Here is a 57,318-nt window from a genome sequence, read left to right as displayed (position 1 = left end):
CATGATCGCCCAGCCATATCGCCTCTATATCGAACGCACGGACGCCGAGAACAACATGGCGCGCTTCTATGCCATGTCGATCGAACCGACCCTCTTCGGAGAGGCCTGTCTTATGCGGCGCTGGGGACGCATCGGAACCAGAGGCCAGCTAAAGGTTCATCACTTCGAGCAAGAGAAAGACGCGGTTGAATTGTTCCTCGATCTCGTCAGGCAAAAACGCCACCGGGGATACCGTACAATCAACTCGGCACAACATACGTACCGGGATAGCTTGCAGCGGCCTTAGCGCCAGCTTCACCGAAGAGCGATATGAAAACCATCTCTGACGGATCGAACTCAAATTGAGACCCATGGAATTGCAGAAGAATGACCATAGCCTTCGGCCAGAGTTCCGTTATCCCGTGAGAAAGATCATCGTCGCGATCGCAGTATCCGGCTGTGCGCTGGGCGCTCACATATTTGGGATCGTTCCAGTCGCCGAGGCTGCGAGCTTGGTCATCAGTCCGGAGACAACATACCGGAAATGTTTCGGTGGTGATCGCTTCGCCTGCGTCGTGGACGGAGATACTCTCTGGATTGAGGGCGCAAAAATCCGCATTGCCGATATCGACGCTCCCGAGATCAGCGAGCCGAAGTGCGCAACAGAGCTGGCGCTGGGAAATAGAGCGACCGATCGCCTGATCGAACTGGTCAATCAGGGTACCTTCGAGCTTCGCGCATGGCCCGGACGCGACGAAGACAGATATGGTCGCAAGCTCCGCGTCCTCATCCGTGACGGCAGGAGCCTCGGTGATATCCTCGTATCGGAAGGCCTGGCCAGAACCTGGACGGGCCGTAGACAGCCCTGGTGCTGAAACCGGCCCACGATTGCTGGCCGTTGCACAACGCCGTTATCGGCGCCTGCTCCAATCTGTTTCAAAGGAGATCTCGATCTCGACGAAGAATGGGATCTTGATCGCGAGCTTCAGGCCGAGTTTGCCCTTGCGGAAAAAGTGGCCGATCACCTTGCCAAGGGAAGAAAGCTTGCGGCCTGTGGCGGCCAGGAATTGCGCGAGGCGTTGCATGGTGGTTTCTCCTTGTCGATTGCGGACATCGCAGGGATCGGCCGCAGGCCGGGACAAGGAGGGTTGCATCGGTACGGCCGCAGCGAAGCGGAGGACTTATCGACACCTGAATTTTGGCGCGCAAGGAGACGCGAAGCGGCGGGGAAAATTCTGATGGCGATGAGTTGCTGCCCGACGACCGGACTGCAACATCCCTGATGTCGATGACCTCACTCGACAGGACACCGTGCAATGTCTCCACCTTTCGACATCTTACACAGAGACAACGCCTGGCTGTGTAGTCTACCGCCCTCAGAAGGGCGGCCCGGCATCGACGCTACCGTCCTGCTCTGCCGTGATGATTGCCAACTCCGCTTGAGCCAGGTCCAGCTCGGTCTGGATCTCGCGGCGCTCCGCAGCGTCGCAAGCGGTCTTCAGCTCAGCCCGCAGTTCTTCGATGTGCTGTTCGATCGTCATCGTCTCATCTCCTTGAGTTTGTGAAAGACGATTTCGCAGGGCGGGACGGGATGGCGGGGTCAGGGATCGCGGATGCGACCGCAAGCGGCGGCGAGTGGGGGAGCCGATTTCGTGTGACCGCTCTTCGAGCGTTCGCGCGAAATTGGGGGAACCGCTCGTCCTTGAGGCCGTCATTTCGGCCCGACATCCTCGACAGATCTGAGCAGCTATCCCCCGTTTCCGTATGCCACCAAAAAAGCAGGACCTGGCTCGATACCGGGTCCTGCTTTGACTTCTCGGCAGAGGAGAAGGCTCCGCCGGCGGCGGAGCCCCGTGATGTCAATCAGTCCCGGTTCGGGCGCGACCAGATGAGCTGGAGGCCATCCTCGCCTTCAACTTCGGCGAGCGTTGCGTAGATCGGAGCTGGGAAGCTCGGATCGTCGAGCTTGACTGAGAGATAGTCGCGGCCCTGTTCGGAGGTTTTCTGCCAGGCGGCACCCAGCTCGACGCTGCCGGCGTAGACGCGGAACTGCGGGCCCTTGTCGGAGGGGTTCTCGACCCGGGCGATGCGGGCCTTGACGTTGAGGGCGAGCGTGCGGATGGAGCCGGTGAAGCCGTTTTCGGTGGAGGTGAATGTGCCGATGGTTGCCATTGTCGTATTCCTTTTCTCGTGTTCGGGCCGCGCCCATCGCGACCTCGATAGCTGTCAAAAGACCGGTGACGATCGGACCGCACCCAATAGGGCCGGAATGAAATGGAGGGCGGCAAGTCGCAGATTTGTTAGTGGGCGAGGAGAAAGGCGCAGCCTTCCGGGGTAAGAAATCTGCGGCTAGCCGTTGCGGGAAAACGATCGAGGCGCAGCCGGTCTCCGGTCAGACATGCCTTATCGAGCCCGCAGATGGGTTGCCGGAAACTCTGACGTGAAGGGATATGGCAATGGTGTTCCGCCGCTCTCGCCCGGGCACGAATGGCATCTTGCGCCATCCCCCGCTTCGACCGTCGTTGCTTGTTTCAGTCGGGGACACGAGCACCTCACATAATAGGCCCGCTTGCCCCACTTACCCTGTGCGATATCGTTGCACTCGCGAATCGCAGCCCGGAGGATCAATGCGCCAGCAGACCAAGCCGTTCATCGTCGAACGTAGACCGACCCGCAAACCCAAACCCGACGCTCAAAAACCGTCAATCTGGGGAAGGCTGGATGCTGACATCTCCCAAGGTCTGAAGGACCATCGGGATGAGGATAACGCGGCCGCCACCGGTGGTGCCGACCGCGCCTGAACGTCAGGCCGCAGCCTTCAACTCCGCTTCCGGCTGCAAGGAATGCAGGAAGCTCACCGCGCGCTGCGCATGGGCCGCTGCCTGGAAGATCGCCCGCTTGTCGTTGGCCAGCACCGATAGCCACGACTGGAGATAGGACGCATGATCCGGCCGTGGCTCGAGCTCCGGGGCGATACCGAGATCAGCGCAGAGGAAGCAACTCCCGAGCTCGGCAATATATCCTGACAGTCAAGCAGCAAAGCCGCTGTCGACCCAAACCGGTCATCAGCTAGCGCTGTGCAGATGCCATGAACCCAGCGGCCAGCAGGATCATTCCGCCCGCCGTTCCGTCAATCAACCTGCGCTTCTTGTCATTGAGGTGGCCACCGCCGAGACGGGACAAGGTAAGGCTCAGGATCGAGTAAACGACCGCACACCAGAACATGAACGCGAGAGACAGGCTTATGGCTTGTAAGGTCACGTTGCCCGCCTGATGGTCCATGAACTGGGGGAGGATGGCGACGTAGATCATCATACCCTTTGGGTTCAGGAGCGCCGTCAGGAAGCCCTTGGAAAGCTGGTTCTCGACCTTCCGCCCGGATACGGCGATGTCCTGAGACTGCATGGCTGATCTGATGAGCTTGTAGGCGAGGAAGAGCAGATAGGCGATACCGATCCATCTGATCGCCTCGAACAGGACGGGAGAGGCCGCGACGACGGCGGCAAGTCCAAGGGCGACCAAAAGGGAATGAACGCCATAGCCCAGCACCACGCCGAGCGTTGAGCGAAGCCCTGCTCGCGATCCCCCGGACACAGCCTGGGACGCGATGAAGAGCATGTCGGGGCCAGGCGTGCAGATCAGTGGCAGAACCGTGGCGGAAAAGAGTAGGAGCAGATGTGCGTTCATATCGATGTTGTATCTGGATGCGAGCGCAATCGGGTTGCTAATGTTGCTTGCAGAGTGAATATATTGGCATTTGCTGCCAACGGAAGACAAATTTGTATGTTTCAAAAGCTCGATGAGATCGACAGGCGCATCCTGAAGGCTCTTCAACGTGACGGCAGGATGCAAAACATCGATCTGGCTAAGGAGGTCGGCTTGTCGCCTTCCCCTTGCCTTCGGCGGGTGAAGGTCTTGGAGGAGGCGGGGGTCATCAAGCGATACGTCGCGGTTGTCGACCAGGCAAAGGTCGGCCTTCCCCTGTCGATGTTCTCGCGGGTCTGGCTGACGGCGCAGGATGCCGAGACGATTGACCTCTTCATCGCTGCGATGCGACGCCTACCGGAGGTGGTTGAATGCTACATCATGCTGGGGGAGAGTGACGCGCTGCTGCGCGTTGTCGTCGCCGATCTCGATGACTACCGGCGCTTTCAGTCCACGCACCTGACGCGCAAGAACGGTATTCAGTCGGTGAAGACAGACGTGCCGAGCGAGGTCATCAAGCAGACTTTTGCACTTCCGGTTTGAACGCGGAGCAAGCCCATGTCCGGTGTTGGCGCACTCCTGCCAAAACCGTGCTCGCACGAACGGGCCGAAGTGAGGTCACCTCGGCCCTATCAAGGTCAAACCCGACGAGGCGAAGCGATGTTGATCACGCCGCCATTGTCTCTACTTGGGGCTGCTGAGCGTGCATCCAATCGGCAGCCTGCTGCGCCTTGCTCGCAGCGGTGAAGATGGCCTTGGGATCGTCCTTCAGGACCTTGAGCCATGTGGCAACATAGGCGGCGTGGTCGGGGCGCGGATGATGGGCGATCCCCAAGTCAGCCAGGACAAGCCCGCTGAGAATTTCCACGCAGCATTCTTCGGCGGCGTAGGCGGCCGAACCGAAGCGCCCGGAAAGATCACGGTCGAGTCTGTGTTTTGCACCACTGGCATGGCCGGTCTCATGCAGCCAGACGCCGTAGAATGACGCGGCATCGCGAAACGAGGTGAAGGGCGGCATGAACACCGTGTCGGCCGAGGGCCGGTAATAGGCTTCCGACCCGCCGAATTCGGTCTCAACGCCCAAGTTTGCGATGAATGCTTCAGCGTGGGCGAGGCGTTCGGCCTCGGGCAGTACAGGAGTCGCTGGGCGCTCGTAGCCGTCGACCTGAGCGACGTTGAAGACGGAGAACGCACGGGCGAACATCCTCCGATGCCCGTCATCATCGTCTTGGTTCTCGGCCTGCCTGGAAGACCGGATCTCGCTCCACAGGACGACCGTGGTGGAGCGTTCGCCTTCACGCACCTGCGCGCTAGCATCCTGCCATTGCTTGTAGGTGCCCCAGAGACCATCGCCATATCCGGCGGCGAAACCTGCGGCCCAGAGCGCCAGCGTGTTTATGCCGCGATAGCGCTTGCCGGATGAGATGTTGGTCGGACGCGCGATGCTGGTGCCGTTGTGGAACCAGGGCGCACGCCATTCGCCGGCACCTTGCTCGATCGCGGCGATGATCTCGGCCGTGACGCGAGAATAGACGTCAGCGCGCTGGACGGATGCTGATGTGCTGGGCATTGGGGAATCTCCGCGGCCGGCGGCGCGAGCCTCTCTCGCCCCCTCAACCGACCGCCCGACTCCGGCCTTCCTCTTCCTCTCCTGCCGCCCGTTCGGGCGGCTGTTCTTCATGTTTTGTCTTGTCATGATTGTTGCTCCTTCTCCGCCCGGGGCCTGTCCCGGCGTCGGAGCAGCGGATTGCGATGTCTCAGGCGCGGCCGTGCACTCGCAGAGCCGAAGCGCAAGCGGAGGACGGCGTCAGCCGTTGCGCGGATGCGTCGGGCATCGCGCGCTCCGAGCTCGCCGGGCGGGCCCCCGGCGCAGGAGCCCACCCGGCTCCGTTCAGGAGCCAGGTGCGGATCGGGCTTCGTCTATGCCGGCCAGGACCGCGTTCGCCCGCTCAAGATCCTGCTGAAGGATGCTTCGCTGAAGCGTGGACAGCCGCTTCTCCTTCAGCAGGTCTGCGGCTTCCTGTGCGGACCGGACCCATGCTGGCCGGTGCCTTGAGGTAATACAGGCATTTGGACAGTGGGTTGGCTGGCAGAGTGCGGTCAGCGGCCCTTTGAAACCGGTGGCCTGCTTCAGACAGACGGCCGTGCCGGGATCGAAGAAGCAATCCGCCAGCACGCCGACATGAAGGGTCCGCGCGAGGCTCGCGAACATGGTGCGCAGTCGGGCGCGATCAGCGATCATGGCCGGAAGCGGCCCGAGATCATCCGAAACGCTGTCGAGCGTCTTTGCGATCCGTGCCGCCGCAGGCCCCGACAGCCTTGCTCCGGCCTGCCGCTCGTCGAAATAGATCAACAGGTCATCGAGCTGGCCAAGGCTACGCTGGTTCTCGACTTCGGCCCGAAAGCCGGATCGGCTCGAGCCGGCATAACCTTCGAACGCCGCGACGGAAGCATGCTTGTACTGGATCATACCGGCAATGGTGCCGAAAGGACGATTGGCGATGTGCCATGCGATCGTGCGCCTAAACTGGCGCGTCGTGATCCGCCAAGGCTGATCACCAGGCCCATTCGGGACCGCCGGCGTGTCCGGGGTGGCGAAAAGATCGTTGAGGTGGTCGCGGAAGCGGTTGAGTTGGCGGACGATCTCGGCGGACAGGTGGTCCTTGCAAACAGGCCTTGCGATCAGAACGGGCCAGAGCGTCGTGAGGCCGCGGGCGGAGGCGGCCGGAAAAGACAGGCGTTCAAGAACCTCGACAGCTCTGGCGACAGGTTCGATGGTAACCCACTCGGCAGGCTCGCCCCGGGCAGACTTGCCCTTATAGGCGACGGATCGAACGCAGTGGCGCATGATCATGCCATCTTTGCTTCGCGCCACGGAAAGACAGCCGCGCCGCATCGCCTGGACTTCGCAATCTCGCATGCCGGTCAGATAGGCACAAAGGATATACGCTGCTGATTGCAGCATGCGCTCTTCCGTCGCCAAGGTCCTGGCGTCGAAACGAGACCGCCAGGGCTTGCCGGTCTCTGGAAGAATGGAGACGGGCGTATTCATGCCGCCAGTCTCGACACCGAGCTCGAGCACCGCAGCTCTGATCTGGCGTGGAGCGCCGTTCGTGAGTTGAATGTGCATCTTCGGCTCGGCCAGCGTGTCGATACCGATGTGCAGGTGAAGCAGGTGGGCGTTGACGGGTGGCGACAGCTCTCCTGTCTCGGGATGCCGGAGAAATATACCGTTATGGGCAGTGCCCCAGACCGGCACTCCGCGACCTTCACTGCGCAACCGACCGAAGTAGTCCTCAAGCCGCTTACGCTGCTGGCGCCGCCGGTCTTTACGTTCGAGAACGCTGTCCTGCTCGATGAGTGAGGCGCAGTGGGCTTCGAGGTTGTCCAACTCCTCGCGGGCTGCGAAGATATCGGCGGCGAACTTGGTGACATACCGGATCGACCAGGCGAGCAACGGTGAGATGATTGTCTCGGGAATGCGCGGCGTCCGGTTCTCCCGGACTTGACGATAGCCCGCGACACGCGCTGGTGATCTTCCGGTCCAAGGTTGAAACCTCAGTCCTCCGGAGGGCAGATGGTCGCGATAGAAGAAGAGATCGGCAGGTACTTCCAATAATTGCGCGACAATGACGGGCCGGCGGGCACGATCGGCACTGAGATGGCGGGCATAGCGGTCCAGAAGTGGCTGATCGACCCGGTGAAGATCGACAACACCGAGTTCATCACGCACGAAATCGAAGAAGCGCCGCGCTCGGTTGAACGCCTGCCGGACACTGCCGGGAGGAAGGATCCTGCGATGGCCAGGCAGATCGACGTTCAGCCGGGCATAGAGGAGTTCGCGCAACGCCTCGCGGACGCCCGTATCCTCAACCGAACCGAAATGCACGGTGACGTGACAGCGACGGGCGCTCTCGCGAAACACGGCCGGGCCGAGATCCCAGCTCGGATCACAGTAGCGCGACAGAGCGTCTCGATCAAAACCAGGCTTCAGCGGAGCGGTCGCGAGAACCGGGCGCTCGTAATGCCGGGAGGAAGCGGCTGGCGATAGTCCCGTCATTGGCGGGCCTCTGGCGGGAGATAGAGGGGATACACTTCCGCCTCGCGACGGGCTGCGGCAACCACACTATCAGGGAATCCTGGCAGAACCTGCCCGGCAATGCGAGCATGGGCACGTCCAAACTTCATGGCCCAGTCCGCCGCGGAGAGACCCGCCCGCTGCTCCTCGATAAACCGTAGGAACGCAATGATCGCCGGCAGCTTGCGCGCGGTGATGACAGCGTTACGGCATTCGAGACAGCCCCAGAACGGTTGTGGGCAAGGCTCGCCTGGGGTTCCGAACGGGCTGCGGTCAAACCTGGAGCATGCCGCCAGCCAAACGTCCTGCTCGCCACTGAGGATGCCGTCTATGTTCTCGCTCGCTTCGGGCCTCGCATCGGATTGCCGCCAGGAAGCTTCCTCCGTAGGCGCCAGAACGACCGGACCTGAAGCGGCCGCGACCTCTGAGAATGCCTCGGTAATGGTGGCTTCGTGTAGCTGTCGCAGCGAGGGGATATCCGCGTAGTGGCGAGCGGCGATCTCCGGCGTGTGGCCGATGGCGAAGCGGGTCATATGACCCTCAGTCTTCAGATACCAGAGCGCCTTGTGGGTCTTGCGCAACCTGGAAAGAAGGAGACGAAGAGGTTCACCTTTGTCATCGACGATCCCATGGCCTGCGGACCATCGGTCGACGAGCTCCTGTGGATGCTCGATACCCGCCCGGAGCTGCGTTGGCCCGGTATAGTAGTAAAGCCAAAGGCAATTGCTCGGGACAAACTGCCTGGTGAAGGCCGTGGCCTCGATCAACTTGCGGATCAAACCGCCCGGTGTTCCAGCCCCTCCATCGCGGACGCGAATGTGTTTGTGCTCGGCGCCGCGGGCCCGGCGCTTGACATAGGCAATCTCGACGGTGCCAGGTCCAGGGTTCTGGAGGCAATCGACCGTCAATGCCTTGCAGCACTCGATCTCGAGGCCAGTCTCCAATGACAGGAAGGTCAGTAGAGGCGGAATATCCATTGCGCGCAGATGGAAACGGGCGTGCAGATCCTCGGAAAGTGCCGATACCGGAAGACTACGACGCAGCCTCATGAAATAGAGCTTTTTGAAGGAGGGGTCTGCGCTGCTGAGCCTGCCGGACGCGACGATCCGGGCATTGGCCTCGTCGGTCAGTCTGCGAAGCTTGGGATAGTTGTCGTCTTCATCAAGCAGGTTGCCGATCCGCCGGAATATCTTGGCGATGTCGCCACGGGCAGCATCGCGAAGCTGCCGTGCAACGAGTGGGCTATAGGCATCACGTGGTCTGGATCGTCCGGCCGAGTGTGCGCTGGTGTAGCTCAGCCGACGACGAACACCTTCATCCAGAAGACCTGGCTGGTCGGCGTCGATCGAGCGCAAGGCAAGTATAGCTTTGGCAAGAACAACATGTCGGTGGATCGGAGACATCCCGCCAGCCTCGAGGAAATCTTCATACCCATTAATATCATGAATACGCAGACCGGCTGGCGTGGTTGCCGTGGAGTGCTCGCGCAGGTATTCGAAAAACCGAAGGTACGCCGAGAGATGCTGCTTAATCGTGCTGCGCGCGCCGAGCGGACCGCCGAGCTCGGACTGCCGGCGTAGAGCTCCTGCAAACGCGAGGGCGATGGGTCTCGGATGCTCGCCGACAAGATCAACTTCGACGGTCCCGCCATAGCGCGCCTCGATGTTGAAGCGCAGACCCAGCACCGGATTGCTGGCGTGTGGAGGAACAACGCCATCGGCTGGCTCAAAGCGAACCGCAGTTCCCTTGCGTGGGCGCCCCCTCATAGCATGGCCTCCGAGGGGAGCAGTCCCAGGAGTTCTTCAACAGCCGCATCGACGGTATCGGCGCGCGTCGCGATGTGGTCCAAGTAAATATATGTTGTCGTCAGGCTGGCATGGCCCAGAAGCCGTTGCACCTGCTGGAGAGGATCGCCAAGAACTTGCCGATATCCCTCCATCGCCCCGGCAGGCAAGGCAGCATCGCGGAGGCGGTGCTGAATGAGCATCGCCAGCATGTGAACGGCGAAGGTGTGACGGAGCTGGTGCGGGCTGATGCTGATATCGAAACCGAAGGATCTGCACCGGCTGGAGGCACGCGCGAAAGCGACTTCCCATGAGTTCGGCTGCACCGGCAAGCCGATCTCCGAAAGCCATAATATCGCCGGTTCGCTCGGTGTGCCCTCGCTGTCGCAAATAATGATCCGACCGCGTTCCTCCGGGTTGAGCAGGTCGAGTACGATATCGCCGCCATCAAGCAACCGCAGCCGGGCAGCATCCCGATCCCGATGAACGAAGATCGGTCGGTCGACCGACCGCCATGCAGAGCGTTGCTGGAACTTCGTAACGGCACGAGCACGTTCGACATCGACATAGGCGCGCACCTGCTCGAGCAGTCGAGCGGGAACAAGAATCTGGCGGCCGCGATCACCCTTGGTTTGGGCATCTGGCAAATCCAGCCAGACCTGACGGCCGGCACGGTGATCGGCGAAGACGAGATCGGAGGTGAAGAGAGACGACGCTTCTTCAAGGCGAAGCCCTGCAGTCACCAGGAGATCCGAGAACAGCGCATTGCGGATACCGTTGCGATCTCGGGCGCCAGGGCGTGCGTGGCCGTCAGGCAAAAGCGTTTTTAGGCCAACATCCCGAAACCGTCGGTAGTCATCGAGCGTGACGAAACTGACGTCCGCTCGACGCGCGGCAGGTTCATAGGCATCGTTCCGCGCTACCACCTGCGACCGGCGCCCACCGTACCCCTGCCTCCAGACCGAGCGATGCGTGAAGGGTACGTCCGCAATCAGTCCTTCCTGCACCCCCCAGCGATATAGCCGATCGAGACAGGCAACGGCGCGATTCCAGGACGCAGCGGAAATGCGTTGACCCGCGTCGGCGCGGCGTCGGACGCGATGATAGGCAAGGACATCATACCGGTCAGCCTGCCATATCGTCTTGGCGCAGGCTTCCGATAGAAAGCGAGCCCAGACGAGAACGTCATAGCCATAGGCACGGAGAGAATGGCGGGAGCGAACGCCGTTGAGAGGGAGGTCGCGCAAAAAGCGATCCAGATCAGGATCGTATAGTGCCCCGTCGCGGAGGATCATCGGGACATGCGCGTCCAGACCCTCCGCTGATCTGAGCTCCAGAATAGTAATGCTTGAAGCTGTGATTACACTGTCCACAAGTCGTTCAACCTTCCCCCAGACCCCCATCCGGGGAGCCCAGCATCAACGAAGGAGTTCAACTTGCCCGGCACTCTCCAGGCCGGCCTCCGCCAGCTATTTGGGAGCGCTGCGTCCGGCCTGGAAAGCGCCTCCGTCAGCGTGTGCATCAACCTCGGTAAGAAGCCGCCAGTCGGTGCAGACTGTCAAGATAAGGCGATCAACTCTTCCCGGGCTCGCTCGCTCTTGTCCCTGGCGTAGCGTGAGAGATCGCGGCCGATGCGATGGGCAGGAGCGGTCCAGTGGATCTTATGCCGATATCGGCATAAAACGCATAATGCCGCGATCCGGATTATGCCGCATGGCCTCTTTTGGAGGCCTGTTGCCTGTTTTCGGCCATGCGGCTGTTCGGAATAATCAGAGCCCTTCCAGGAAGGCGAGCAGGTTATCGTCTGGCCGGAACCGCCCCGAAGGCGTTGCCGGGGCCGCGACGCGGGCAAGCGCCTTTTCCTTCATTCGCATGTCGGCATGGATGTAGATCTGGGTGGTCTCGACGTTTTCGTGACCAAGCCAGAGCGCGATGACCGCAGGATCGACGCCGTGATGGAGCAGGTCCATCGCCGTACTGTGGCGCAGCGTATGCTGCGTAACCCGCTTGCAGCCAATGCTGGGGCACGTGCGTGATGCCGTCAGGCAATGTTTGCGCACGAGATGCTCAAGGGCATCGTGGCTCAGCGGCTCCCCTCTGATCGATGGGAATAGCGGCCTGCCCTTGTCACCGTCCCCGATCCAAACGGCCAGGAGCTTGGCCGTTTCACGGCGAAGCGGGGTGGCGCGCTCCTTCCTGCCCTTTCCCATGCAGCGGATATGAGCGCCGGATCCGAGTACCACGTCAGCACACTTGAGACCGACCAGCTCGGAGGCCCTGAGCCCGGTTTGTACCGCGAGTAACAGCAGGGCATGGTCGCGTCGCCCCGCCCATGTCTGCCGGTCAGGCGCTGCCAGCAAGGCAGCGATTTCGTTGGTGTCGAGGAACGTCACCTCGCGCCGCACGTAGCGCTTGTTGGGCATGGCGAGGATCCGCTGACATTGTAGCAGCCAAGTCGGGTCGCTCATCGCGACATAGCGGAAGAAGGATCTGATCGCGGCGAGCCTGGTGTTTCTGCTGCGTGCGCTGTTGCCTCGGGCAGTCTCAGTATAGACGAGGAAGTCGGCAACCAGATCGGCGTCGATATCTTCGATCGTCAACTTGACCGGCGGCTTGCTGTGTCGTGCACTTGCGTACCGCAACAAAAGTCGGAACGTATCCCGGTAGCCGGCAATCGTATGGGGGCTCGCTTCCATCTGGATGCGGAGCCGGTCAGTGAAGAAGCGCTGGATTAACGAAGGCAAGGTAGCAACACTCATCGACCTGCCTCCTCGTCGTCGGATGTCGCTCGCGCCATTGCCAGACCGAGCAATTCGGGCACTGCTTCCAGATACCAGTACGTGTTGGCAGGGCTGCCGTGACCGAGATAGGTAGTCAGCCGGATCATCTCGCGTGCCGGGTCTTTGCCGGTGCGGTACCAAAAGATCATCGTCTTCACAGCGAAGCTGTGGCGAAGATCGTGAATGCGCGGTCCCCGTCCATGTTTGCAGTGTGGTTGATGGGTTCTGAGGCCGGCGTCCTGACATGCCCGCGCAAAGTTGTATCGGGCCCCGCAGTCGGTGAGCCGTGAAGCTTTGTCGGTGACGAACAGCGCCGCGACAGGATGGCCGATCAGCCGGTCCCGTTCGGCAAGATAGTCGATCAGGTGCGTGACGACGCTGAGATGGAGCGGTAGCAAGCGCTCTTTGCCAAGCTTGCCCTGCCGTACCCGCAGCACGCGGTTCAATGTGTCGATGTCATCCCGGTCAAGCGCCAACGCCTCGCTGATACGAAGACCAGTAACCGCGATGAGCCCGAACAGAGTGGAGCAGGTCAGGCCTCGCAGACCGTAGATCGACGGCAGTTCTTTCGCGGCCGCGATGATTGTTCTGATTTCATCGTCGCTGTAAATGTGTGGACGCGACCGTCGGATCGAGCTTGGTAGCAGCCCTTGTGGGGGCACCTCATGAGCTGGATCGAAGCTGCTCAGCCATTGTGCGAACAGACGCACAACAGTCAGCCTGGCCCCTCTGGTCGAGGAGCAGGCCTCAGCCAGCGTGCCGTGCCAACGCAGGAACAACGCCGTGTCGACATGTGTGGCGCCCTCGCGGTCAGCGAAGCGGGTGAAGCGACGAAGGATGCGAGCAGCGGTACCAAGATCATAGCCCAGGCTGCGCCTGACACTCAGATAGCGGTCGAGTTGGATGGTGAGGCTCATCACACACCTCCCCCCACTGGCCAAGGCTGTGCGATCGATCGCAGGCCTTCAATGTCGATGCGTGCATAGATCATCGTCGATGTTCGTGATCGGTGTCGCAACACGTCGCCGATTTCATCCAGCGAAGCCCCCGTGTTCACCAATTGGGTCGCAAGACTATGGCGGAGCAGGTGCGATCCCACATAGGGTGTCACCGGCTTCTGGCCGGTTGCCTTCAATGCCTCCTTGAGGACGTTATTGACGATCTGGCTATCTTTGAACGGTCGATGCGGGGCGCGATGGGTGACAAACATCGTGCGGCACGTCGCAGGGCCTCTCTCTTCACGAAGATAGCGGCTCAGCGCATCGCCGACCTCCATCGTGATCGGTAACCGGTCGTGTAGTTTGCCCTTGCCGCGCACCATGAGTTCGCCGGCGCGCCAATCGATGTCGTCGAGTTGGATTGCCATGACCTCGACTGCTCTCAACCCGAGCCGGGCCATGAGCAGCAGCATCGCATAGTCCCGTGCGCCGTGCCTTGGATTGTCGCGCACATTAGCCAGGACCGCTTCGACGCCATCCGGCGACAGATGTCGTGGCAGTCGCGGACTCCAGGACTTTGCAGTTTTCGGTACGCTCAGCGCCAGATTGGTCGACGTAGCTCCACATGCAAACAGATATTGGAGGAAATTCCGAACATGCGTACCAATCGTTTTGTCGCGGCGCGCGCTCGCCAGGACATGCTCCACGAACCCGATCGCATCGGCGGGACGCAAGCAACCGATATCGATCGTCGTTTCTCCGAAGCGGTAGTCGAGGAAACGGTTGGCGAAGCGCAGCGAGTGATAGATCGTCCGCTGGCTGAGGCCTCGTTGTTTAACGAGATAGGTTTCGAACCTTGCCAACAAGTCGGCGCGCGCGATCTGCGCTTGGGTTGGCGCCGTGGGCTCTACCACGCCGATGTCGATCAGATGCTGGGCAAACCGATGTGCGAGTTTGTGAGGGCGGACACTCTGGTAATACCTCCGCGGCAACGTCCGTCCCAGCCGATCGGCCATGTCAAGCGTGAGTTTTGAAAGCTTTACCCCTTCCGCATCCATCACCTGGCCAAGCCTTCGAATGATCGACCGGTACTCTTTGATGGTCGGCGCCTTGTAATCGGCGGCAACGAGCCGCTGGATAAACGAGTCCAGGTAGGGCTCGACGCAGGTGTTCAGAATCGCAGGCATCTTTCGTGCTCCTTGTTGTTGGAGCCACGAAGATTATGCCGAACGCCATTGACGCGATCACCCTGCAGGCCGCGGGTTCTCAAAGAGATGCGGCATAATCCGGATCGCGGCATTATGCGTCGCTTCATGGCTAAGCGTCGCGTAGTAGCTCGCGGCGTCCTTGAACGTTTCGATTGGTGGCATCTGGATCATATCCAGTCCGGGAGCGTAAAACGCCTGGCCGCCACCATGGCGAATAACTGCGCCTGTATTTCGAAAGAAGCGATCCGCCTGCTCGATCCGCTCGACCGGATGCTGAACCGGCGCCTGTGGGCGATAGTAATGGTCGGCAAGGCCATCGATCTGCTCGATATTGAAAACCGAATAGGCCTTGAGAAAAGGAATTTCCCGATCAATCTCGCCACCTTTACCATCCGGCTCCGATTTGGTGAAGCGGCTGGCGAACACGACCGTCGATCCGGTTTCGCCCTTTCGCACCGCTGCCCCGAGCTCGAGTGCCTGTTTGAAGGTCATCCACATCGGTGATGTGAAACCACGCGACATCTGTTCCGACCACAGAAGGAGCACGTTCATGCCGGAATAGGGCTGTCCATTGTGGCGCAGCGGGCGGGTGACCCGCCCATGGGTATGCCCCGCATTCCACGGCTTCATCCAGGGGCGGACGCCAATTGCAAGCTCCTCGATGATCCGATCGGTGATACGCGCATAAATATCAGCGCGGTGGCTTTCGGTCTTTCTGCTCATTTCTTTTCTCCACGTCATGGGAGCCGCGCCAATCGCGGCCGTCCGCGGCGGCCAGGAGCAGGAGCCCATGAGCCGGCTGAAGGCACCGGAACGGCCGAAACAGCGTGGAGGACGGCAAAGCCGTTGCCTGTGGCTTTCGGCTCCTGCAGGTGAGACGGCGGGGACGGGCCGCAACGGCCCGATCACCAACACCTTGATTCCCTTCTTCTGCCCGCGGTGTCCGCAAACGGAAAAGGCCGGCCCACGGGGCCGGCCAGCCCGAGATGGCGAAACAGGCGGGGCGAACCCCGCCCAAGCGGTATCAGTCGAAGGCCGACATCTGAACTTCGGCGGCCTTGCGGTCTATCGAATGGCCGGGATTTTCGACTGGACGATCGAACGGCTTCCAGGTCTCGCCTACGGTCTTTTTGTAGGCAGCGACGGCACCCTCGGCAGCCATTCGAAGAGCATGGGATTGGATACCCATGTCTGCTGCGAATTCCCGCTTTCTGTGGGCGGCGCTGTCATAGCCGACGGGTCCATCGAGATCCTCGTCGCGGACATCGTTTGCTGCCTTGGCTGTAGCGTCGCGCGCGTCGGTGACGGCTTTGCTGTAGAATTGTCCGGCTCCGTGCGCCGAGCCGACAAAGGCGCCGACGATACGCTGGAGGTGGATCTGCATGGCTCTTTCGCCAAGGCCTTCGCTAAGAGCTTCTGCCGTCTCGCAGATGAGGTGCTCGTGGAGATCGCGGATCCCGTCGCTGTCGACCATCGCGGTGCCAAAGCTCTCGGCAATCTTGAGTGCCTGGGCGCTGTCCGGGCATGTCAGCCGGACCATTTCGAGGGTAGCGCCTTTCCGGAGCTGGAGGACGCGGCCGGATTGGCGAGGGTTGCTTGCGGGTTTTGCCATATTCTTTCCTTTCGGTTCCGAAGTGGTTCCGGCCCCGTGCCGGCTTGCCCTTCGGTGCGGTCGACCCGAACCGGCGGAAGGCGGACGCTTCCAGGTCCGGGCCAGGCGAAGACAAGCGGAACCGATCTGCGGGTCAGCAGGGCATATGCCCTCGCGCCGCCCGCGGGTCTGTTTTGCGAAGGATGACGGGCCCGGCCGCTCCGCGGCGCGACAGCGGCCTTGAAGCGGCCGGCCGCTGGTTCAGACCGCAGCAAAAACGAAGGGCAAGCCGGCACGGGTTCAGAACCGAACGGGCTCAAAGGACCGCCGGCCAAGCACGGGCCTGTTCTCGCCAATCCGGCTGCGATCACCATGTGATGTCTTTAGCACCTTCACACTTGTCCGCGCATTCTACCGGCCCCATTCGATAGCAATGGAGCCAGATCGGGCCATGCGTGTTTCGAAACCGCGCAGGATCCCGCTTTCGTCATAAGGTGCACCATCCGTCGAGACATGGTTCACGAAGCTCTTCCAGCGTCGGCCGTGTTTAGCGGCACAGGCTTGGAACGCTGCCTCTTGCTCGGTCGTCAATGGCAATCTTTTGCGCCAGACTGTCACCACCTGCACAAATGCCGTCGCGCTCGGCGATCATCCGCCTGAGCTCCGCGACGCCAGCGTCAAGGCAGGCTTGCGCTGAGGACGAAACCGGCGCCAGAATAGTGTTCGAGCGACCGGCGACGATCGGATCCCAGGCCGCTTCTCCGGTTCGCTGGTCGTGCGCATGACGTCAATCCCTGCACCGTCGGTTGAGTGCCGAGCGATGGTCGTTGCTCGGAAGCGCCGCTATCGCCGCATCGAGCCGCGCGCCTTTCTCGTGGGGGCATCGATTTCCAGCTGGCGTGCAGCAGTTAGCCCGGCAAGACTGTGCCGATACCGTTTGGGCAAGGCTCGCCATTGGGGGCGCCATGGCGGCAGCCGGTCTGGCGCCGTGCAAATTGCGGTAAAATCACCGTCTTCTGACGAGCGATCTGCCGGTCGATCAAATCAAGCTGTCTTTGAGTTTGCCGCAGTGCGCCTGCCTTCCTGGCACTTGTGATTCATTTGAAGGCGCGAACACGAATTTCTCCGGGTCTTCGCGGGGGTACAGCGCATTCCGCCGCCAGGGTCCCCAGCGGCGGAATGCGAATGCGGCGGAAAAGAAGACGCCTATTCGGCGGCGACGCCATAGGCGGTTTCGTGACCATCCAGAGTGTCGGCGTCGCCATCAAGGTCGCCCGGCGCCGTTTCGGTTTCTTCGCCGGTATTGGCTTCGCCGTCAACGAGATCGCCGTCGTCTGTCTCCGCGAGGTCGCTCTGTTCCCGGTGGCGCAAGAGATCCGCAACCTCCTTCGGTTCCGGCACGAACAAGGCCGAGGGATGGACGAAGACCGCATCGCCTGCGAAGTGGTCGACGAGTGCCGCCCGCGTCTCGCGCACACGGGCGGCGGGCTGTATGCCGACCTTCTTGGCCGCTGTTTCGAGTGCCTCACGCGACAAGCATATGAGGAATTCCTCCATGCCCATATCCGCAAGGTACGCGTCCGCCCCGACCGCATCGCCTGCTATCTGCGAAACCACACCGCTGTTCGACATGCCGCGGCGGCAGGACAATACATCAATCAGTGCAGCGCGTGCTGCAACACGGACCGTGTCCATGTCGAACAACAAACGCCCGTCGTCGGTAATGAGGCGAGCGGCGTGGCGGCCGAACCGCGCACCCCCATGGAGGGCGCCACCTGAGCCGGAGTCGATGCGGACGTTTTGGGCGGCAAAGGCAAGGACGAGCAAGGCCATCAACATATCATCCTCGATCGGTGCACGCGCAAGCGCGTCGTGAAGGGCATCAGTGCGGAAATCGCCAATCATGTCCTGGCCCTTTTGGGTCACATCGGGGCGCGCCTTGGCGGTTGCCCCAACTGCGCCCTGACCGTCACCCGCGATCGTCGTTTCGTCCTTGAGAGCCTTCGGTTCGGGCATCCGATAGTGGACGGTCTGCACCTTGCCATCACGGTCGAGGTAGAGGCCGGCAAGGTCACCCTTGCCCGGCTTGCCGTAGACACGTTCTGCTTTTTTCGGAAGCTCAGGCTGACCCCAGTTGTTTACCTCAACAATAGAACCCTTTTTCGGAAGATTGGTCGTCATCCATTCCTGCTGGGCGCCAAGGAACGCCTCGACGTTCGTCGTGAAGCGGTTGTCCTGGTCGGCCGGTCCGAAGAGGTCATCAGCCCACTCGATGCCATAGGCTTGACGAAGATCGTCGCCGAAGCTCGCATCGCGAGCATACATGCGGGTCTTCGACAGGCCGTTAGCGATTTGCCACCAGGACGCCGTCTCGCCCTTTTTCGGCTTGTTCGCCTTCCAGACTTCCTTTTGCTCATCGAGCGACGCGGCCGCGATCGTACGCAATTGCGGCTCGTTGGGCATGTCACCCTTAACCATCTGGTCCAGCATCGCCGGCAGGACGTTGGCGAGCAGGCGCAATTTGCGGATCTGACGAACAGGGAGGGCGAGGGCGACGGCAATCGCTTCTTCGGTCCACCCGAGTGCAACCAGCCGCTCGACGCCGCGCCATTGGTCAACCGGGTTCAACGGCTCGCGGGCAATGTTCTCGACCATCGAGCGCATGGCGCCGTTGTCGTTGGCTGCGTCCTGCACGATAACCTCGATTTCATCGAGACCCGCAGCAATCGCGGCTTGCACGCGGCGGTGCCCCGCCTGGATGATATAGCCATTGCCGCCATCCACCTGCGGCGAGACCACCGGTGGCTGGATGATGCCGACGGCTTTCACCGTGGCCAGCAGCAGAGCGTCGGCCTGAGGGGAGGACTTGGTCTGTCGAGCGTCGTCGGTATTCCCATTCAGCCCACGCGGATCGATTTTGATGATTTCCATTGAAGCATTCCTTTTCCGGGTGGAGCGACCCTTTGCCGCTCCTTCCTGTCTTCCTCTTTCTCGAAGACATCTCCCGGACCGCGGGTCGGACGACGCGGTGCAATTGCGGCCGAGCAGCCCTGCCGCGATGCACAAGCGGGGCCGGAGCCCTGCGATGGGCAAGTGGCCGGGATGAGGAGGGCGCGATTGAGCGATAGCGGCAGCGCAAGACCGACCTGCGATCCATTTGCCCCCAACCCCTCCATTTATCTTTCAGCTTCCACCTCCTCTTATCCAGCAATCGGGTGGCGCCGGCGCGGCTCAACTGGTATGCGGTTGCGAACAACTGTCGAAGCAAGGCGTTATAGCCTCACACGGGGCCCTGACCGTAAGGCCGGCACGAGTTACGCCAGGCACGATAGGTAAATCTGTTCAGAAAGTTGTTATATATTTGCGCCGGGCTTTCTAAATCCGGCAACTACCGTAGAGTGAGACCATGGCATCGGCACAACAAATCATCGGGCTCGTGAAGAGCCATGCTGAAGGCGACAAGGATCGTTTCTACGACCTTGCGATGCAGTTGGCTGCCGCTGAATCGCAGAAGGGACATGGACGCCTCGCGGAGCAACTCCGGCAATGGGCCGAAGCTGGCGCAGCAGCGCCGGAGCAGAAGCGCCCCAGTCTGACGCCGCTTGCCGCGCCGCGGGGAGAGTTGGCTGGGTTTCTCGCGGCCAGCTATCCGACAGCCCGCATGGCTGACGTGATCGTGCCCCCTATTATCGAAGACGAACTCAAACACCTCGTTGTCGAAATCCATCATGCCGAGAAACTCGAGGAGAAAGGCCTGCGGCCGCGAAGACGCGTCCTCCTCGCAGGCCCTCCCGGAACCGGCAAGACTTTGACGGCCGCAGCCTTATCGGCGGAACTGCGCTATCCACTCTTCACGGTGCTCCTCCATGGCCTGATCACGAAGTTCATGGGCGAGACTGCCCAGAAGCTTCGTATGGTTTTCGACGCCATCAAGACGACACGTGGCGTTTATCTCTTCGATGAAATCGACGCGCTGGCATCGAGCCGCGGCAACGAGAACGACGTTGGGGAGGCTCGGCGTGTCCTGAACTCATTCCTGCAGTTTCTCGATGAAGACACCGGGCCTTCGATCATTGTCGCGACCACCAACCTGCCGGAACTGCTGGATCGCGCCGTTCTGCGCCGCTTCGATCTGGTTCTGTCTTACGATTTGCCGGACGGGGTCGCTATCGAGAAGGCAATGCGTCGCCGTCTGCAGGGCTTCGAGGTGGAAACGATTGACTGGGGTCGGATCGCCGGCTGCGCGAACGGCTTATCGACGGCAGACGTGATCGCAGCGGCGGAAGATGCTGCAAGACGCGCGGTCATTCTCGACACGAGCGCTGTTGAGACGACTGCTGTCATGGCATCGCTGGAGCGTCGGCGTTCGCTTCAAGGCATAGGAACGGAAAAGCATGGCTCGAGATCGGCGCCACTTTACGCTGAGCGGAATAGGAACCTCGCGCCCGTTCGCAGCAAAAACCGGCGGATCGTCAAGACATCCAAGTAACGTCAACGATCGGGAGGCCCATGCCCAGGCACTGCTGGCGGCACTCGATCAGTTGCCGGACGTGACACAGGCCAATCTGCCAGGCGTCTATCTGGCAATCGAAGGCAGACCGCACGAGGTGATGATCACCAAAAGCCTGAACGCGAGTGGGCTTACGCTTCTGCGTGTCGATAAACAGGCCGGCGCCCCAGCGGAAGCGACGGTTTTTGCAACCGAGAAGGGGCTTCAGAAACTTCGAAAGAAGATTGAGGATTTCGGTGGCGAGCTCCCAGTGAAAGAGGACGGGAGCTTCAAACCCGCCAGGAACGCCGACCTGGTGCAGAGCATTAGCGCGATCTCCGAGGCCGGTCTGCGGGCTCTGTGGCGAAGCCCCCGCGATCGTTTTCCCGTCGAAGCCGGCAAGAAGCCCTGGGAGGTCTGGCTGGACAAAGCCGCTGCGCCCAACTTCTTCGATGGCGCGCTGGAATACGGCGTCGCAGTTGGAACCGACAGGTTGGAATTTCCTGAAGATTTGGTGGTGATCGTGGTCGCAACCCAGTTAGAGCTGGCGGCAGCCGTGCGAAATCTCGGCGGGGTCCGGGCTCTTGCCACGCCGACCCGTACGGCAGACGATTTTGACGCGATGCCAGTCGAGGAGCAGAACGACTGGGTCGCCGATCTCGTCGGCAGAACCACCTTTGTCCCTCACGCCGATCCGAACTACATCACGTTGCTGGACCGCGGGGTAAGCCGTGCCCATCCTCTGATCCAGCCAGCACTTGCGGCCGCAGACAGACACGCGGCTGAAGCCGCCTGGGACGTCAACGATTTTGTCGGCCACGGCACGCAGCTTGCTGGCCTCGCTCTCTACGGCGACCTGAGCACCGCGCTGCAGACGACCCTGCCGATTGCCATCACTCACAGGCTCGAATCTTCGAAGGTCATACCCGATGCGGGTCATAATCCGCATCATTTGCTTGGAACGGTAACACGCAAAGGGATCGACGCCGCGGAAGCGACGGCGGGGCGGAGGCGCACATTCTGTCTCGCCACCACGACGGAAGACGACACGCCTCATGACGGGGCGCCGACATCATGGTCAAGCGAGATCGATCAGCTCGCTTCAGGCGCTTCGGGTCTGCAGAGACGACAGAGGCTCATTCTGGTCTCGGCTGGAAACAGCGACCAGAACACCTTCACCGGCGGCGACTATCTTACCGTTTCGGATAACGCGGACAACGAGCTGGAATCGCCGGCGCAAGCCTGGAATGCGGTCAGTGTCGGAGCGTACACACAGAAGATCACGCTGCCGGCCGGAGAGCAGGGGGTCTGTGTTGCGCCGCTAGGGGATCTCGCACCCTCGTCGCGGACCGCCAGCTGGCATTCATACTGGCCGATCAAGCCCGAGGTTGTTTACGAGGGTGGCAACTGGTTCTTGCATGGCGCCCCGCCACCGATGAAACACCCGGCATTGATGCCGCTCACCACGGACCATCAGTTTCCCCTGCGGGCGTTCACAGCCTGCGGGGAAACGAGCGCGGCGACCGCTCTCGCCTCGCGCGACATCACCAGTTTGTGGTCGGACTACCCCGATCTCTGGCCCGAGACGATCAGGGCGATTTTCGTGTCTTCGGCGCGCTGGACCAACCAGATGCTTAGCCATGTGCCGGCACAACCGTCGAAAGCCGATCTGGGGATCCTCTTCAGACGCTACGGCTATGGGGTGCCCGACATGGAACGGGCCCGCCGAAGCGCGTCGAATGCGCTGACCCTTATCGTTCAGGATACGATCAAGCCCTATAAAAAGAGCGCGACGAAGAACGCCGAGCACATCCATAACGAACTGAAGCTCTTCGAGCTTCCATGGCCCGTAAAGGAACTGCGCCGCCTCGGAGCAGCTCAGGTCAAGCTCCGCTTGAGTCTCAGCACTTTCATGTCTCCAAACCCGTCGGAGCCCGCGCGCGGATCCAAGTATCGCTACGCCTCGCATAACCTCCGCTTCAAATTGAACCGGCCCAATGAGAGGGCAGGGGCCTTCATTCGTCGGATCAGCAAGATTGCCGAGCAAACGGACGAAGGCGTGATCGAGGAAGCTGACGGTTGGGCTTTTGGGCCCAATCGAAGAGATGTCGGCTCCCTGCAGATCGATCAACTGACTTGCGCAGCATCTGACCTCGCACGGAGAAATCTCATCGCGGTCCACCCCGTCACAGGGTGGTGGAAGGCCAAGAGCGTTCCTGATCCGGAGAACCTCTCTGCCAGATTTGCTCTGGTGGTTGAAATCGATGCCGGGACAGTTGAAGCCGAACTCTACGCGGAGGTGCAGACAGCGATTGCTAACATGACTGCGGCTGTCGTTACCGTGTAACCGCTGAAAGACCTGAGCAAAAAAAATGGGCCTGCGAATATCGCGGCCCATGAAGTGTGAAGGTCAAACTAACCTCCAGAGGGGAACAGCTGATGCGGCGGAACTGGGAGGTGACCGCCATATGCATCAGCTGCAGGCGTTATGCACTTATTTTCACCGCACCGCACCTAATTTTTGTGCAATGCCGCTATGCAACCTGTGCACTGGGCTCGGCATCGACATCTGCCGCGAGCTGAGCCTCGATCTCTCGCAAGGCCTGCTTCTTGCTCAGCAGTTCATCGGCGAAAGCAAACGCACCTCCTTCTCGTGATCTAAATGACTCGAGCCGCCGGCGTGCTTCCTCGACGCGGCTCTGATATTGCCGCCGCTCCTGCTCGAAACCATCAAGTGCATGCTCCAAACGTGAAATGGCACCAAGCGGCGTGACCGTGATCGAGAGGTCGATCTCGTAATCGGCCCCGGTGCGCTGCAGCAGCGTTTCGTACCGGTAGCCGTCGCCTTTTGCGAACCTCTCGCCTTCGTAAACGAGATGGAACCCGCCGATGGTAGCAAGTTGAACTTGGCCCTCTTGCTGGTTCTGGATCAAGGTAAGGATCTCCTTCATCAGCGCGCGACCGGCCTCCTTGCGTTCAGTTTGCGCCTTACCGCCCACACTCATCGTGAAAGTGCCACCGCTGGTCGGCTCCAACCGTTCAATGTCGGCCCCAATCTCCGAGATCCGCCGCGTCGAGACCTCGATGTCGCGCTCGGCATCACGCATTTGCCGTCGAACGGCATACTGATCATCCTCATGAGCGGCGCGCAGCCGTTCAAGCCGGGCGATATCGGCCTCGAACCCGGCCTTCTGCATGAGCCTTTCGTCACCTGAGGCGATGGCCTTGGCCATGGCGAACTGGTTCGCGGCCCCTTCGCCGACATCCTCCAGGCGACGGATCGACGTATCGCCAGAAAGGGCAGCGGCGATGAAGCGGGCCTTGCGCTCGTTGTTTTGCCACATGGATGCGTCGAGCGATCCCTCAGTGGCATAAGCATAGATATCGACCTCATCATGCTGGTTGCCCTGCCGCACGATGCGACCCTCGCGCTGCTCGATCTGCGATGGGAGCCACGGCACGTCGAGATGGTGGAGTGCCTTGAGACGAAGCTGGGCATTGACGCCGGTGCCCATTGTTTCCGAAGACCCGATCAGGAAACGGACCTTGCCGGCGCGAACGTCACCGAACAGTCGCTGCTTTGCCTGCGTCTTCTTGTAATCCTGCATGAAAGCGATCTCCGAGGCCGGCACGCCGAGCCGGATCAGTTCGTCACGAATGAAGCGATAGGCAGAAAAGCCGCGTGTTTTCTCGACATGGATCGTGCCGAGATCGGAGAAGATCATTTGAGCCGCGCCGGGCAGGTCGAAATTCTTGCCGTCGGGACGACGGTAGACCGCCTGGCCGGTCTCTCGCCAAATGCGGAAGGCATTGCGGATCAGGAGATTGAGCTTGTTATCTGGTTCATTGTGGACCGCCGGCATGACGAAGCGAAGGTCGATCGCCGCATGGCGCCCGTCTGTGATGACCGACAGCAGAATGTCGTCGCCGGGCTTGGCCGGTCCCTCGCGCTGCTCGATCGCTTTGATGCGAGTGTCGAGTACCTGTTGATAGGCCTTAAAGGCCGCCGTCGGCTTAGCCGTTAGAATCTGTCGACGGCCCGTCGAGATACCCGGCACTTTCACGTATCGGCGCAGGTCTTCCGGCATCACCACATCGGCGAAGGTCCGGAACATGGCGATCAGTTCGGGAACGTTGACGAAGCTAGCGAAGCGGCTGACCGGCTTGTATTTGCCGGATGGCTGGATTTCGAGTTCGGTGGTCGTGTCGCCGAAGCAGGACGCCCAGGCATCGAATTCGTGCAGCCCGCGCTCGGCGAGGGCCGCGTGGCCGAGCAGCCGCTGGATCGAGAACATCTCGCCAAGCGTATTGGTGATCGGCGTGCCGGAAGCGAGCACCAGCGCGCGACCGGGGTTCTTTGTCTCGATGAAGCGAGACTTCACATAGAGATCCCAGGCACGCTGTGAGCCATTCGGATCGATCCCTTTCAGCGTCGACATATTGGTCGCGAAGGAGAGCTTCCTAAACTCCTGCGCCTCGTCTACGACAATCTGGTCGATGCCGATTTCGGAGATGGTAAGAAGGTCGTCCTTGCGGGTTGCGAGGCCTTCAAGGCGTTCTTGCAACCCTTCCTTCAGCCGCTCGAGGCGCTTGCGCGAGACGCGATCCTCGCTGTCAACCTTGATCAACAAATCCTCATAGAGCTGCAGCTCATCCTGAATCATTTGGCTCTCGAATGCCGAGGGAACTGCGATGAATCGAAACGCCGAATGCGTGATGATGATCGCATCCCAGGTCGCGGTTGCCGCGCGCGACAGAAAGCGGGCGCGCTTGTCCTTGGTGAAGTTCGTCTCATCCGCGACGAGGATGCGGGCATTGGGATAAAGGGCAAGAAACTCGCGCGCTGCCTGCGCCAGGCAATGGCCCGGCACGACCAGCATCGCCTTGGCGATCAGCCCGAGCCGGCGTTGCTCCATGATGGCTGCTGCCATTGTCATTGTCTTGCCGGCGCCCACGGCGTGGGCAAGATAGGCGGAGCCATCGGCAATGATCCGCCAGATGCCACGTTTCTGGTGCCCATGAGAGCGGCGGTGCAAAATTAGACCACGGTAGCGGCGGGATTGTCCCGCTTCGGGCGGCGTAAAAGTCGGCCACCTATTTCTCTTCTGCAATGAGCGCAGGAGGGCCTGGGGATCTATACCGTGGAATTATATCTGAAGGTTCGACTGGCTTGCTCGGAAGGCATGAGCCGGCGTCAGGCTGCAAAGCATTTCAACATATCGCGCGACAGCGTTTCCAAGATGCTGTCCTATTCGACGCCACCTGGCTATCAGCGACAATCACCGATCCGGCGGCCCAAGCTGGATGCGTTTGTCTCGACGATCGATCACTGGCTGGACGAAGACAGACAAGTGCCGCGCAAGCAGCGCCATACGGCCAAGCGGGTGTTTGACCGGCTTCGAGACGAATGCGGGTTCACTGGCGGCTATACGATCATCAAGGATTACATGCGCGAGCGGGATCAGCGCCGCCAGGAAGTGTTCGTGCCGCTGTCGCATCCGCCCGGCCATGCGCAGGCCGATTTCGGTGAGGCGATGGTGGTCATCGGCGGTGTCGAGCAGAAGGCGCATTTCTTCGTGCTCGACCTTCCGCACAGCGACGGCTGCTACGTGCGGGCCTATCCGGCGGCAGTGGCCGAGGCCTGGGTCGATGGCCATGTCCATGCGTTCGCTTTCTTCGGCGCCGTGCCGCAATCGATCGTCTACGACAACGACCGTTGCCTGGTGGCGAAGATTTTGCCTGACGGCACCCGCAAGCGCGCGACGTTGTTCAGCGGCTTCCTGTCCCACTACCTTATCCGGGATCGCTATGGCCGTCCCGGCAAGGGCAACGACAAGGGGAACGTCGAGGGTCTCGTCGGCTATGCCCGGCGCAACTTCATGGTACCGATCCCGCAGTTTGCGACATGGGAGGCGTTCAACACCTTTCTGGAGGAGCAGTGCCGGAAGCGCCAGCGCGACAGGCTGCGCGGCGAGAGCGAGACGATCGGCGAGCGCTTGCGGCGCGATCTGGCTGCCATGCGCGCCTTGCCAGCCTCGCCATTTGATGCCTGCGACCAGGCAAGTGCCAAGGTGACGGCGCAGTCGCTGGTGCGCTACAAGACCAACGACTATTCCGTCCCGGTCGCCTATGGCCATCAGGATGTGTGGGTGCGCGGCTATGTCAACGAAGTGGTCATTGGTGGCCGTGGCGAGATCATCGCCCGCCATCCTCGGTGCTGGGAACGGGAAGACGTCGTCTTCGATCCTGTCCATTACCTGCCGCTGATCGAGCAGAAGATCAATTCGCTGGATCAGGCAGCGCCCCTCCAGGGCTGGGACTTGCCGCAAGAGTTCGCTACGCTGCGCCGGTTGATGGAAGGCCGCATGGCCAAACACGGCCGGCGTGAGTACGTGCAGGTCCTCCGCCTGCTGGAGAGCTTCGAACTCGCCGATCTGCATGCGGCGGTGAAGCAGGCGATCCAGCTTGGCGCCATTGGCTTTGACGCCGTCAAGCATCTGATCCTGTGCCGGGTGGAACGCCGGCCGCCCAGACTGGACCTGTCCATCTACCCGTATTTGCCGAGGGCGACGGTCGAGACGACATCGGCGAAGGCGTATATGCGTCTCCTGTCGTCGGATGCGGGAGAAGTCGCATGAACACCCAAGCACCCGAGATCCTTCTCACCCATTATCTCAAAACCCTGAAGCTGCCGAGTTTCCAGCGCGAGTACCAGAAGCTGGCCCGGCTGTGCGCCACCGAAGGCGTCGATCATGTCGGATACCTCACCCGGCTTGCCGAGCGGGAGATGATCGAACGGGACCGTCGCAAGGTCGAGCGTCGCATCAAGGCGGCCAGGTTCCCGGTCGTCAAAAGCCTCGACAGTTTCGACTTCGCCGCCATCCCAAAGCTGAACAGGATGCAGGTGCTGGAACTGGCGCGCTGCGAATGGATCGAGCGCAGGGAGAACGTTATCGCTCTCGGCCCCAGCGGCACGGGCAAGACCCATGTGGCGCTCGGCCTCGGCCTGGCCGCCTGCCAGAAGGGCCTGTCCGTTGGGTTCACGACAGCGGCCGCACTGGTCAGCGAGATGATGGAGGCGCGCGACGAGCGGCGTCTCATCCGGTTCCAGAAGCAGATGGCCGCCTACCAGCTGTTGATCATCGATGAACTGGGCTTCGTGCCGCTGTCAAAGACCGGCGCGGAATTGCTGTTCGAGCTGATCTCGCAACGATACGAGCGAGGCGCGACCCTGATCACCAGCAACCTTCCTTTTGACGAATGGACGGAAACCTTGGGGTCCGAGCGCCTGACCGGCGCTTTGCTCGACCGCATCACCCATCACGTCAGCATCCTCGAGATGAACGGCGACAGCTATCGTCTCGCCCAAAGCCGCGCCCGAAAGGCCGGCTGACGCCCTTCGAAAATCGCAACGCGCGCATGAGACCCCCGCTCGGGCCTAAGCCCTCCCGGCGGTCTCATGCGCGCGCCACAAGTGGCCGACTTTTGCGCCGCCGCGTGGCAGGATTTTACTCCGCCGTTGACATTTTCTCCAATCGCTCGCGATTGTCCCTGTTTTGCTCCCCGTATTATCAACGGATCTCTTTCCGCCTGCCGCGAAGAGCAGAGGAGGCAAGGGCGCGGATGACAAGGTGCAAAGTTGCACCGCCCGCGGCGAAGCTTCCCTTGCCGCCGACAGATCGCCAGCGGCAACCGGAACGCAAAAATGCCGGCTCAGTGAGCCGGCCAGGGAAAGAATTCGTGCACGATATCGAGGTCGTCGCTTGCATCGATTTCGTCCGAGGGCAGGACGCCATATTCGCCGTCGACTTCGAAGACGGTGACCGGGACCATCAGGTCACGGGAGAGCTGGAAGGCATGGGACTGTGCGAGAGTGAGATCGTGCGACATGTTAGGGCTCCATCCGGGAGCGGGCCAATTCCCGCTCGATGGCTCCAGAAAGGCCTAATACCGGGCGCGATCACCGCGCAGGCGCAGCCCAGCGGCCGCAGCTCGCTAGCGGACCCTTCACGGGTTGATCGTGGAAGATCCGGAGTTGGGCCAGGACGCCATCAAGAGAGAGCGGGATTGGTTTCGATCTGGAGCCGCAATCACATCGCACGCTCGCAGGCTCGCATCTCTGCCTGGTTACACTCTGACCGAGGGGGTTGCCGGGGCTCTTTCATTCGATCGCGAGTAGGACGGCCGTTTATAGAGCTCGTCGACGACATTCAGTTTGTTTCGCATATTTGTCAAAACGCGCTGTGAGACTTCGAAAGCGCCACAGCAAACCGGGAAGCGCCCATAGCCGACGGCCCGGCCAAGCTCATCGAGCTCCGCCCCGGCACGCTCATAGATCCGGCTCATGTGGGGCTCATAGTTTGAGATCAGCGTTTCGATGCCGTTGTCCAACGCTATCTCGCACAGCGCCAGCAGCAGGAGGCAAAACGCCCGATCGGGACTCAACCCCGCCATATCGCGAGCGATCGCTTCCACATCGATGCACATGCGTGTTCCTTCCCAGATTGACGGTGCAACCAGATCGCAAGAGCCAGGAAAGGTGTCCCTGAACACGTCGTATAGCAGTGTCGGCCCGGTGGTTGGCATCAAGCGAACCGAACCGTAGAGCTGCGTTTGGTGCGTATCGCACCAAATAAGATACGCAGGTTTCAAGTCGTCGTAGATATCCCTCTCATAGGGGCCACAAGTGGCTACCTCCCATCCCAGCTGGTCGGCGAAAACCCGCTTTCTGAGGCGGAACGATTGATCGAGAAGGTCTTCGTATTTTCGATACTGATTTGCCTGGACAAGAATGTACAACTGCATCTCCAACGGTTGTTTTCCGTAGGATGCACAACTGTTCGATAGGCCCGTATTCCCTCAGATCAGCACCCTCATCTTGGGGTATTGCCAAATGCTCTCAAATCAGAATCCCATTACACGTGTTGTAATGTTATACCATAGCGCATAACAAGTATTATGGAACTAAGCTATTGTAATCACAGTGAAAAGCTACTGTTGTGCAAAACCCGGTACGAACATAATTACGGACAAATTATTCTTGAAAACAACTTATGCGACAACACGAGTTTTAGCGCGAGGGCCACCCATTATGTTATCTGGCGGCGGATGATGCGGATACTTAAATACGGCAGTCTTGTCTTTGCCCTCTTGCTTATTGGTCTAGTCGGCTATGGAGCGAAGGGATACTTTGATGCACTATCGGATGCCACGACGTTGCGGGCTCGTGCTGACGAAGTGATCGCTCAGGGCCGCGGCGGCGGTTCCTTAGGCGCAGCTTATCGAGCTATTTTGATCGCGGTTGAAGACCCGAATTATTCAACCCATTCTGGGGTAGATTTCTCTACTCCAGGCGCTGGTTTGACAACAATCACTCAATCGGCAGCCAAGCGGCTCGCCTTTGAGCAGTTTCATCCTGGCCCCGGCAAGATAAGGCAGACGGGCTACGCACTTGGGATGGAGCGCCGTCTTTCCAAGGAGCAGATTCTTGCCCTCTGGCTGGAAACGCTGGAAATGGGCAAGGGACCTGATGGCTGGATAGTAGGCTTCCATTCGGCAAGCTCAGCGATCTATGGGCGGTCTCCAGCCGAATTGACCGAAGCGGAGTTTATCCGGCTCGCGGCCGTGCTGATAGCGCCGGCTTCATATGATCTCGCTCGAAGCGACGCCAAGCTCGAGGAACGCGCCGGCCGAATCCAGCGTCTGGCAGCCGGGGCGTGTACGCCTGCGGGCTTTTCGGATGTTTGGCTCGAAGGGTGCCGATAGCGTATCCCATGCGACAGGATTTTGAGAGAAAGAAAGATGGAGGAAGCGCGTGGCCTCGATAACGTCAGGCAATGCAGAGCAATATGGCGATAGCCGCAAGCTTGCGGCTCGCGCCCGGTTGAACAGCGAGTACACGATCGCCGAAACCGGCTGGTTTCCTTGGATAGCAGGGCAGCTTCCTCTCAAGCCCGGCGACAGCATCCTTGATATCGGGTGTGGTCCTGGTTGGTTTTGGGAGGCAGCCGCAAGCGGCCTGCCGCAAAACCTGCACCTTACGCTTTCCGATCTTTCTTCGGGCATGGTTCAGGAAGCCGTTGAGCATTGCCGGCCCCTGCAATTTGCATCGGTCACAGGGCAGCAAGCCGACGCGGCCGCGTTGCCCTTTGAAGACGGGTCCTTTGACACCGTCATCGCCATGCACATGCTCTATCATCTGCCTGACCCGTCGAAGGCGGTTGCGGAGATGCATCGGGTTCTGAGGCCGGGCGGTTGTCTGGCGGTGACGACGAACGGCGCCGGCAACATGCGCGAGATGTATGGGCTGACAACGGTGTTCGGCAGTCCGCCAGTCGATCCGGCCGGCGCTGCGTTCGGATATGACGCGGCCGAACGGATCATGCAGGCTCAGTTCGGCAATGTGACCATGAAGCAGCATCCAGCCTGTCTGCGCGTGACCGATCCGGAAGACGTATTCCTGGCCCTGACGTCCTACCCTCCCGGCGATGCTGCCGACGACGCGCAGCTTGTCGCATTCCGGGATGCGATCACCAAAGCGTTTCAGGTGGGCAACGGTGTTCTTGAGGTTGGAAAGGAAAGCGGCTTATTCGTAAGTCATAAGCGAAATGCAGAGTGACTAACTCTCGTGCCGGTCGATGCCCAGCGCTCCGCGATCGCCGATTTTGCTACCGGATGGCTGACGCGGGCCCTGCAGAAAACGTCCTAACCGGCTCCACGCCCAAGCGGCCGAGCGTCAGACCTGTTGGGCATCCTTGTGCGAGGAGCCGAGCTCGACAGGAAGATCGGCCTTCATGTCGCTCGGCACGACATAAAGCTCCATGTTTTCGCGCGACAGTTCCCAGTGCTTGAAAACAAGGTCGACGACGGCGGGCTCGTCATGGGCCTTGATCGCGTCGATGAAGCCGTCATGGTGCTCGACAGCCAGTTGAAGGCGCTGCCGCATGTCGTCGTTGCGCGGATGAAAAAACGTGTGGCCGATGCGGGCGTGATCGATGAGGAGCCGCCCCAGGCTGGGCTGCAGATAAACATTGCCTGACATCTCACCCATGATCTCGTGAAACCGGTTGTTCTCGAGGACCATTTCAAGCGTATCCAGCTTCTCGCTGGCGATCCGAAATCTTTCCTGCGTATCGCTCAGTTCCGACAACTGCTTAGGCTTGAAATTCTGGACTGCCAAGCGCCCGATCGCCGCATAGATCATTGGCGCGACAAGAAAAAAATGTCGCAGCGTCGAATGGTTCAACGGGATGACGCGCGCGCTTCTGTTCTCCCGCATGTCAATGTAACCTTCGCCTGCCAGGCGACGCAGGGTGTCCCGTACAGGCGTACGCGAGAGACCATATTTCTCGCTGAGGCTGACCTCATCCACATCCTCGTCGGGGTCGAGTTCCATCGTCAGGATCTGACGCTTGAGATCGTCGTAGAGTTCGCTCTTGCCGCTCTTCATTCAAGTCATTCCCCAAGGCCGAAGTATTCCACGCGTGATTGGCTTAATGCCGACCATAGCCGTTGGCAATCGCGATATTCAATCGCGGCGAGCGTGATAACCCTCCTACCTCTCATTGTTTGCCAATTGTATATCGTAGGTGTACTCGTTGTGTACTTTCATAATACAATTTTGTTGACTCACTAGAATACTCATGCAAGCTTGTCCTCAAAAGCCGACAGCGCGATGCGCGGGCCAGGTCACATCGGGGATTCGGGATGAAGGGCGGCAAGAGCGAACTCTACGACGATCTCAAGCGTCAGATCCTGACGATGGAACTCGATCCCGACGAAGACCTGGATGAAGCATCGCTGAGCGAAAAATACGGCCTGTCACGGACCCCGGTGCGGGAGGTTTTCCGTCGCCTGGAAGGTGAAGGCTACGTGGATATCCGCACCAACAGGGGTGCTCGGGTCATCCCGATGAACCACTCGACCCTGCGCCACTTCTTCCTGGTCGCGCCGATGGTCTATGCGGCGATCGGACGGCTGGCGGTTCGGAACTTTAAGGTGAAGCAGCTCTCGGAGCTGCAGACCACGCAGGAACAGTTTCGTGCCGCGAGCTTCTCGCATGATGCGCTTTCGATGACGCTCGCCAACAACCGGTTTCACGAGATCATGGGTGAGATGTCGGGCAACGAATACCTGCAGCCTAGCCTCGGACGGCTGCTGATCGATCATGCGCGCATCGGCCATACATTCTTCCGCCCCCGCAACGCGGACATGCAGGAGCGGCTGCAAAAATCGGTCGGCCACCATGACGGCTTCATCGCGGCGATCGCCGCCCGCGACGAGGACGCTGTCGTCGACCTCGTGTTCGAACACTGGGAACTGTCGCGCGAGAACATGGAAATGTTCATCGCACCCCAAGCACTCAAGGCGGACGCACTGGTCGAAACGCCGACGCAATCGATGGAGTCATCATCATGAAATTCGAAGGCATCTACACCCCGGCGATCACGCCGCTCAGCCCCGACGGGCAGATTGACCGCGAGGGGTTTGCGGCTGTGTTGGAGTCGCTGATCGAGGCCAAGGTGCATGGCATCATCGTCGGCGGCTCGACCGGCGAATATTATGCTCAGAGCGCCCAGGAACGCTTCGAACTCGCTGCTTACGCCAGGGATGTGATCGGCACGCGTCTCGCTCTCGTCATCGGCACCGGTGCGACACGGACCGAAGATTCCGTCGAATATGCCAAGGCTGCGAAGGAAATCGGTGCTGACGCAATCCTCGTCTCGTCGCCGCCCTATGCGCTGCCGACGGAAAAGGAGAACGCGGTCCATGCGCTGACGATCGACCGCGCCGCCAACCTGCCGATCATGCTCTACAATTATCCGGCCCGCATGGGGATCACCATGCGCGAGGACTATTTCTCCCGCGTGGGCCGGTCCAAGAACGTCGTGGCGATCAAGGAGAGCTCCGGCGAAATGGCCAACGTCCATCTCCTGGCGCGCAAGTTCCCCCATATCGGCTTGTCCTGTGGGTGGGACGACCAGGCGCTGGAATTTTTTGCCTGGGGTGCCAGAAGCTGGGTCTGCGCCGGTTCCAACTTCCTGCCGCGCGAACATGTCGCCCTCTATGAGGCCTGTGTTCTCGAAAGGAACTTCGACAAGGGCCGGGCCATCATGACGGCGATGCTGCCGCTGATGGACTTTCTCGAATGCGGCAAGTTCGTCCAGTCGATTAAGCATGGATGCGAGATCATCGGCCTGAAGACAGGTTCGGTGCGCGCGCCGCTGCGCCCGCTCAATTCCGAAGAAAAAAGAACCCTTGAAACCGTTGTCGCGACTTTGAAGCGCACGGTTGCCCAGATCACGTCGGGAGCCAACAATGCATGAACCCTTGAGCGCGGCCGAATACAAGGCGATCGCCACCAATCTTCACCTGCCGACCAACGCCTTCATCGATGGCGCATTCCGTCCGGCAAAGTCCGGCAAGACGTTCACGACGACGAACCCTGCAACCGGCGAAACGCTGACCGAGATCGCGGCCTGCGACGCTGGTGATGTCGACGACGCGGTTGCAAACGCGAAAAGGGCGTTCGATGACGGTCGCTGGCGTTTGCTGCCTCCCGGCGACCGGAAGGTCGCTCTCCTCAAACTCGCAAAGCTCTTGGAGGAAAACCGCCACGAGCTGGCCGTCATGGAAAGCATCGACAGCGGCAAGCCGGTGCGCGAATGCCAGACGGTCGATGTGCCGGACACGATCCACACGATCCGCTTCCATGCCGAGCTTATCGACAAGCTCTACGACAACACCAACCCGGTCGGGCCGAATGCCCTTGCCATGGTGGTGCGCGAGCCGATCGGCGTGGTCGGCTGCGTGCTGCCCTGGAACTTCCCGCTGCTGATGCTCGCCTGGAAGATCGGCCCGGCACTCGCCTCGGGTTGCTCTGTCATCGTCAAGCCGGCGCAGGAAACCACGCTCACCACTCTTCGCGTCGCGGAACTGGCTCTCGAGGCCGGTATCCCCGCGGGCGTCTTTAATGTCGTCACCGGCAGCGGCAAGGATGTCGGCGAGCCGATCGGGCTGCACATGGATGTCGACATGGTCGCGTTCACCGGCTCGACACCAACCGGACGTCGCTTCCTGCGTTATGCCGCCGATTCCAACCTCAAAAAGGTCGTCCTGGAATGCGGTGGCAAGAACCCGGCCGTCGTCCTTGATGATGCCGAAGACCTCGACCTCGTGGCCGAGCAGGTCGTCAACGGCGCGTTCTGGAACATGGGCGAGAATTGTTCGGCCACGTCGCGGCTGATCGTCGACAGCAAGATCAAGGACGCGCTGCTCGAACGGATCGGCGCCTATCTGCGCGAATGGAAGACCGGCGACCCGCTGGATCCGGAAAACCGCATCGGCGCTCTGGTCAGCAAGGCGCATTTCGACAAGGTCAAATCCTTCCTCGACGACGTGAAGACGGAGAAGCTGACGCTCACCTATGGCGGCACGACGCTGAGTGGCGTCTTCATCGAACCCACCGTCGTCGGTGGCGTCACACCGGCAAGCCGCCTTTTCCAGGAAGAAATCTTCGGACCGATCCTGTCGGTGACCACTTTTGAAACGCTGGCGGAAGCGGTGAAGCTCGCCAACGACACTAATTATGGCCTCACCGCCTCGGTCTATACCGGCAGCCTGCGCAAGGCGATCAAGCTGTCGCGGGAAATCCGGGCCGGCCTGGTGACTGTCAACTGCTTTGGCGAGGGCGACGCTTCGACACCGTTCGGCGGCTACAAGGAATCGGGTTTCGGCGGTCGCGACAAGTCGATCTTCGCCCACGACAATTACTGCGAACTGAAGACGATCTGGATCGATATCTCCGAGCGCTCCGTGGACGAGACAATCCGATGATCACGAAGTCCGTCAAGCGCTTGCCTTTTGAAAATGGCGTGTCGGGCTGGGAGGCGATCAGCAAGCGACCGCTCCCGGTCCGGAGCCTCGAAGGCAACGTGACCGCGGACTGGCTGGTGATCGGCGCGGGCTTTGCGGGACTGTCCGCGGCCCGCCGGCTGAAAGAGCGTCGTCCGCAGGACAAGGTCGTCATTCTGGAGGCGAGTGAACTGGGGAAAGGCACGTCGGGACGAAACTCGGGCTTCATGATCGATGTCCCGCACAACCTCACCTCCAGCGAATATTCAAGCGGCAGTGCTGATGCCACGCAGATGGAGATGGCGCAGAACCGCTCCGCGATCGCCTTTGCGACGCAAGCCGCCTGTGAATACGGGATGTCCCGCGAGACGTTCGATCCCGCCGGCAAGATCAATGCCGCCGCGACCGCGCGCGGCATGAAACTGAACATGACATTCGGGCAGTCGTTGAAGGGTGCGGGCGAGAAGTATGTGTTTCTCGACGCTCGCGTGATGCGCGACATCACCGGGTCGGACTATTATCTGGGCGGGCTCTACACGCCCGGCGCGGTTCTCATCCAGCCGGCCGACTATATCCGAAGCTTCGCCGCCGGCCTGTCGGAGAACGTCGATGTATACGAGCGCAGCCCCGTAACATCGTTGAAGCGCGAGGGCGGAACCTGGACCGCCACTTCATTGCGCGGAACGGTCACGGCGCCCAGGGTCATCCTCGCGGTCAACGGCCATATCCAGGATTTCGGTCACTTCGGCGGCAGGCTGATGCACATCTTCGCCTACGCTTCGATGACGGCCCCGTTTGATGCTGCTGGCCGAGGCGAGGAAAGATCAGGCCGCGACAAGTGGGCGCTTCTTCCCGCCGACGCGATGGGCGCGACGGTGCGCAAGATCACGACCGGCGGACAGTCGCGAATCGTGATCCGGACAAAATACACCTACGAGACAACGGTGGATGTCAGTGAACGGCGCATGACGAAGATGGCGGGCGAGCATCGCCGCTCCTTCGACGCCCGGTTTCCACGCCTTGCCGGTTTGCCGTTCGAATACAGCTGGGCCGGCCGGCTCTGCCTCAGCCGCAACCACGTCCCGGCTTTTGGTGAGATCGAAGAGGGCCTCTATTCGGCCTGCTGCGAAAATGGCCTTGGCACGGTCAAGAGTACGCTCGCCGGCATGATGGCGGCTGACCTCGCGACCGGCTCGGCCTCCCGACAGCTTGATGAATACATGGATCATGCCCAGCCCTTGCGGCTGCCGCCGGAGCCGTTCGCATGGCTCGGCATCAATTCCGTGATCCGGTTGCAGGAATTGCGTGCAGGCCGCGAGGGATGATCCCCCGCCGCGCAATGTGGAGACTGAGCCAAGTGCTGGGCTTCAACGATAATGGGAACGAAAACTAGGAGCGAAAAATGAAGACTCTATGGAAAGCAATCTGCGCAGCGGCGATGGTCGGGATAACCGTGATGTCGGCGCATGCCGAAGAAAAGACCATCACCATCGGCACGATGTCGTGGGAAGACCTCACACCGATCACAGGCATTACGAAGAAGGTGCTCGAAGATTCCGGCTACACCGTGAAGGTCGTGCCGTTCTCCGAATGGGGCATTGCCTACGCCGCTCTCAGCAAGGGCGACGTCCAGATCCTCGCCTCGCAGACGGACTATGTCGCGCAGGATTACTGGGACAAGAACAAGAAGCGTCTCGAAAAGATTTCCCCGGTCTCGCACGGCCTGTTCCAGGGCGTCGCGGTTCCGAAATACGTCACCATCGATTCCATGGACCAGCTGAACGACAACGCCGACAAGTTCGGCGGCAAGATCGTCGGTATCGAGCCGGGATCGGGCCTGATGCGCGACACCAGCAGCTCCGTGAAGGCATACGATCTCAAGCTGCAGCTCGTCGAAGGCAGCACCGCCGCGATGACCGCCGCGCTGAAGTCCGCCACAGATCGCAAGGAATGGATTGCCGTGACGATCTGGGAGCCGTCCTGGATGATGCAGAAATACGACGTCAAGTTCCTGGCAGATCCGAAGGGTGTCTTCCCGCCGCCGCAGAGCTACTACTGGATCGGTCAGAAGGGTTTCTCGGCCGAAAATCCTCACGCCCGTGAGGTCATCGCCAGCGTGTACGTCCCGCTTGCCGATATCACCGCAATCAACAGCGCGGTCAACGACGGCAAGACGATGGACGAGGCGATCAGGGACTGGACCGACAGTCACGCCGATCTTCTGAAGCGCTGGGAAAACATCAAGCCCGAATAACGCAAATGCCGGGCCTTTCGCACTCGCGGTGGCCCGGCTCCAATTCCACGAATGAGAATGCCGGCATCAAACCGGCTCGCGGGGAACGCTATGACCACGTCAATGAATAATGCCAGCGATATCCTGATCGACTGCCAGTCGGTCTGGAAGATATTCGGAGCCAGGGCCAAGGCGGCCGTCGAGGCGGTGAAGACAAAAGGCTTGTCCAAGAAACAGATTCTGACGGACTATGATTGCGTCGTCGGCGTCTCGGATGCCAGTCTTCAGGTCCGCCGTGGCGAGATCTTCTGTATCATGGGACTGTCGGGCAGCGGCAAGTCCACGCTGATCCGGCTGCTCAACAGGCTGATCGAACCCAGCCTTGGGAAGATCCTCGTCAAGGGCAAGGACATCTCCGCCCTGAATGCCGCCGAACTCCGCGACATTCGAGCCCGCAACATCGGCATGGTCTTCCAGAGCGTCGCCCTGCTTCCGCACCGTACCGTTTTGGAGAATGCCGCCTTCGGCCTTGAGGTCCGCGGCGTCGGCAAGGAAGAACGATACAAGACCGCCCGCGCTGCACTGGACAAGGTCGGCCTTTCCGACTGGACGGCGCGCTATCCATCCGAATTGTCGGGCGGCATGCAGCAGCGCGTCGGCCTTGCCCGTGCCTTAGCCGCCGATCCCGAGATCATCCTGATGGATGAACCGTTCAGCGCGCTCGACCCTCTGATCCGACGCCAGCTTCAGGACGAATTCCGCCAACTGACCAAGTCGCTTGGAAAATCGGCGGTGTTCATCACCCACGACCTTGAGGAAGCCATCCGCATCGGCGACCGCATCGCCATCATGAAGGACGGGGTCATCGTCCAGGTCGGCAATGCCGAGGAGATCGTGACCAAGCCTGCGGACGACTACGTCGCCGAATTCGTTGCCGGCATTTCCCGGATCCATCTCGTCAAGGCGCACTCCGTCATGATGCCGGTTGCCGAATACACGCGCAGCCACCCGAATGTCGACACCGGCTCGCTGCTGCGCACCACGCCCGAAGCTGATATCGGCGCCCTGATCGAGTTGACCATGCAATCGAGCCGCGACGCCGTCGCTGTCGTCGAGGGTGGCAAGGTGGTTGGCATCGTCACGACGCGCGGCCTGCTCTGTGGCGTCGCCGGCCGTCCCGCCACCGTGCCCGTAGCGGCATAGATCGGTGATGGTCATGGACACGTCCGTTATCACTGACAGCTTCGACGAGAAGATTGACGACGCGCTGAACTGGATCAGCGACAATGCCTCGTGGCTGTTCGACAGCATCCGGGCCGTTCTGGAGGGCACTTATGACGGCGTCCTCTGGCTCGTGCAGCTTCCACCCTTCTATGTGATTGCCCTCGTCGCGGCGGCACTGGGATGGCGGTTGATCAACGTGCCGGCCGGGCTTCTGGCAGGCGTCGCCCTGCTCGGATGCGCGGTGATGGGGCTGTGGGCCGAGACCATGAGCACACTGGCCCTGGTGATCACGGCCACGTTCATGGCGCTGGTCATCGGTATTCCGCTCGGCGTCGTGGCCGGCTTCGTCAAATCCTTCGACAGGTTCGTCGAACCGATCCTCGATCTCATCCAGACCCTTCCGCCCTACATCTACCTCCTGCCTGCGATCGCGTTGATGGGATACGGACCGGCCACGGCTCTCCTCGCCACCGTCATCGTTGCCATGCCTCCGGTGATCCGCCTGACATCGCTCGGCATCCGCAGGACCCCGCGCGAGTTCCTCGAACTCGGTCAGGCGAGCGGCCTGACGCCGTGGCAGATGTTTTCCAAGATCAGGCTGCCCTTCGCGATCCCGAGCGTCATGGCGGGGATCAACCAGAGCCTGATGATGGCGTTCGGCATGGTCGTTATTGCCGGCATCGTCGGTTCCGGCGGCTTGGGCGAAACAATCTACAGCGCGGTCAGAACACTCGACATCGCCACATCGATCAACGCCGCCATCGCCATCGTCATCCTCACAATGGTGATCGACCGACTGACCCAGAGTGCTGCGCGCCGCGCCAATGGAGGCAAGTGATGGACCTTGACCTTGTTCGCTTCTCCCCCGGCGCGTACCTCGCCCCGGTTGTCGATTGGCTGAACGCCAATTTCCATCCCTTCTTTGATATGGTGACGAAGGTGATCGAAGCCGTGCTGGGCGGCCTTGAAGCGACCCTGCTTTACCTGCCCTTTTACGCGGTCATCCTCATTGCCGTGGCCTTTGCTGCCGTCGTTGTGAATGTTCGCGTCGCGGTGACCAGTGCGATCGCGCTGACCTTCTGCTTTCTTGCGGGCCTGTGGGAAGCATCAATGCAGACGCTGGCGCTGGTAACGGTGTCCGTCTGCATCTCGGTGCTGATCGCCTTTCCGCTCGGCATCCTGGCCTCCCGCTATCGCATGTTCGCGGCGGCCATCCGTCCCGTGCTCGACATCATGCAGACGGTCCCGCCGTGGGTCTATCTCATCCCCGCCGTGATGATCTTCACCCTCGGGAGGGTGCCTGCCATCATCGCCACGATCGTTTACGGCGTGCCGCCGATGCTGCGATTGACGACGCTCGCCTTCAGCCAGGTTCCGAAGGACCTGCTGGAACTCGGACAGGCTATGGGCGCCTCGCCCCGCGCCGTCCTGTTCAAGATCGAAATCCCCGCAGCGACGCCAACACTTCTCGTGGGGCTCAATCAGTGCATTCTCCTATCACTCGCCATCGTCGTTCTCGCAGGTCTTGTCGGTGCTGGCGGGCTAGGAGCCGAGGTCACACGCGGACTGACACGAATGGAAATGGGATTGGGCTTGCGAGCCGGACTTGCCATCGTGGCGGTCGCGATCTTCCTCGACAGGTTGTCACGCGGCGCGCTGCAGGGCCGTCGGTTTCCTGTGGTTGGCAACTGAGAGGACTATAAAGGATCCATCATGCGGCGCAGTTTCTTCTGTATCGATAGCCATACATGCGGCAATCCCGTTCGTCTCGTCGCCGGCGGCGGACCGCTTCTCCCGCATCTTCCGATCGCCGAGCGCCGGGACCTGTTCGTCCGAGACCATGACTGGGTCCGGCAGGCTCTCATGTTCGAGCCGCGCGGCCATGACATCATGTCGGGCGCGATCATCTACCCAGCCTACCGCGAGGATTGCGACTTTGCGGTGATTTTCATCGAGGTTAGCGGATGTCTGCCGATGTGTGGCGCCGGCACGATCGGGCTGGTCACGGCCGCCATCGAAGAAGGACTTGTTACGCCACGAGTGCCCGGACAGCTCTCGATAGAGACGCCTGCGGGAAAAGTTGACATCCAGTACGACAAGCAGGACGAGTTCGTGGAATCGGTCCGTATGTTCAACGTCGCGAGTTACCTCCATGAAGCGGATCTGGAGGTTCATGTGCCGGGTCTTGGCAGGCTTGTCGTCGATATCTCCTATGGTGGAAACTATTACGCAGTGGTCGAGCCGCAGGAGAATTGGAAAGGGCTCGATGGCATGTCGGCAAGCGACGTCGTCGACCTCAGCGGCCAGCTTCGCGACGCCCTCGCACCGATCTGCGATCCGGTCCATCCCGAAGACGAGAGAATTAGCGGCGTCCATCACGCGCTGTGGTGCGACAGTCCGACGAACGACGGCGCTGATGGGCGCGGGGCGGTGTTTTACGGAGACAAAGCCATCGACCGCTCCCCAGGCGGAACCGGCACGTCGGCGCGAATGGCCCAGCTTCACGGCAAGGGCCGCTTGAATGTCGGTGAATCCTTCCGCCAGGAAAGCCTGATCGGCACGGTCTTCGAAGGACGTATCGAGGAAGAGACTGACGTCGGTCCCTTCCATGGGATCAAGCCGAGCGTCGAGGGCTGGGCACGCATCATCGGTCACAATACGATCTTCGTAGACGATCGGGATCCTTTGGCGCACGGTTTCCAGATCAAATGAAGGCAGCACGCGGTGGAGCTGACATGAAATCGTTGGAGCCAGGTGCGCCTGGCGAGCGGCTGAAGATCGGCTTTGTGCTCGCAAAATCATTCACGCTCTCCGCGTTCGCCCTTTTTGTCGATACGCTGCGGCTGGCGAGTGACGAATTTGACAGGTCGGGCCGTGTGCTTGCCGATTGGGAGGTCCTCGGCAGCACGCGGCATCTGATAACGTCAAGTTGCGGCGTTAAGGTCGCACCAACATCGGACTTCGTCGACCCCAGCCGGTTCCAGTATATCGTCGTGGTCGGCGGCCTGCTCAACAACGGCTCCCCCGTCGATCAGGAAACGATCGACTTCCTGAAGAAGGCATCGACAAGGAACGTCAAGCTGATCGGTGTCTGCACCGGCTCCTTCATCCTTGCTGAAATCGGCTTGATGAAGGAACACCGGACATGCGTCAGTTGGTTGCATTACAATGCGTTTCGCGAGCGCTTCCCCGACCATCAAGTCCGGTCTGATCGGATCTTCAACCTCGACCGGACAAGGGGGTCCTGCGCCGGCGGCAGCAGCGCAGCCGACATGGCGGCCTTGATCGTCCGGCGTCACATCAGCAAGGAAGCCGAGCGCAATGCGCTCGAGGTTCTCCACATTGAAAAGGCCCGAACCTCCCTTGCCATCCAGACCCGCAGGCCGCTCTCCATCGAGTGCGAGGATCCAAGGGTCAGGGCGGTGCTGATCATGATGGAACAGCATATCGAGGGGCGGCTGCCGATCGAGGAACTCGCCGCATCGGTCGGGCTCTCGAGGCGACAACTCGAGCGCCTGTTCATGGGCGAAACCAAAAGCTCCCCTGCCCTCGTCTACCGGCGAGTACGGATGGAGCGCGCCAAGCAACTGTTGACCAAGACAAAGGCGTCCATGCTCGAGGTCGCTCTCGAGGTCGGCTTCGAGAGCGCGTCCCATTTTTCGCGCGCCTTCTCTCAGACATTCGGAAAAAGCCCCACGAAACTACGCGCCACAGATTCGACCCCATCAAGCGTGTGATAACGCGTGGTGGTGTTTGCCTGTGGGGGGCAGAGACGGCAATCAGGATATCGAACGCGGCAAGACGCTCGTCATCGTCAACCAGGCGACGAGTGCGACGGACAGCCAGGGCATGGTGACGACCTTCTTCGAGCTCAACGGCCAGCCGCGCCGTATCAAGGGTGCGCCGATGCCGGGTGTCATCAGCCGCGTCTTCGTCTCGCCCGGCCAGGCCGTGAATGCCGGCGACGTGCTCGTCTCGATCGAGGCGATGAAGATGGAAACGGCGCTGCGTGCTGAAAAGGACAGCCCGATTTCCGAGGTGCTGGTACGGGCCGGCGGCCAGATCGGCGCCAAGGAACTGCTCTTGGTGTACGGCGCTTGAACGTCAAATGTCGACTGACGGGCGTTGGGCTTCGTTGAACTCCTGCCTAGTGAAAATTCCGACTTTTCACCTTCAGCGTATCGATATGAAGATCCGGCGTGAACATGTCCCGCGGGACAACCGGCTTCGGCCGTTCCCGTGAATCCGGCCCACCGCCCCCATGGGCAAACTCATCGCCTCGTCCCGTTGGCAGCTTGAACTCGACATCCCGATGGGCCAGGCCAACAAGGTCCCCCGACAGATCGAACAGCTGCTGTGCGACGAGGTGCACGACCTCCCCTTCTCGCTGGATTCGCCCATTGATTGCCATCATCGAGGACCCCAGCACCACTCGCCGGCGCTTCTCAAACAGCGTTGGCCAGACCACGATGTTGGCGGGGCCCGTTTCGTCCTCGATGGTGATGAACATGACGCCCTTCGCCGATCCTGGCTTTTGCCGGACCAGCACCAGGCCCGCCGTGTAAACCCACCGGCCGTCCCGCGCATTCATCGCCTCCGCGCAGGTTATGATGTTTCGTGCCGAAAGGTCATTGCGCAGAAAGGCGACAGGGTGCTGTCTCAGCGTCAATCCGGTATGGCTGTAGTCCTCGATGACGTTATGCCCGTCCGTCATTTGTCGCAGGGCAACCTCCGGCTCCTGCTGCTCTGCAATTGCCACCATCTCGCGTTCGGCCGCGGCGGCAAACAGCGGTAAGGGCTCGTCGCGCAACGCCTTGATCGCCCAGAGCGCATCGCGCCGTTGGAGCTTGAGGGAGGGCAGAAAGGCATCGGCCTCTGCCAACTGGACAAGCGCTTCCGTCGGCACGCTGGAACGGCGCCACATGTCATCGACCGACACGAACGGGCTGTTCATACGCGCCGTTACGATCCGCGCCGCATCTGCGACGGCCAGTCCCTTCACCTGCCGAAACCCCAGCCGCACAGCGTGTCGATCGGTATGACCGATCTTTTCCAGCGTGCAGTCCCATCGGGAGCGGTTGACGCACACAGGTCGCACCTCAACGCCGTGTTTGATCGCGTCACCGACGATCTGGGCGGGCGCATAAAAGCCCATCGGCTGACTGTTGAGCAGTGCTGCGCAAAACACGTCCGGATAGTGGCACTTGATGTAGTTCGAGGCATAGGCAATCAGCGCAAAAGATGCTGCATGGCTTTCCGGAAAGCCGTAGGAGCCAAAACCTTCGAGCTGGGAAAAGGTCTTTTCGGCAAACTCGGGTGAGTAGCCGTTTTTCACCATGCCGGATACGAGTTTCTCCTTGAAGCGAGAAACGCCGCCGGTGAACTTGAAGGTCGCCATCGACTTGCGCAACTGGTCGGCCTCCCCACCGGTAAAACCGGCGCAGACCATGGCGACACGCATGGCGCTCTCCTGAAACAACGGCACACCCAGGGTCTTGCCAAGCACGGCCTCAAGCTCGGGTGTGGGATATTCAACCGGCTCCTTGCCTTCACGGCGGCGAAGGTAGGGATGCACCATGTCACCCTGGATAGGACCGGGCCGGACGATCGCCACTTGCACGACGAGATCATAGAAGGTGCGGGGTTTCAGGCGCGGCAGCATCGCCATCTGGGCACGGCTCTCGATCTGGAAGGTGCCGAGCGTGTCAGCCTTGCGGATCATGGCGTAGGTCGCGGCATCTTCCTGCTCGATCTTCGACAGATCGAGATCATCGCCCTTGTGTTCGCGAATAAGATCGAAGGCCTTTGCCATGCAGGTGAGCATGCCGAGCGCAAGGACGTCCACCTTCATGAATTTCAGCGCCTCGACGTCATCCTTGTCCCACTCGATGATCTGCCGGTCTTTCATCGTCGCCGGCTCGATCGGCACGAGATCGTCCAGCCGGTCATGGGTAAGGACAAAGCCGCCGGGATGCTGGCCAAGATGGCGCGGCGCTCCCATCAGTTGCTGCGCCAGTTTCAGGGTTAGCGCCAGACGGCGGTCGTCGGGGTTGAGATTGAGTTCCCGGATGTTTCGGTCGGGCACTTCCTCCGACCATGACCACATGCCTGATGACAGCGCCTTGATCACATCTTCAGGCAGGCCGAGCGCCTTGCCGACATCGCGGATCGCACCCTTGGCCCGGTAGCGGGTGACGGTGGCGCAGAGTGCTGCCTTGTCTTTCGTGTAGGTCTTGTAGATCCACTGAATGACCTCCTCGCGCCGTTCATGCTCGAAGTCGACATCGATGTCTGGCGGTTCGTCGCGCTCCTTGCTAACGAAACGCTCGAAGAGGAGGTCGTTGGTCGATGGATCGATCGAGGTAATGCCGAGAATATAGCAGACGGCGCTGTTGGCCGCCGATCCCCTGCCCTGGCAGAGAATGCCCTGGCTCCGGGCAAAGCGCACGATCGAAAACACCGTCAGGAAGTAAGGCGCGTATTTCATGGTGCGAATGAGATCGAGCTCGTGCCGTACGGTTTTGAGGACGTCCGGCGGCAGGCCTTCGGGGTAGCGATCGGGAGCGCATTCCCAGACATAATGCTCGAGTGAGGCTTGGGCATCCTTACCCGGCACAATTGCTTCCTCCGGGTATTGGTAGGTGAGCTCCTCGAGGCTAAACGTGCAGCGCCTGACGATCTCCATGCTTCGTGCCACGGCCTCCGGATAACGTGGAAACAGACGCTGCATCTCCTCCGGCGGCTTCAGATACCGGTCGGCATGCCTCTCGCGCTCGAAGCCGACGTCATCGATCGTGGTGTTGTGCCTGATGCAGGTGACGATGTCCTGCAACTGCCGCCGGCCCGGTTCATGAAACAGCACGTCATTGGTGACGACGGTTTTGACCCTGAACCGTGCCGCCATGTTGGAAATCTCGTGTAGCCGCATCTGGTCGTTCTGTCGGCGGCGCAGGCAGAGCGACACGTAGGCGCGGTCACCAAACAGCTGCGCCATCTTACGAAACTGTGCGGCGCAGGTGGCGTCCGGCAGATCCGGCACCAGAATGCCGATCATCCCTCCCGAATAGGCGATGACATCGTCCCAGTGGAGGATGCAGTTGTCCTTGCCGCCGCGCGACTTGCCGAGCGTGATCAGCCGCGTCAGGCGCGAATAGGCGGCGCGATTCGTCGGATAGACCAGCACCGACATGCCGTCCTGCAGATCGATACGACAGCCGACGACAAGCCGCATACCTGTCGCGCGGGATGCTTCAAGGGCGCGGACGATGCCTGCGAGCGAATTGCGATCGACGACGCCTATCGCCTCGAGCCCCAGGATTTTGGCAGTCTCGAACAACTCCTGTGCGGACGAAGCACCGCGCAGAAAAGAGAAGTGCGTCGTGACCTGTAGCTCGGCGTAACTCATGCGAAGATCCCATGGCAGAACCAGCGGTGGGACCCGGTATCCGGATCAACACCGTCGCCGGAGCGGAACACCCATAGGCGCTCGCCCGCCTCGTCCTCGATGACGAAGTAGTCGCGCACGGCGTCCATTTCGGCGTCGCGCTGCCACCACTCCCCGAAAATGCGTTCCGGGCCATCGGCACGTTTCACCTTCCGGCGTTTGCCACGCCAGACGATGGAGACCGGCGGCCGGTCCGGCATCAGCGCGATCGCCTCGATCAGCTCAGGACGCGGCAAAAGCCGGACTGGCCGGCGCCAATGGCTGACCCAGGCAACGGCGATTGGCTCAGCGACGGGGCTGATCCGCTGGACCGAGCGTTCCGGCACATCGGAAGCGACCGGTGCGACGCGATAAACCCTCTGCCCCCGGTTTCCGTAGATATCGATGAGCGGCGTGACATCCGTGACCTCATCCTCGACCAGAGCAGAGGCTTTCTGCGCCTCCTCCAGAGGCTCGGCGATGACGGCGACCAGGATCAGCTTTTCAATCCCGAAGCCCGGCTCGATCTTTTCCGTCCGGTCCCGAAACAGTTTTGTCAGCCAGGCGACATCGCGGGCGGGCCTGGCGGTTCCGGCGCGGATTGCCTGTCTTGTGCCATCGAGCTTCTCGACGATCAGGTCGGCACGGCGCACGCCAAGCCCGCGCTTCTGGAGTTCATCGACGAGCTGGACGACGAGACGCCCGACATATTTGTCGATGGTTTCGGCGGCACCGATCGGTTCGGCAAAGGCTTTGCAGACTTCAACCAGCTCAGGGGTACGGATTGGCTCGATCGGCTCGGCGACACGACAGAGCATCTGGTCGAGACGGCGGCCAACCTCCGGGCCGAAGCGCAATGTCAGCGGCGCACGCGGGGTACTGGTAAGCTCACCGATCGTCTGGAAGCCGAGAATGCGAAGATCGTTGACGATCTTGGCATGCAGGCGCAGGAGCGAGATCGGCAGCTTCTCGACGGCACGGACGGTCTCGCCGGGTGGAACGACGATTGTCTCGCGATTGATGGCGCGAGCGCAGGCATGGGCCGCACCCCAGCTGTCGGCGACCGCCACACGGGCAGTCAGACTCTTTGCCAGGAACCGGTTGGCGATGCCAGTCACCATCGGCAGCTCTCCGCCCTGGAGATGGTCGGCGCCCTCTGTATCCATGACGATGCCGTCGATCCCGTCGACGGCGACGATGGGCGAATAGATTGTGAGCGCCCATAGCGTGATGCGTTCGAGTGCGGCTCGGTTGGCTTCGGGATCTGCGTCAACGAGCATAAGACCCCTGAATAGCGACTGCGCCTTTGCGGCCGCCATGCCGACGTGCACGCCCGCCTTTCTGGCAGATGCATCAGCAGCCGATACCCATCGCTTTGATCCGCTTCTGGCGATCACGGCGATTGGCTGTTCAGGCGGAATAGACGGATCGGCTCGACGAATGCGATCCGTCGGCAGATCCGGAAGATAGATCGAGACGACCCTTGTCATCGCACGCCCTCACGAGAAACTCAGCACACTCACCCGCTTTCACGCGCATCAATTCCAGCAACCATTGAGCCCTGCCCACCCCCGGCACTGGCAGCTTTTCCGAGGGCATCACGCTCACCCGCCATCTGGTGGTCGAGGCTGTAGGTTGCCCAAAATCATTCGCCTCGGTCTGTCGCCGCCATCGCCTCACCGCAAGCGCCATGGTCCCGGTTCGCTCGGCCGCCAGCTGCAGGCGGCGGGAACTGACCATCGGCAGGCGGACAAGCTCGCCGACAACGGCGCCCAGACCGCCGAAGGACAGGCCCTCCTCCATGTTTGCCAGAACATCCTCTTCCCGATCGGATTCGACGAAGATGACGCGGTCGGGATGGAGGCCAACCTGGGCAAGAGCCGGAAAGAACAGATCCGGCCGCGTCAGGCACCAGATGACGGGGCCTTTGGTGCGCGCGGCAATGCCGGCGACACAAAGGGCTGCAGCCGCACCATCGACGGTGCCCGAGCCGCCGCCTGCAAACTCATGCAGCGCTCCATAGGCGAGACCACCACCAGGCAGGGCCGCATCGATTTCGGGAACGCCAAAGGACAGCGTTCCTGCCCGCTTCGCGGATCCGCCCTCGATCGACGCGATGCGGTCGCGTAAATCGCAGATCACCCTTTGGCGGGCAGCAGTCATTCTTCACGGCTCCCTTCAAGGTCGTGTTCAAAGGATCGACATCATGTCGTACGGGCTATTTGTTCATTGTTTGTTCTTATCTCGCAAAAGAGTCAAGCACCACGAGGTTGAGGAATATTATCCCAGTATTAGCAAAGTCGAAGATTCGATGAGAATTCAAGGGGATATAAGGAAACAAGAATTTTTGCGGAACTTCTGTCTCGTCGGGCTCGATAGTGAATAGCGGGGATAGATGTGCGACGTCACACTATTCTTAAGGTTTTTGTGCTGGACTGTCGGCATGACGAAGCCACCGAGATCAAAGCCGCTCCTTGGTGATACCGAAGCCCCGCTGCGGTCAAAGCCGCGTCGGAAGCGTAATCCCGCACAGCCACAGCTCCTGTTCGATCCGATGCCTGATCGCGTCGAACCGGCGCTCGCCCAACTGAAGGCGCATCCTCCAAAAGGCGAGCAATGGAGCTGGGAACTGAAATGGGATGGCTATCGCCTGGCTGTTCACATCGAGCCGAAAGGGGTCCGCATCCTCACGCGTGGTGGCCATGACTGGACGCATCGTTTTCCGGCGATCGCAGAGGCTGCCCGAGCACTTGGGCCGGCGACGATGATCATCGATGGCGAGGCCGTGGTGCTCGATGAAGAAGGGCGACCGGATTTCGGGCTGCTGCAGAAGTCGTTGGGTGCATCTGGCAAAACGGCTGGCAATCGCGCCTCTGACGCCGTCCTCCACGCCTTCGATCTCATGTACCTCGACGGGCACGATCTGCGCAATGTCGAATACCGATCGCGCCGGCATCTTCTCGAGGACACGCTCAACGGCAAGGATGGCGCCATCCGCCTATCGGAAACACTCGACGCCGAACCCGATATTCTGCTGCAACATGTCTGCAGCCTTGGCCTCGAAGGCATTGTCGGCAAGCACCTCGATCAACCCTACCGTTCCGGTCGGACCGGCGACTGGGTCAAGATCAAGTGCGTCCAGAGCGAAGCCTTCATGGTTGTTGGTTATGAGCTGTCGGCGGCGTCGCCTGCAGGCTTCAGTTCGCTGGTGCTTGCTGCCTATCGCGGTGACGAGCTCGTTCATGTCGGGAATGTCGGCACAGGCTTCAGGCAAGCCGAGATGATCAGACTGCGTAGGACGCTCGACAAGCTTCGCTGGAAACTGAAGCAGCCGCCGGTGCCCTATTCCGGAAAAGCAAACATTGTCTGGGTCGAGCCGACGCTGATCGCCGAGATCGAGTTTCGGGCCTGGACGGCGGATGGCAAACTAAGACACGCTTCTTATAAGGGCTTGCGGGAACGGCAGGACAACGCCGACGTTTACAAACTCGACTAGCGAGCAGGCGGTACACACCGGGACAAACTGCATCCGGTTCAAGCGGAGGGCTTTCCAGCATGTGCAACCTTTATCGGATGGAAGACAAGGACTGGGTCTCGAAATGGGCCCAGGATGCCGAAAGCCTGATCAACCTGATGCCAGCCTATCAGATGAACCCCGACCAGATGGGGCCGATCGTCCGCAACACGGCGGAAGGCAAGAAGCAGCTTGTGCATGCGCGATGGGGATTGCCCTCCCCTCGCTTCGCCTTGGAAAAAGCGGCCAAAGCAAAGGCCGAAAAGCTCGCGGCCAAGGGCAAGCCCTTTAATCTCGAGGAACTGATTCACACGGAGGCGGACCGCGGCACGACGAACGTGCGCAAGCTCAATTTCCCACACTGGACACGATGGTTCGGTGTCGAACATCGATGCCTCGTCCCGGTCACAAGCTTCGCCGAACCGGATCCCGCGAGCAAAGAGGAAGGTGGCAATGTGCCGAATGCCTGGTTCGCGCGCGACGAGGCGGAATCGCTGATGTTCTTCGCCGGTATCCACGTGCCGCAATGGAAAAGCGTCCGGAAGGTCAAGGATGGCCTGACCACCGACGACCTCTATGGTTTTCTGACCACGGATCCTAACGATCTTGTCAAGCCGATCCATGAGAAGGCTATGCCGGTCCTCCTGCTGGCAAAGGAAGAGACCGACATCTGGATGCGGGCGCCATGGGAAGAGGCCAAGGGACTGGCCCGTCCGTTACCGAATAATGCGCTGATCATCTCGTCCCGCGAACCGTACGGATCCTCCATCGTGTCCAAATCCGGAGAGCCGGTGGAACAGGGCAGTCTGCTTTGACGCCTGAAAACACAGTGTCAACGGCGGAGTAAAAACCGGCCATGGGGCGGAGCAAAAGTCGGCCACTATGGCGCCGGCCTGAGACGGCCGGGAGGGCGTAGCCCGAGCGGGGGTCTTAGGCCGGCGCGGCGATTTTTTGAGGGGAGTTTTAGCAGGCCTTTCGGGCGCGACTTTGAGCGAGACGATAGCTTTCGCCGTTCATCTCGAGGATGTTGACGTGGTGGGTGATGCGATCGAGCAGTGCGCCGGTGAGACGTTCGGACCCCAGTGTTTCCGTCCATTCGTCGAAAGGCAGATTGCTGGTGATCAGGGTGGCACCACGCTCGTAGCGTTGCGAGATCAGCTCGAACAGCAATTCCGCCCCGGTCTTTGATAGTGGCACAAATCCCAGCTCATCGATGATCAGCAGCTTGTAGGCGGCCATCTGCTTCTGGAACCGGAGCAGACGCCGCTCGTCACGCGCCTCCATCATCTCGCTGACCAGGGCCGCCGCCGTGGTGAAGCCGACGGACAGGCCCTTCTGGCAGGCGGCCAGGCCGAGACCGAGTGCGACATGCGTCTTTCCCGTGCCGCTCGGGCCCAGCGCAATGACGTTCTCGCGGCGCTCGATCCATTCGCAACGGGAAAGCTCTAGCACCTGCATCTTGTTCAGCTTGGGGATGGCTGTGAAGTCGAAGCTGTCGAGGCTTTTGACGACCGGGAACTTGGCCGCCTTGATCCGACGTTCGACCTTGCGGCGGTCCCGCTCGATCATCTCCCGTTCAGCAAGCCGGAACAGGTAGCCGACATGATCGACGCCTTCGGTGGCGCATAGCCGGGCCAGCTTCTGGTGCTCGCGCTGGAAGGTCGGCAGCTTGAGGGTTTTGAGATAGTGGCCAAGCAGGATCTCTGGCGCGTCGCTGCTCATGCCGCTTCTCCCGCATCAGATGACAGGAGGCGCATATACGCCTTTGCTGACGTCTTCTCGACAGTCGCCGTCGGCAGGTAGGGATAGATCGCCAGATCCAACCGCGGCGGCCGGCGCTCGACCCGGCACAGGATCAGATGCTTGACCGCATCGAAGCCGATCGCGCCGAGCTGTATCGCCTGCTTCACCGCTGCATGTAGATCGGCAAGGTCGAAGCTTTCCAGCAGGCGCAGAACCTGCACGTATTCTCGCCGCCCATGTTTGGCCATGCGGCCTTCCATCAGCCGGCGCAGCGTCGCGAACTCGTCTGGCAGATCCCAGCCCTGCAATGGAGCCGCCTGATCCAGAGAATTGATCTTCCGCTCGATCAGCGGCAGGTAATGGACGGGATCGAAGACGACGTCTTCCCGTTCCCAGCATCGCGGATGACGCGCGATGATCTCGCCGCGGCAGCCGATCACCACCTGATCGACATAGCCCCGGACCCAGACGTCCTGATGGCCGTAGGCGACCGGTACGGAATAGTCGTTCGTCTTGTAGCGCACCAGCGACTGGGCTGTCACAACAGCGCTGGCCTGGTCGCAGGCATCAAACGGCGACGCCGGCAAGGGACGCATGGCCGCAAGATCGCGCTGCAGCCGTTCGCCAATCGTCTCGCTCTCGCCCCGCAGCTTGTCGCGCTGGCGTTTGCGGCACTGCTCTTCCAGAAAAGCATTGAACGCATCCCATGTCGCAAACCGCGGGATCGGCACCATGAAGTTGCGTCGGGCATATCCGACAAGACCCTCGACATTCCCCTTGTCGTTGCCCTTTCCCGGCCGCCCATAGCGATCCCGGATCAGGTAGTGGGACAGGAAGCCGCTGAACAGCGCTGCCCGCTTGCGTGTGCCGTCGGGCAGGATCTTTGCGACAAGGCAACGGTCGTTGTCATAGACGATCGACTGCGGCACGGCCCCGAAGAACGCAAAGGCGTGGACATGACCATCCACCCAGGCTTCGGCCACTGCCGCCGGATAGGCACGCACATAACATCCGTCGCTATGAGGAAGATCCAGCACAAAGAAGCGAGCTTTCTGCTCGACGCCGCCGATCACCACCGTCGCCTCGCCGAAATCGGCCTGCGCATGGCCCGGTGGATGCGACAGCGGCACAAACACCTCCTGGCGGCGTTGATCCCGCTCGCGCATATAATCCTTGATGATCGTGTAGCCGCCGGTGAAGCCGCACTCGTCACGAAGCCGGTCGAACACCCGTTTGGCAGTATGCCGCTGCTTGCGCGGCATCACCATGTCAGCTTCCAGCCACTGCTCGATCGTCGAAACGAATGCATCCAGCTTCGGACGCCGGATCGGCGAACGTCGCTGATAGCCGGGCGGTGTCGAATACGACAGCATCTTGGCCACGCTGTCGCGCGATACGTTGAAATGCTTTGCTGCCTGACGCTGCGTCATCCCTTCGGAAACAGCCAGGCGAACCCTCAAATAAAGTTCCACGGTGTAGATCCCCTGTCCCTCCTGCGATCATTGCAGAAAGGAAATAGGTGGCCGGATTTTACTCCGCCCGCGGACGGACTATTCCGCCGCTACCGTGGCCGACTTTTCCACCGCCGCTCTCACCTGGGTCGCGGTCTCATCAGCGACCGGGTGAATCAGCTCCTGGAATCGGAGATCATCGTTGACGGGGAAGCTGGCGTCTCGAGAGGCGGGCGGGCAGCGCGCGAACTTCGATTGAATGCTGGTGCGGGCGCGATCTTGGTTGGATTTGCAAACCTCACACACTTCCACGTGGGTGTGGCCGACCTCGCGGGACAGCTCTTGTCCACCCGCAGCCGTCCCAGCGATTTTTCCGCCGGCCCGCGCGACGCCTTCGCATTCGCGCAGTCGAGCTGGGAATCGATGCTCGCCGAACTCGAAATCGGGCGGGAAAAGGTATGGGGCGTCGGCGTAGGGCTGCCTGCGCACAGCAACCTTGAGACCGCCACCTTGATTGACTCGCCATCTCTCCCGACGAGCTGGATCGGCTATCCGGTGCGAGAGAGGCTGGCCTCGATATTCGACGCACCGGTGTGGCTGGACACGAGCGACAACATGTTGGCCTTGGCCGAGATGAGGACCGGGGTAGCGAAGGGCCAGCGCGACTTCATTTATCTGAATGCGGATCTCGCCATCGGATGCGGTGTTGTCAGCGACTCCAGGGTGATGCGCGGCGCGCAAGGCGCTGCGGGAAACATTGGTCACATTACGGTGGGTGGCGATGAACTTTGCAGATGCGGGCGACGCGGTTGCTTGGAAGCGGTAGCGGGTGGGGAGGCACTGCTCAGAGCGGCGGGCTCCGCGGGCAGAAGTGGCGAGAGTGCGTATTTCGCGCGGCTCCAGGAAGAGGGGACGCCCCTGCAGGTGGGTCACCTCGCAGAAGGCGTCAGATATGGTGACGAAACCTCGCAGCGCCTTGTTGCAATGTCAGGCATGACGATCGGAAGAGCTCTCGGCGCGACCATCAACGTTTTGAACCCCGCGGTCATCGTAGCCGGTGGTGCGCTGCCCCAGCTGGGCGATCTGTTTCTCGCCTCAATGCGCCAATCGATCTATGGCCACGCGCTTCCATTCGTAACCCGCGATCTCGGAATTGTTGTTGTCCAACAGACCGAGGGCTCGGGCCTCGTAGGGGCTGCACAGATGGTAATCGATCAGATCTTCTTGCCGCGTTGTCTTGCGAAATGGATTTCGGTTGGCCAGCCGACCTCAGCCGTTCACCGCTTAGGAGAGGCGTCCAATTAAAAAACCTCAATCCAAACAGAGTGAGTGGCTGCCAGCCGACCGCTTGAGTCACGCCTGGCCTGATGCTCATCGAAGTCAGTGGTTTCACCCGGCAGGAAGAGGGTTGATACGATGGTTCCGTCGGTGTCTTGAGTCCATCACTGCCGGGCGATCTGCCCGGCGAGCCGGAACGGAGTAGCGACCGCCGCGCCCGCCGCGTCGAAAACGAAAGCGCCAACGTTCCCACCGTTGCGTGCTCGCGCTTCGGCCTTTTCAAGTTCGCCGCCAAAGCGGGCGAGTGTTGCATACCGGTCGTGACCTAGGCCGTCGCTTGCCTCGACGGACGAGATATCGATGACCGAAACGTTCGCCTTTATTGCCGCATCCCTTATTTGCGGATCGGCTATGTCTACGAGACCAACACGGGGTCGTTCACCGCCCACCAGGCTCGACACGGATAACGCGCGGTCAGTCTTCGAAACAAGAAGTGTAATTGGGTTCTTCAGTCGACCTATGTCGAGGAGTTGTGCCCGGAACACATCGACGTCGATGTCCGGGGCCGCCAGGACAATTTGCAGCTTTCCGAGAACATCATCACGGCCTTCGAGCTTGAGCTGTCTTACCGCTTCCATAGACAGGAAGCCGCCCATGCTGTGACCGAACAGGATGATGCGCTTGACCTTCGGTGCTTTGGCAAGAACCGTCAGAACGCGCTCGAGCTCTGTCCTTGAATAAAGTGCCGCATCCCGGTCGGTGACGTATCCGGTCACGCTTGCTGCGGATGGCCAAGAGAACAGGATCGGGCTGATAGTACTGGCATCAGCAGCCATTTGTGCCGCCCTGAACAAGGCTTCCTGATACCGGTAGTTATATCCGTGAACGAAAAGAGCGACGGAGCCATCGGAGGTCGCCGCACGACCTGCGGCCTCAACCCACGACGCTTCGGTCAGTTGATCCCGTCCGGTGACCAAAAAATCCCGTCGTGTGTCCGGAGTACTGGACGGGTACCTGATGGCCGCGACCGTCCGTTCGCGCGGCACCGAGAAGTCGTAGCGTTCGTATGTCAGGTTCCCTGCCCAGTTGCTGCCGAAGCCACCGTCCTTTTCGACCTTGTTCCGGTTGGTGACGGCGAGGAGACTGACTTTCTGGCCCATATTCTGGCCTATCGAGACGGGCTCGAGGACCGTTGCTGACGGCCGCGATGCACATCCCGACAAAGAAGCAATCAAAGCTAAAAACACAAGCCTGCCGGATGACCGACTGAGAATGACAAAAAGCGATACGGGCATGAATGGATCCAACCGGTTGAGTTTTTTACGGGGCGCTTTCAACGCGCCAGTTTATACAAGGGTCACGCCGAGACGGTTGACACGTCTGCATCCTGGGCAGGTATCCGGAACCAGGCGATGTAGAGAGCCGGGAGGAACAGGAGCGTCAGGACCGTGCCCACAACGATCCCTCCCATCATGGCGTAAGCCATTGGTCCCCAGAATACCTCCCGCGAGATCGGTATGAGCGCGAGAGTGGCGGCCGCCGCCGTCAAAAGTATCGGGCGCATCCGGTGTTCGGTCGCTTCGAAGACGGCCTGCCACGGCGCGACGCCCTCGCTCCTCAGATGCTCGATCTGCACAACAAGAATAACCGAGTTTCGGATGAGGATGCCAATCAAGGCAAGCACGCCGAGGATCGCGACGAAGCCCATAGGCGCATTGCTAAGCAAGAGCGCCGCGACCACCCCGATCACGGCGGTCGGCGCGACGGCGAACACCAGGAAGAGACGGCTGAAGCTTTGAAGCTGGATCATAAGGATTGTCACCATTGTAAACAGCATCAGCGGCGCAACGGCGATGATGGGAGCCTGCGAGTCCGCGCTCGATTCCACCGAACCGCCGATCTCGACCTTGTAACCCACTGGAAGGGCGTCGGTGAACTTCTGCACGTCAGGTTTAAGCTGTTCGACAATGGTTGCCGGTTGTGTCGGTCCGACGACGGCGGCCTTTATGGTGACCGTCGGGATGCGGTCTCTTCGCGCGATCTTCGGTTGTTCGAGTTCGTAGCGGAATTTCGCAACGGCGGACAGCGGCACAGATTTGCCGTCCGCCCCCGGAAGCTGGAGATTGCGCAGCGTCTCGATCGATCCACGCTCGGCGTCTTCGGCCCGGCCGATGGCATCGATCAGATAGATGTCGTCGCGGATCTGGGTGATGGAAGTCCCTTGGACGACACTGTTCAGCACGTTCGCGATATCCTCGGACGACACGCCGAGCTGACGCGCTTTGTCCTGAAGAACGTCCACCTTCACGACACGCGTCGGCTCGTTCCAGTCATAGGTCATGTTAGACAGTAGCGGCTGGCGGTTGATCACCGCGCCGAATTTCAGCGCAAGATCGCGAACCCCTGGATGTCGGGGCCACTGAGGCGGTACTGCACTGGCTTGCCGACGGGCGGACCAATGTCCAGCAGTTTGACGAAGGCATCGGTCCCCGGGAACGTCTTCGCAAGATAGGCCTGAAGATCCTTACGCAACCTGTCGCGCGAGTCGAGATCCTTGGCGACGATAACGATCTGTCCGAACCAGACAGCCGGCGTCTGCACGTCGTAGGAGAGGATGAAGCGTGGCGCACCTTCGCCGACATGGGTCGACCAATGGTCGATGTCGGTATTGCCTGTGAGCTTCTCGCGCTCAAACTTCGCCATCTGCCGGTCGGTCTCGGCAATCGTGCTGTTTTGGGGCATGCTCCAGTCCACAATGAGTTCTAAGCGGTCGGAAGCCGAAAGAACTGCTGCTGTACAAGGCCGAGACCGCCAAGCGACAGTGCGAAGACAACCACTGTGGCGATGATCGTGATCCAACGCCAGCGCATGGCAATGCCCAGGAGCCAGGCAAACCGCGCGCCAACGCGGCCCTTCTGATCATGGTGAGATTTCATGGTTTTCGGCAGGATTGTCACGCCCAGCAGGGGGGTGAATAACACTGCCACCACCCAGGAAGCGACAAGCGAAACGGCAATCACGACAAACAGGGTGAAGGTAAACTCGCC

Annotated in this window: 45 protein-coding genes and 6 pseudogenes (1 of these 51 only partly in view); 24 read left to right on the top strand and 27 right to left on the bottom strand. The window is 60.7% G+C overall.

Going from position 1 to position 57,318, the window contains the following annotated elements:
• Nucleotides 1–286, top strand: partial view of a WGR domain-containing protein gene (locus GA0004734_RS23155; RefSeq protein ID WP_348626118.1) — the 3' portion only. It extends 206 nt beyond the left edge of the window; the window shows 286 of its 492 coding nt (coding positions 207–492); its start codon lies off the left edge, out of view; its stop codon occupies nucleotides 284–286.
• 64 nt (nucleotides 287–350) lie between these two features.
• Nucleotides 351–854 (top strand): thermonuclease family protein, encoded by a 504-nt coding sequence (locus GA0004734_RS23150; protein ID WP_092938360.1) that lies wholly within the window; start codon nucleotides 351–353, stop codon nucleotides 852–854.
• Between the two features lie 36 nt (nucleotides 855–890).
• On the opposite strand, the gene GA0004734_RS26200 is transcribed toward GA0004734_RS23150, so the two are convergent.
• From GA0004734_RS26200 to GA0004734_RS23145, 3 genes are all read right to left on the bottom strand, one after another.
• Nucleotides 891–1,064, bottom strand: a complete 174-nt coding sequence (locus tag GA0004734_RS26200; RefSeq protein ID WP_174007836.1) for a hypothetical protein — start codon at nucleotides 1,062–1,064, stop codon at nucleotides 891–893.
• 291 nt (nucleotides 1,065–1,355) lie between these two features.
• Nucleotides 1,356–1,520 carry a hypothetical protein gene (locus tag GA0004734_RS26195; protein ID WP_018326262.1) on the bottom strand — a complete coding sequence of 55 codons (165 nt, stop codon included), beginning with the start codon at nucleotides 1,518–1,520 and terminating at the stop codon, nucleotides 1,356–1,358.
• A gap of 322 nt (nucleotides 1,521–1,842) precedes the next feature.
• Entirely contained in the window at nucleotides 1,843–2,151 is a 309-nt protein-coding gene (locus GA0004734_RS23145; protein WP_018326263.1) for a DUF736 domain-containing protein, read from the bottom strand.
• Between the two features lie 455 nt (nucleotides 2,152–2,606).
• Between GA0004734_RS23145 and GA0004734_RS26190 the strand changes: the two genes are divergently transcribed.
• Nucleotides 2,607–2,780 (top strand): hypothetical protein, encoded by a 174-nt coding sequence (locus GA0004734_RS26190; protein WP_175386659.1) that lies wholly within the window; start codon nucleotides 2,607–2,609, stop codon nucleotides 2,778–2,780.
• Nucleotides 2,781–2,783: 3 nt separating this feature from the next.
• Here GA0004734_RS26190 and GA0004734_RS23140 read toward each other — a convergent pair.
• Nucleotides 2,784–2,996, bottom strand: a pseudogene (locus GA0004734_RS23140) (zincin-like metallopeptidase domain-containing protein); the annotation flags it as partial.
• A 52-nt stretch (nucleotides 2,997–3,048) separates the two neighbouring features.
• Nucleotides 3,049–3,666 (bottom strand): LysE family translocator, encoded by a 618-nt coding sequence (locus tag GA0004734_RS23135; protein WP_092938437.1) that lies wholly within the window; start codon nucleotides 3,664–3,666, stop codon nucleotides 3,049–3,051.
• 96 nt (nucleotides 3,667–3,762) lie between these two features.
• Between GA0004734_RS23135 and GA0004734_RS23130 the strand changes: the two genes are divergently transcribed.
• On the top strand, nucleotides 3,763–4,227 hold the full coding sequence (locus tag GA0004734_RS23130; RefSeq protein ID WP_092938356.1) for an Lrp/AsnC family transcriptional regulator: 465 nt from the start codon (nucleotides 3,763–3,765) through the stop codon (nucleotides 4,225–4,227).
• Nucleotides 4,228–4,351: 124 nt separating this feature from the next.
• Here GA0004734_RS23130 and GA0004734_RS23125 read toward each other — a convergent pair whose 3' ends face one another.
• The 11 genes and pseudogenes from GA0004734_RS23125 to GA0004734_RS23060 form a co-directional block, all read right to left on the bottom strand.
• Complete coding sequence (locus GA0004734_RS23125) at nucleotides 4,352–5,254, bottom strand: ArdC family protein (protein ID WP_092938354.1); 903 nt, start codon at nucleotides 5,252–5,254, stop codon at nucleotides 4,352–4,354.
• 321 nt (nucleotides 5,255–5,575) lie between these two features.
• Complete coding sequence (locus tag GA0004734_RS23120) at nucleotides 5,576–7,744, bottom strand: integrase (RefSeq protein WP_092938352.1); 2,169 nt, start codon at nucleotides 7,742–7,744, stop codon at nucleotides 5,576–5,578.
• Nucleotides 7,741–9,528: a hypothetical protein gene (locus tag GA0004734_RS23115; protein WP_092938350.1), complete on the bottom strand. Its 1,788-nt coding sequence runs from the start codon at nucleotides 9,526–9,528 to the stop codon at nucleotides 7,741–7,743. Before GA0004734_RS23115 ends, GA0004734_RS23120 begins: the two co-directional genes overlap by 4 nt.
• Entirely contained in the window at nucleotides 9,525–10,949 is a 1,425-nt protein-coding gene (locus GA0004734_RS23110; RefSeq protein ID WP_092938348.1) for a tyrosine-type recombinase/integrase, read from the bottom strand. The genes GA0004734_RS23115 and GA0004734_RS23110 overlap by 4 nt, the downstream gene beginning before the upstream one ends.
• 155 nt (nucleotides 10,950–11,104) lie before the next feature.
• A pseudogene (locus GA0004734_RS26580) lies at nucleotides 11,105–11,203 on the bottom strand (antirestriction protein); the annotation flags it as partial.
• Nucleotides 11,204–11,315: 112 nt separating this feature from the next.
• Nucleotides 11,316–12,305 carry a tyrosine-type recombinase/integrase gene (locus GA0004734_RS23100; RefSeq protein ID WP_092938346.1) on the bottom strand — a complete coding sequence of 330 codons (990 nt, stop codon included), beginning with the start codon at nucleotides 12,303–12,305 and terminating at the stop codon, nucleotides 11,316–11,318.
• Nucleotides 12,302–13,243, bottom strand: a complete 942-nt coding sequence (locus tag GA0004734_RS23095; protein WP_080823870.1) for a tyrosine-type recombinase/integrase — start codon at nucleotides 13,241–13,243, stop codon at nucleotides 12,302–12,304. The genes GA0004734_RS23100 and GA0004734_RS23095 overlap by 4 nt, the downstream gene beginning before the upstream one ends.
• A complete protein-coding gene (locus tag GA0004734_RS23090; protein ID WP_080823869.1) occupies nucleotides 13,243–14,451 on the bottom strand; it encodes a tyrosine-type recombinase/integrase in 1,209 nt (402 codons plus the stop codon). The genes GA0004734_RS23095 and GA0004734_RS23090 overlap by 1 nt, the downstream gene beginning before the upstream one ends.
• Nucleotides 14,452–14,565: 114 nt before the next feature.
• Nucleotides 14,566–15,195: pseudogene (locus tag GA0004734_RS23085) on the bottom strand (ArdC-like ssDNA-binding domain-containing protein); the annotation flags it as partial.
• Nucleotides 15,196–15,496: 301 nt separating this feature from the next.
• Nucleotides 15,497–16,084 carry a hypothetical protein gene (locus GA0004734_RS23080; protein ID WP_003501782.1) on the bottom strand — a complete coding sequence of 196 codons (588 nt, stop codon included), beginning with the start codon at nucleotides 16,082–16,084 and terminating at the stop codon, nucleotides 15,497–15,499.
• A gap of 1,185 nt (nucleotides 16,085–17,269) precedes the next feature.
• Nucleotides 17,270–18,994, bottom strand: coding sequence for a ParB/RepB/Spo0J family partition protein (locus tag GA0004734_RS23060; protein WP_080823867.1), 1,725 nt, complete (start codon nucleotides 18,992–18,994; stop codon nucleotides 17,270–17,272).
• A 475-nt stretch (nucleotides 18,995–19,469) separates the two neighbouring features.
• On the opposite strand from GA0004734_RS23060, the gene GA0004734_RS23055 reads away from it, so the two are divergent.
• Nucleotides 19,470–20,552 (top strand): AAA family ATPase, encoded by a 1,083-nt coding sequence (locus tag GA0004734_RS23055; RefSeq protein ID WP_080823866.1) that lies wholly within the window; start codon nucleotides 19,470–19,472, stop codon nucleotides 20,550–20,552.
• Nucleotides 20,458–22,899, top strand: a complete 2,442-nt coding sequence (locus GA0004734_RS23050) for a S8 family peptidase (protein ID WP_234899602.1) — start codon at nucleotides 20,458–20,460, stop codon at nucleotides 22,897–22,899. The genes GA0004734_RS23055 and GA0004734_RS23050 overlap by 95 nt, the downstream gene beginning before the upstream one ends.
• Nucleotides 22,900–23,086: 187 nt before the next feature.
• Here GA0004734_RS23050 and GA0004734_RS23045 read toward each other — a convergent pair.
• Nucleotides 23,087–25,573: pseudogene (locus tag GA0004734_RS23045) on the bottom strand (DEAD/DEAH box helicase family protein); the annotation flags it as partial.
• A 120-nt stretch (nucleotides 25,574–25,693) separates the two neighbouring features.
• Between GA0004734_RS23045 and istA (GA0004734_RS23040) the strand changes: the two are divergent.
• Nucleotides 25,694–27,190 carry an IS21 family transposase gene (gene istA / locus GA0004734_RS23040; RefSeq protein WP_139056207.1) on the top strand — a complete coding sequence of 499 codons (1,497 nt, stop codon included), beginning with the start codon at nucleotides 25,694–25,696 and terminating at the stop codon, nucleotides 27,188–27,190.
• Nucleotides 27,187–27,945, top strand: coding sequence for an IS21-like element helper ATPase IstB (gene istB, locus GA0004734_RS23035; RefSeq protein ID WP_092930036.1), 759 nt, complete (start codon nucleotides 27,187–27,189; stop codon nucleotides 27,943–27,945). Before istA (GA0004734_RS23040) ends, istB (GA0004734_RS23035) begins: the two co-directional genes overlap by 4 nt.
• 320 nt (nucleotides 27,946–28,265) lie before the next feature.
• Here the strand turns inward: istB (GA0004734_RS23035) and GA0004734_RS26185 are convergent, their stop codons facing one another.
• Nucleotides 28,266–28,442 (bottom strand): hypothetical protein, encoded by a 177-nt coding sequence (locus GA0004734_RS26185; RefSeq protein WP_003501810.1) that lies wholly within the window; start codon nucleotides 28,440–28,442, stop codon nucleotides 28,266–28,268.
• A gap of 237 nt (nucleotides 28,443–28,679) precedes the next feature.
• Nucleotides 28,680–29,351, bottom strand: coding sequence for an acyl-homoserine-lactone synthase (locus GA0004734_RS23030; RefSeq protein ID WP_080823934.1), 672 nt, complete (start codon nucleotides 29,349–29,351; stop codon nucleotides 28,680–28,682).
• Nucleotides 29,352–29,510: 159 nt separating this feature from the next.
• On the opposite strand from GA0004734_RS23030, the gene GA0004734_RS26575 reads away from it, so the two are divergent.
• Together GA0004734_RS26575 and GA0004734_RS23020 are read left to right on the top strand one after the other, a co-directional pair.
• Nucleotides 29,511–30,317 (top strand): transglycosylase domain-containing protein, encoded by an 807-nt coding sequence (locus tag GA0004734_RS26575; protein ID WP_234823864.1) that lies wholly within the window; start codon nucleotides 29,511–29,513, stop codon nucleotides 30,315–30,317.
• A gap of 49 nt (nucleotides 30,318–30,366) precedes the next feature.
• Entirely contained in the window at nucleotides 30,367–31,170 is an 804-nt protein-coding gene (locus GA0004734_RS23020; RefSeq protein ID WP_052821163.1) for a class I SAM-dependent methyltransferase, read from the top strand.
• A gap of 117 nt (nucleotides 31,171–31,287) precedes the next feature.
• Here the strand turns inward: GA0004734_RS23020 and GA0004734_RS23015 are convergent, their stop codons facing one another.
• Nucleotides 31,288–32,001, bottom strand: a complete 714-nt coding sequence (locus tag GA0004734_RS23015) for a GntR family transcriptional regulator (protein WP_052821164.1) — start codon at nucleotides 31,999–32,001, stop codon at nucleotides 31,288–31,290.
• A gap of 257 nt (nucleotides 32,002–32,258) precedes the next feature.
• On the opposite strand from GA0004734_RS23015, the gene GA0004734_RS23010 reads away from it, so the two are divergent.
• From GA0004734_RS23010 to GA0004734_RS22960, 11 genes and pseudogenes are all read left to right on the top strand, one after another.
• On the top strand, nucleotides 32,259–32,969 hold the full coding sequence (locus GA0004734_RS23010) for a GntR family transcriptional regulator (RefSeq protein WP_003501816.1): 711 nt from the start codon (nucleotides 32,259–32,261) through the stop codon (nucleotides 32,967–32,969).
• Nucleotides 32,966–33,877, top strand: a complete 912-nt coding sequence (locus tag GA0004734_RS23005) for a dihydrodipicolinate synthase family protein (protein WP_052821165.1) — start codon at nucleotides 32,966–32,968, stop codon at nucleotides 33,875–33,877. The genes GA0004734_RS23010 and GA0004734_RS23005 overlap by 4 nt, the downstream gene beginning before the upstream one ends.
• On the top strand, nucleotides 33,870–35,387 hold the full coding sequence (locus GA0004734_RS23000; protein WP_003501818.1) for an aldehyde dehydrogenase: 1,518 nt from the start codon (nucleotides 33,870–33,872) through the stop codon (nucleotides 35,385–35,387). Before GA0004734_RS23005 ends, GA0004734_RS23000 begins: the two co-directional genes overlap by 8 nt.
• Nucleotides 35,384–36,730, top strand: coding sequence for an NAD(P)/FAD-dependent oxidoreductase (locus tag GA0004734_RS22995; RefSeq protein WP_052821166.1), 1,347 nt, complete (start codon nucleotides 35,384–35,386; stop codon nucleotides 36,728–36,730). The genes GA0004734_RS23000 and GA0004734_RS22995 overlap by 4 nt, the downstream gene beginning before the upstream one ends.
• 77 nt (nucleotides 36,731–36,807) lie before the next feature.
• Nucleotides 36,808–37,659, top strand: coding sequence for a glycine betaine ABC transporter substrate-binding protein (locus GA0004734_RS22990; protein WP_052821167.1), 852 nt, complete (start codon nucleotides 36,808–36,810; stop codon nucleotides 37,657–37,659).
• Between the two features lie 90 nt (nucleotides 37,660–37,749).
• The gene (locus GA0004734_RS22985; RefSeq protein ID WP_035243753.1) at nucleotides 37,750–38,841 is read left to right on the top strand and encodes a quaternary amine ABC transporter ATP-binding protein; all 1,092 of its coding nucleotides are present in this window, start codon (nucleotides 37,750–37,752) and stop codon (nucleotides 38,839–38,841) included.
• A 13-nt stretch (nucleotides 38,842–38,854) separates the two neighbouring features.
• Nucleotides 38,855–39,700 carry an ABC transporter permease gene (locus GA0004734_RS22980; RefSeq protein ID WP_035243850.1) on the top strand — a complete coding sequence of 282 codons (846 nt, stop codon included), beginning with the start codon at nucleotides 38,855–38,857 and terminating at the stop codon, nucleotides 39,698–39,700.
• A complete protein-coding gene (locus GA0004734_RS22975) occupies nucleotides 39,700–40,554 on the top strand; it encodes an ABC transporter permease (protein WP_052821168.1) in 855 nt (284 codons plus the stop codon). The genes GA0004734_RS22980 and GA0004734_RS22975 overlap by 1 nt, the downstream gene beginning before the upstream one ends.
• 21 nt (nucleotides 40,555–40,575) lie before the next feature.
• Entirely contained in the window at nucleotides 40,576–41,574 is a 999-nt protein-coding gene (locus GA0004734_RS22970; RefSeq protein ID WP_052821169.1) for a 4-hydroxyproline epimerase, read from the top strand.
• Nucleotides 41,575–41,597: 23 nt separating this feature from the next.
• Nucleotides 41,598–42,599, top strand: a complete 1,002-nt coding sequence (locus tag GA0004734_RS22965; protein WP_052821180.1) for a GlxA family transcriptional regulator — start codon at nucleotides 41,598–41,600, stop codon at nucleotides 42,597–42,599.
• A 25-nt stretch (nucleotides 42,600–42,624) separates the two neighbouring features.
• Nucleotides 42,625–42,963, top strand: a pseudogene (locus GA0004734_RS22960) (biotin/lipoyl-containing protein); the annotation flags it as partial.
• A gap of 46 nt (nucleotides 42,964–43,009) precedes the next feature.
• Here GA0004734_RS22960 and GA0004734_RS22955 read toward each other — a convergent pair.
• Genes GA0004734_RS22955 through GA0004734_RS22945 form a run of 3 tightly spaced genes read right to left on the bottom strand, consistent with a single transcriptional unit; the run spans nucleotide 43,010 to nucleotide 48,448 of the window.
• The gene (locus tag GA0004734_RS22955) at nucleotides 43,010–46,267 is read right to left on the bottom strand and encodes an error-prone DNA polymerase (RefSeq protein ID WP_052821171.1); all 3,258 of its coding nucleotides are present in this window, start codon (nucleotides 46,265–46,267) and stop codon (nucleotides 43,010–43,012) included.
• Nucleotides 46,264–47,775 (bottom strand): Y-family DNA polymerase, encoded by a 1,512-nt coding sequence (locus tag GA0004734_RS22950; RefSeq protein ID WP_052821172.1) that lies wholly within the window; start codon nucleotides 47,773–47,775, stop codon nucleotides 46,264–46,266. The genes GA0004734_RS22955 and GA0004734_RS22950 overlap by 4 nt, the downstream gene beginning before the upstream one ends.
• Nucleotides 47,696–48,448: an ImuA family protein gene (locus GA0004734_RS22945; RefSeq protein WP_080823862.1), complete on the bottom strand. Its 753-nt coding sequence runs from the start codon at nucleotides 48,446–48,448 to the stop codon at nucleotides 47,696–47,698. Before GA0004734_RS22945 ends, GA0004734_RS22950 begins: the two co-directional genes overlap by 80 nt.
• 280 nt (nucleotides 48,449–48,728) lie before the next feature.
• Here GA0004734_RS22945 and ligD point away from each other — a divergent pair, with 280 nt between their 5' ends.
• On the top strand, nucleotides 48,729–49,781 hold the full coding sequence (gene ligD, locus GA0004734_RS22940) for a non-homologous end-joining DNA ligase (RefSeq protein WP_052821173.1): 1,053 nt from the start codon (nucleotides 48,729–48,731) through the stop codon (nucleotides 49,779–49,781).
• A 59-nt stretch (nucleotides 49,782–49,840) separates the two neighbouring features.
• A complete protein-coding gene (locus GA0004734_RS22935; protein ID WP_052821174.1) occupies nucleotides 49,841–50,614 on the top strand; it encodes an SOS response-associated peptidase family protein in 774 nt (257 codons plus the stop codon).
• Between the two features lie 148 nt (nucleotides 50,615–50,762).
• Here GA0004734_RS22935 and istB (GA0004734_RS22930) read toward each other — a convergent pair whose 3' ends face one another.
• Together istB (GA0004734_RS22930) and istA (GA0004734_RS22925) are read right to left on the bottom strand one after the other, a co-directional pair.
• Nucleotides 50,763–51,521, bottom strand: a complete 759-nt coding sequence (gene istB / locus GA0004734_RS22930) for an IS21-like element helper ATPase IstB (protein ID WP_035226016.1) — start codon at nucleotides 51,519–51,521, stop codon at nucleotides 50,763–50,765.
• Complete coding sequence (istA, locus tag GA0004734_RS22925) at nucleotides 51,518–53,014, bottom strand: IS21 family transposase (protein ID WP_035226019.1); 1,497 nt, start codon at nucleotides 53,012–53,014, stop codon at nucleotides 51,518–51,520. Before istA (GA0004734_RS22925) ends, istB (GA0004734_RS22930) begins: the two co-directional genes overlap by 4 nt.
• Between istA (GA0004734_RS22925) and GA0004734_RS22920 the strand changes: the two genes are divergently transcribed.
• Entirely contained in the window at nucleotides 52,946–54,298 is a 1,353-nt protein-coding gene (locus GA0004734_RS22920; protein WP_280949528.1) for an ROK family protein, read from the top strand. The genes istA (GA0004734_RS22925) and GA0004734_RS22920 overlap by 69 nt on opposite strands.
• Nucleotides 54,299–54,435: 137 nt before the next feature.
• Here the strand turns inward: GA0004734_RS22920 and GA0004734_RS22915 are convergent, their stop codons facing one another.
• Complete coding sequence (locus tag GA0004734_RS22915) at nucleotides 54,436–55,566, bottom strand: alpha/beta hydrolase (RefSeq protein ID WP_052820783.1); 1,131 nt, start codon at nucleotides 55,564–55,566, stop codon at nucleotides 54,436–54,438.
• A 62-nt stretch (nucleotides 55,567–55,628) separates the two neighbouring features.
• Nucleotides 55,629–57,318: pseudogene (locus GA0004734_RS22910) on the bottom strand (efflux RND transporter permease subunit); the annotation flags it as partial.

The sequence above is a fragment of the Rhizobium sp. 9140 genome (assembly GCF_900067135.1).
GTDB lineage: Bacteria > Pseudomonadota > Alphaproteobacteria > Rhizobiales > Rhizobiaceae > Ferranicluibacter.
The sequence above is the reverse complement of the archived record's forward strand: the minus strand, read 5'-3'. Positions and strand labels throughout refer to the sequence as shown.

What these genes read in the sequence shown, in the direction of transcription:
- GA0004734_RS23150 (WP_092938360.1), top strand. Translation starts at nt 351, where the DNA reads ATGGAATTGCAGAAGAATGACCATAGCCTTCGGCCAGAGTTCCGTTAT.
- GA0004734_RS26200 (WP_174007836.1), bottom strand. Translation starts at nt 1,064, where the DNA reads ATGCAACGCCTCGCGCAATTCCTGGCCGCCACAGGCCGCAAGCTTTCT.
- GA0004734_RS26195 (WP_018326262.1), bottom strand. Translation starts at nt 1,520, where the DNA reads ATGACGATCGAACAGCACATCGAAGAACTGCGGGCTGAGCTGAAGACC.
- GA0004734_RS23145 (WP_018326263.1), bottom strand. Translation starts at nt 2,151, where the DNA reads ATGGCAACCATCGGCACATTCACCTCCACCGAAAACGGCTTCACCGGC.
- GA0004734_RS26190 (WP_175386659.1), top strand. Translation starts at nt 2,607, where the DNA reads ATGCGCCAGCAGACCAAGCCGTTCATCGTCGAACGTAGACCGACCCGC.
- GA0004734_RS23135 (WP_092938437.1), bottom strand. Translation starts at nt 3,666, where the DNA reads ATGAACGCACATCTGCTCCTACTCTTTTCCGCCACGGTTCTGCCACTG.
- GA0004734_RS23130 (WP_092938356.1), top strand. Translation starts at nt 3,763, where the DNA reads ATGTTTCAAAAGCTCGATGAGATCGACAGGCGCATCCTGAAGGCTCTT.
- GA0004734_RS23125 (WP_092938354.1), bottom strand. Translation starts at nt 5,254, where the DNA reads ATGCCCAGCACATCAGCATCCGTCCAGCGCGCTGACGTCTATTCTCGC.
- GA0004734_RS23120 (WP_092938352.1), bottom strand. Translation starts at nt 7,744, where the DNA reads ATGACGGGACTATCGCCAGCCGCTTCCTCCCGGCATTACGAGCGCCCG.
- GA0004734_RS23115 (WP_092938350.1), bottom strand. Translation starts at nt 9,528, where the DNA reads ATGAGGGGGCGCCCACGCAAGGGAACTGCGGTTCGCTTTGAGCCAGCC.
- GA0004734_RS23110 (WP_092938348.1), bottom strand. Translation starts at nt 10,949, where the DNA reads ATGGGGGTCTGGGGGAAGGTTGAACGACTTGTGGACAGTGTAATCACA.
- GA0004734_RS23100 (WP_092938346.1), bottom strand. Translation starts at nt 12,305, where the DNA reads ATGAGTGTTGCTACCTTGCCTTCGTTAATCCAGCGCTTCTTCACTGAC.
- GA0004734_RS23095 (WP_080823870.1), bottom strand. Translation starts at nt 13,243, where the DNA reads ATGAGCCTCACCATCCAACTCGACCGCTATCTGAGTGTCAGGCGCAGC.
- GA0004734_RS23090 (WP_080823869.1), bottom strand. Translation starts at nt 14,451, where the DNA reads ATGCCTGCGATTCTGAACACCTGCGTCGAGCCCTACCTGGACTCGTTT.
- GA0004734_RS23080 (WP_003501782.1), bottom strand. Translation starts at nt 16,084, where the DNA reads ATGGCAAAACCCGCAAGCAACCCTCGCCAATCCGGCCGCGTCCTCCAG.
- GA0004734_RS23060 (WP_080823867.1), bottom strand. Translation starts at nt 18,994, where the DNA reads ATGGAAATCATCAAAATCGATCCGCGTGGGCTGAATGGGAATACCGAC.
- GA0004734_RS23055 (WP_080823866.1), top strand. Translation starts at nt 19,470, where the DNA reads ATGGCATCGGCACAACAAATCATCGGGCTCGTGAAGAGCCATGCTGAA.
- GA0004734_RS23050 (WP_234899602.1), top strand. Translation starts at nt 20,458, where the DNA reads ATGGCTCGAGATCGGCGCCACTTTACGCTGAGCGGAATAGGAACCTCG.
- istB (WP_092930036.1), top strand. Translation starts at nt 27,187, where the DNA reads ATGAACACCCAAGCACCCGAGATCCTTCTCACCCATTATCTCAAAACC.
- GA0004734_RS26185 (WP_003501810.1), bottom strand. Translation starts at nt 28,442, where the DNA reads ATGTCGCACGATCTCACTCTCGCACAGTCCCATGCCTTCCAGCTCTCC.
- GA0004734_RS26575 (WP_234823864.1), top strand. Translation starts at nt 29,511, where the DNA reads ATGGAACTAAGCTATTGTAATCACAGTGAAAAGCTACTGTTGTGCAAA.
- GA0004734_RS23015 (WP_052821164.1), bottom strand. Translation starts at nt 32,001, where the DNA reads ATGAAGAGCGGCAAGAGCGAACTCTACGACGATCTCAAGCGTCAGATC.
- GA0004734_RS23010 (WP_003501816.1), top strand. Translation starts at nt 32,259, where the DNA reads ATGAAGGGCGGCAAGAGCGAACTCTACGACGATCTCAAGCGTCAGATC.
- GA0004734_RS23005 (WP_052821165.1), top strand. Translation starts at nt 32,966, where the DNA reads ATGAAATTCGAAGGCATCTACACCCCGGCGATCACGCCGCTCAGCCCC.
- GA0004734_RS23000 (WP_003501818.1), top strand. Translation starts at nt 33,870, where the DNA reads ATGCATGAACCCTTGAGCGCGGCCGAATACAAGGCGATCGCCACCAAT.
- GA0004734_RS22995 (WP_052821166.1), top strand. Translation starts at nt 35,384, where the DNA reads ATGATCACGAAGTCCGTCAAGCGCTTGCCTTTTGAAAATGGCGTGTCG.
- GA0004734_RS22990 (WP_052821167.1), top strand. Translation starts at nt 36,808, where the DNA reads ATGAAGACTCTATGGAAAGCAATCTGCGCAGCGGCGATGGTCGGGATA.
- GA0004734_RS22985 (WP_035243753.1), top strand. Translation starts at nt 37,750, where the DNA reads ATGACCACGTCAATGAATAATGCCAGCGATATCCTGATCGACTGCCAG.
- GA0004734_RS22980 (WP_035243850.1), top strand. Translation starts at nt 38,855, where the DNA reads ATGGACACGTCCGTTATCACTGACAGCTTCGACGAGAAGATTGACGAC.
- GA0004734_RS22975 (WP_052821168.1), top strand. Translation starts at nt 39,700, where the DNA reads ATGGACCTTGACCTTGTTCGCTTCTCCCCCGGCGCGTACCTCGCCCCG.
- GA0004734_RS22970 (WP_052821169.1), top strand. Translation starts at nt 40,576, where the DNA reads ATGCGGCGCAGTTTCTTCTGTATCGATAGCCATACATGCGGCAATCCC.
- GA0004734_RS22965 (WP_052821180.1), top strand. Translation starts at nt 41,598, where the DNA reads ATGAAATCGTTGGAGCCAGGTGCGCCTGGCGAGCGGCTGAAGATCGGC.
- GA0004734_RS22955 (WP_052821171.1), bottom strand. Translation starts at nt 46,267, where the DNA reads ATGAGTTACGCCGAGCTACAGGTCACGACGCACTTCTCTTTTCTGCGC.
- GA0004734_RS22950 (WP_052821172.1), bottom strand. Translation starts at nt 47,775, where the DNA reads ATGACAAGGGTCGTCTCGATCTATCTTCCGGATCTGCCGACGGATCGC.
- GA0004734_RS22945 (WP_080823862.1), bottom strand. Translation starts at nt 48,448, where the DNA reads ATGACTGCTGCCCGCCAAAGGGTGATCTGCGATTTACGCGACCGCATC.
- ligD (WP_052821173.1), top strand. Translation starts at nt 48,729, where the DNA reads ATGACGAAGCCACCGAGATCAAAGCCGCTCCTTGGTGATACCGAAGCC.
- GA0004734_RS22935 (WP_052821174.1), top strand. Translation starts at nt 49,841, where the DNA reads ATGTGCAACCTTTATCGGATGGAAGACAAGGACTGGGTCTCGAAATGG.
- istB (WP_035226016.1), bottom strand. Translation starts at nt 51,521, where the DNA reads ATGAGCAGCGACGCGCCAGAGATCCTGCTTGGCCACTATCTCAAAACC.
- GA0004734_RS22920 (WP_280949528.1), top strand. Translation starts at nt 52,946, where the DNA reads ATGCTTTGCTGCCTGACGCTGCGTCATCCCTTCGGAAACAGCCAGGCG.
- GA0004734_RS22915 (WP_052820783.1), bottom strand. Translation starts at nt 55,566, where the DNA reads ATGCCCGTATCGCTTTTTGTCATTCTCAGTCGGTCATCCGGCAGGCTT.